This is a genomic window from Agrobacterium burrii (assembly GCF_017313405.1).
GTDB lineage: Bacteria > Pseudomonadota > Alphaproteobacteria > Rhizobiales > Rhizobiaceae > Agrobacterium > Agrobacterium burrii.
Window position 1 is genome coordinate 1 of the sequence record NZ_JAFLNA010000010.1, and the last position, 57,671, is coordinate 57,671.

The following is a 57,671-nucleotide window of genomic DNA, read 5'->3' on the forward strand; positions in this document are numbered from 1 at the left end:
TTCGTCGCCAGCAGCGCCGCCGCCCTCGTTCAGTGAGCGGACTTATAAGAGATCACCCGCAAACAAGTCAACACACCCGCCGTCAAAAAACTGACATTTTTGGTAAGTGGCTGATTTTACACGAAAGTTTCCGAAGAATGGAAACAGGGAGCCGTAATGGGCTGAATCTTCGGGCGTTTTCACCACGCACGCGAAGTCTCCTTTGCACGCATCATTGCTAATAGCTCGCAAGCAGCAGCGATATTGCCGGAGGAGCATCTGCGAACCCCTCACCAGCCGCTGTCAAACCGCCTGATCGTGCTTTAGAACGGTAGAGAGACGCTCATATACCACCCCAATGCCGCAGGCCTCTTTGCATGACCAGAACAGCAGCTCCTATAAAGACCTATTTGCCCGAACTTCCCGTTAGCGCTGTTCTGGGCGATATTGCCGATGCGCTGGCCGGCGCGAAGCGTGCGGTTCTTTCGGCTCCTCCCGGCGCGGGCAAAACGACACTGGTCCCGCTTCACCTCTTGCAGCAGGAATGGCGCGGCAACGGCAAGATCATTCTTCTTGAACCACGCCGGCTTGCCGCTCGGGCCGCGGCCGGGCGCATGGCTGAACTGGCGCACGAGAGTGTGGGCGAAACCGTCGGCTACCGCATGCGGCTCGACAACCGCATTTCCTCCAGAACCCGGATAGAAGTGGTGACCGAGGGGGTATTCGCCCGGATGGTGCTTGATGATCCGGAGCTTACCGGCGTTTCGACAGTTATTTTCGACGAGTTTCATGAACGCTCGCTCGACGGCGATTTCGGACTGGCGCTGGCGCTCGACGTGCAGGCTGGATTGCGAGACGATCTTCGCATCCTCGTTATGTCCGCCACTCTTGATGTGGAACGCATCAGCGCGCTAATGGGCGATGCGCCGGTCGTTCAGAGCCTTGGCCGGACATTTGCAATCGATGTTCGCTACGAGGATCGCTGGCAGGGCGCGCCGGTTGAAGAGAAAGTCGCCAAGGCGATTATCGAAGCCCATGCGGCGGAAACAGGTTCCATCCTTGCGTTCCTGCCAGGCCAGTCGGAAATCACGCGCACGGCCGCACGGTTGGAAGGACGCTTTTCCGATGATACGGACATCATCCCGCTTTACGGTAACCTGTCGCAAAAGGAGCAGGATGCAGCGATCAAGCCGGCGGCGGCCGGGCGACGCAAGATCGTGCTTGCCACCTCCATCGCAGAAACCTCGATCACCATCGACGGTGTGCGCGTGGTGATTGACAGCGGGTTGCAGCGACTACCGGTGTTCGAACCGGCAACGGGAATAACGAGGCTGGAGACCGTGCGGGTGTCGCGGGCGTCCGCCGATCAGCGGGCGGGCCGCGCGGGACGAACGGAACCCGGCGTTGCGATCCGTCTGTGGCATTCGGGACAGACGGCGGCGCTTAATGCCTTTACGCCACCGCAAATTCTGGCGAGTGATCTTTCCGGCCTTGCGCTGGATCTCGCTCATTGGGGTGTTCACGATCCTTCCATGCTCGCCTTTCTGGACACACCGCCTGAAGCCGCGCTTAAGGAATCGGTGGCGCTTCTCAAAAATCTCGGCGCGCTCGATGAAAGCGGCGCGCTCACGCCACGTGGCCGCCTGATGCGCGGCCTTTCACTGCCACCGCGGCTGGCGGCGATGGTGATTGCAGCAGCAAGTAAGGGTGCAGGGAAAAAGGCGGCGATGCTCGCCGTCATGTTGACGGAACAGGGGCTGGGCGGAAACGACATCGATCTCGATGAACGATTACGGCGCTTTGTTTCCGAGAAGGGCGAGAGAGCGCAAGCGGCGCGCAAGCTGGCGTCGAGACTGTTCGATGCGGTTGGCGATACAAAAACGACAGCCGAATTACCGAGTGAGGCCGGCCCCTTGCTGCTGCACGCCTATCCGGACAGGATCGCGCTTCAGCGCGGCGCGCGCGGCCGTTATGTGATGGCGAATGGCCGGGGTGCTGAACTTGCTGAGACTGAGCGACTGGCGGCGAGCAGAATGCTTGTCGTGGCCGATATTACCGGACGGGCGGCGCAGCCGCGCATCCTTGCAGCGGCAAGCATCAACAGGGCCGATATAGAAGAGCGGATGCCGCACCTTATCGTTCAGCAGGACCAGTTGCTCTTTGACAAGGCAAGCGGCCAGGCGCGCGCACGTCGGGTGACGCGGCTGGGCGCCATCATTCTTGACGAAACGCCCCTGCCCCGCCCGGAAGGCGAACAGGCGGCACAGGCGCTTGCGAATGGCATTCGGGAATTCGGCATCGCCATCCTGCCCTTCTCGAAAGAAACTTTGCAGCTGCGCGACAGGATCGGTTTTCTGAACGCCAGCATCGGTGAGCCCTGGCCGAATGTCAGCGATGCAGCATTGCTATCGCGACTTGATGATTGGTTCGTCCCTTTCCAGCACGGCGCGCGTAGCTTGCAGGATATCCGGCCGGGTAGCCTTTCTGAGGGGATTATATCTCTGGTGCCGCATGAGGTGGCGCGTGACCTCGGGAGACTAGCGCCCACGCATTTCGAGGCACCGACGGGCCAGCGGCACCCCATCCGCTACGATGCCAGCGAACCGACCCTTTCCATTCGTGTGCAGGAACTTTTCGGACTTAAGGCCCATCCCGCCATCGCGCAGGGGCGCTTGCCGCTGCTGCTGGAATTGACCTCGCCGGCGCACAGGCCGATACAGACGACACGCGATCTTCCCGGTTTCTGGGCTGGATCCTGGAAGGATGTGCGGGCGGATATGCGCGGGCGTTATCCGCGCCATCCATGGCCGGAGGACCCGGCAGCGGCTCTGCCGACCAGCCGTGCGAAACCGCGCGGAACGTGACGACGATGAATAGGGTAAAGGAGACGAAGGTGGCTGGCCATCCTATCGAAACCACAAGGCTTGGCCGTGCAAGCCGCAGGATAAGACTGCAGACCATTGTCTGGCTGCGATGGCTCGCCGTTGCGGGACAGACGGCGACGATCCTTTTCGTTGCTTTCGGGCTTAACTTCCCCTTGCCGCTTCTGGCCTGCGGCCTTTTGATTGCGGCGCTGGCGCTTGCCAATCTGTTTCTCACCGCCCGCTTTCCCTCCACTTATCGTCTGGAACCGTGGGAAGCGACATTGCTGCTGGCTTTCGACCTGCTGCAGTTGACGGCGCTGATCTATATCACCGGCGGCCTTTCCAATCCTTTCGCGCCGCTGATCTGCGTGCAGGTCATTATCGCGTTTGCCTCGCAGCCGCTGCGGCATTCGCTCATTCTTCTCAGCTTTGCCGTCATCTGCTCGACCGCGATCGCCTTTTCGCCGTTTCCGGTTCCGTGGTATCCCGGCGAGGTTTTGCCGATCCAGCTTCTGCTGCATGTCGGTACCTGGGTCGCGATCATCGCTACCACATCCTTTGCGGCCTTTTATGCCTATCGCGTTTCGCATGAGGCCAATCAGCTGGCCGACGCGCTGGCCGCAACCGAACTGGTGCTGGAGCGGGAAAAACACCTCTCGCAACTGGACGGACTGGCCGCTGCGGCGGCCCATGAGCTCGGCACGCCGCTTGCAACCATCAGCGTTGTCGCCAAGGAGATGGAGCGCGAGCTCGGAAATGATGAAAAATATGGCGAAGACATAGCGCTGCTGCGCAGCCAGAGTGAAAGGTGCCGCGATATTCTGCGCCGCCTCACATCGCTTTCAGCCGATAATGAGGAACATATGCGTCGCCTGCCGCTCTCTTCGCTGATCGAGGAGGTGATGGCGCCGCATCGGGAATTCGGCATCCGCCTCGAACTCGTGGAAAAGAGCAACCGGGCCGACGAACCGGTCGGCATTCGCAATGCCGGCATCATCTATGGACTGGGTAACCTCATCGAAAACGGCGTGGACTATGCGCGGGAGAAGGTGACGGTGACGGTGGAGCATGATTCGCAGAACGTCGCAGTCCTCATCGAGGATGATGGGCCAGGTTATGCCCATGACGTGCTTGCCCGCATCGGCGAGCCCTATGTGACCGAACGTCACAACGACACGCGGGCGGGCGGGCTGGGGCTTGGCCTTTTCATTGCCAAAACGCTGCTGGAACGATCCGGCGCCAGCGTCATCTTCGAAAATCGCGGTTCAAGCAAAACCGGCGCGCGGGTCACAATAATCTGGCCTCGGGCGCTTATGGACGATAAAAGAAGCCATTGACTTTACCATCCACGTTGAAGCGGCGATAAGAACAAGAAAACAAAGCCGACGAAGTTGCCGGAAGGCCGGAAACATGAAGACAGACGACCAGACCCCAACTACCAGTGCGCCGACGGATGACATTGATCCGATCGGCCCCGACAAGTCTCTGCTGATCGTCGATGATGACGGCCCGTTTCTGCGCCGGCTGGCCCGGGCGATGGAAACACGTGGCTTTACCGTCGATACCGCCGAGACGGTGAGCGAGGGCATTACGCGCTCCAAAGCTGCGCCGCCCAAATATGCGGTGGTCGATTTGAGGCTTGCCGATGGCAACGGGCTGGAGGTGATCGAAGCCATCCGGCAGTACCGGGACGACACGCAGATCGTCGTGCTGACCGGTTATGGCAATATCGCAACCGCCGTTACCGCCGTGAAGCTTGGGGCGCTTGATTATCTGGCCAAACCTGCCGATGCGGACGATGTCTTTAATGCGCTGACGCAGCGCAAGGGTGAAAAGACCGAGGTTCCGGAAAACCCCATGTCTGCCGACCGGGTGCGGTGGGAGCATATTCAGCGCGTTTATGAAATGTGCGAACGCAATGTTTCAGAGACTGCCCGCCGTCTCAACATGCACCGGCGCACCTTGCAGCGCATTCTGGCAAAGCGCGCACCAAAGTAACGGCGTCACTCTCCGAAGCTGCGCCCGGTCGTCCACTCCGCCAGCATCAACCGGGTTGCAGCGGTTCTCGAGAAATCCAGCATCACAGATTTGCGGGTCGCCGGCGGCAATTTATGCTCCGGCGCATCGCGCAGCATATGGGCGCCATATCCGTCCGACAGGATCAATCCGCATTCTTCCGGGAAGATATCAGTCGGGACTTCCGGATGGGTGGCGAAAAACAGCCGGTCGCAATGCAGGCGATATTCTGGCCATTTGCGATCGACGCGGAAATCCTCGATCGAAGATTTGATTTCGATGATCCAGATTTCACCCTTAACCGACAGGCTGATGAGATCCGCCCTTCGTCCGCTTGCAAGCGGCAGCTCCGGCAGTACCGAATGGCGCATCTCGTGCAGAAGCACCTGAACGCCGCGACGCACCAGCATCGCCTTGTCCGACTGGCGGCCATCTATTAACGGATTATTGTTGGTAACGGAAAGAATAGTCATGGATAAAGGCTACTGAAGCGTTTGGCCTATTGTTGCAAAAAGGCAATCAACCGGCAATTTTAAATGCACAACCGACTTGTGAGTGCACAACGGCTTGCCAAGAGCGGTTTAATGGAAAATAACCGATTTATCCAATTAAGCCTACTCCTTCGCACAATTTGGCGAATTTTCCGCGAGAACGATATGCGCATCCGCACCCCATTGGCCGTAATCGGTCTGACGGCAGCACTGGCTCTGGCCAGCTGCGCCGAAACCACCTCCCAATCTTCCGGTAAAATAGCGGCATCGGTGCCGGTTGCCGACCCCGTTCCGGCAAAAGTCGAAACCGTCCAGATCTTCAATGACGTCTATGGTCCGGTGACCGACGCAGGTTATGCGCTGCCGGCTATTCCGATCAATCGCGTGAACGAGAAGTTCCGTCGCCAGATCGTCGAGTTCCAGACAAACGAGCGTCCGGGCACGATCATCGTCAATACGCGCGAGCGTTACCTTTATTATATCATGTCCGGCAACCGCGCGGTTCGTTACGGCATTGGCGTCGGCAAGGCGGGTTTCGCCTGGGCCGGTGAAGCCTATGTTGCCTGGAAGCAGGAATGGCCGATGTGGCATCCGCCGAAGGAAATGGCGGACCGCAAGCCGGAAGTCGCCAAGTATGTTGAAGCCGGCATGGGTCCGGGCCTTTCCAACCCGCTCGGCGCACGCGCCATGTATCTCTTCAACGAAAAGGGACAGGATACGCTGTTCCGTATCCATGGTTCGCCCGAATGGGCTTCGATCGGCACCGCTGCCTCTTCCGGCTGCATCCGCATGATCAACCAGGATGTCATGGATCTTTACAGCCGCGTCCGTCCGGGCCGCAGCTCCAAGGTCGTCGTGATCCAGTAAGATCAGATACAAGACAAAGAAAAAGCCGCCGTGGAATTCCCGGCGGCTTTTTTATTTGTCTAAACCTCTAGGCGCAGCTTCAGGCTGACTGCTTCGCCTTCAGTTCCAGACGGCGGCGGTGCAGAACCGGTTCGGTATAGCCGTTCGGCTGTTCACGGCCCTTCAGCACCAGCTCAACGGCTGCCTGAAACGCGATCGACCCTTCAAAGTCGGAGGCCATCGGCAGATAGGCCGCATCGCCGGCATTCTGCCCGTCGACCACGGCAGCCATGCGCTTCATGGTCTCAACGATCTGCCCTTCTGTCACCACGCCATGGCGCAGCCAGTTCGCCATGTGCTGTGCGGAAATACGCAGCGTCGCGCGATCTTCCATCAGCCCGACATTGTTGATGTCAGGCACCTTGGAGCAACCGACACCCTGATCGACCCAGCGCACGACATATCCCAGAATGCCTTGCGCATTATTGTCGAGTTCGCGCTGGATTTCCTCCGGCGTCCAATTGGGACGCGGCGCGACCGGCACCGACAGAATATCGGAAAGCTTCGCGCGGCCTCGGCTTTTCAAGCCTTCCTGAACGGCCGCTACATCGACCTTGTGATAATGCGTGGCATGCAGCGTCGCCGCCGTCGGCGACGGCACCCAGGCGGTGTTGGCGCCGGCCTTCGGATGCGCAATCTTCTGCTCCAGCATCGCCGCCATCAGGTCCGGCATGGCCCACATGCCCTTGCCGATCTGCGCGTGGCCGGAAAGGCCGCACTCCAGTCCGATATCGACGTTCCAGTTCTCGTAAGCGGTAATCCAGGCGGCCTGCTTCATATCGCCCTTGCGGATCATCGGGCCTGCTTCCATCGAGGTATGGATTTCGTCGCCCGTGCGGTCGAGGAAGCCAGTGTTGATGAAGACAACGCGATCCTTCGCAGCACGGATGCTCTCCTTGAGGTTGACCGTGGTGCGACGCTCCTCATCCATGATGCCCATTTTCATGGTATTCGGCGCCATACCAATGAGGTTTTCGACGCGAGAGAATATCTCGTTGGCGAAAGCGACCTCTTCCGGCCCGTGCATCTTCGGCTTGACGACATACATGGAGCCGGCGCGGGAATTCTGCCGCCGCCCGGACGGGCCAACGTCGTAAAGCGCGATCAGTGCGGTGACGACGGCATCCATGATGCCTTCGGGAACCTCGCGGCCATCTCTGTCGAGGATTGCCGGATTGGTCATGAGATGGCCGACATTGCGCACCAGCATCAGCGAGCGCCCCGGCAAAGTGAGCGCCGAACCATTGGGTGCGGTATAATAACGATCCGGGTTGAGGCGGCGAATGAAGGTCGTGCCACCCTTGGCAACCTCCTCCGTCAGATCGCCGCGCATCAGGCCAAGCCAGTTGCCGTAAACCAGAACCTTGTCTTCGGCATCGACGGCAGCGACCGAATCCTCGCAATCCATGATGGTCGTCAGCGCGGATTCGAGAATGACATCGGAGATGCCCGCCTTGTCGCCCTTGCCGATTTCCGTCGACGGATCGATGACGATCTCGGTGTGCAAACCGTTCCTGCCGAGCAGGATCGTTGCCGGTTTCTCCGCCTCACCGGTAAAGCCCTTGAATTGTGCGGCGTCCTTGAGCCCCGTTGTGGCGTCGCCGATTGCAAGCTGCAACAGGCCGTCAACGATCTTGAAACCTGACACATCCGACCAGCTTGCCGTTTCGAGCGGCGCCGATTCATCAAGGAAGTTGCGCGCCCAGGTGATGACCTTTTCGCCGCGCTTCGGATTGTAACCCTTGCCCTTTTCCGCACCATCGGCATCGGAGATGGCATCGGTGCCGTAAAGCGCGTCGTAAAGCGAACCCCAGCGGGCATTGGCGGCATTCAGCGCATAACGCGCATTCATGACCGGAACAACGAGTTGCGGGCCGGCGACGGCAGCAATTTCCGGATCTACATTGCCGGTTTCCACTTTGAAGCCGGGGCCTTCCGGCAGCAGGTAACCGATATCCTTCAGAAAGCCCTCATAGACCGCAAAATCAACCGGAGCGCCGTTCTGCCGGTACCAGCCATCCAGTTTTTCCTGCAGCGCATCGCGCTTTGCCAGCAGTTCACGGTTCTTCGGAGAAAGCTCGTGGACGATGGCCGAGAAGCCTTCGAAGAAAGCCTCGCTGTCCAGACCCGTGCCCGGCAGCACCTCATCCGTCAAAAAAGCATAAAGCTTGTCATCGATGGAAAGACCGAATTTATTCGTGCGGCTCACATGCGCCTCCTCTTATTCTAGACGTCCAGATTGGACGTTGAAGAGGGCGCTCGTCAATTGCGGCAGGCAGCCAAATATTATTTCCATTTTGGAAACAATGCGGCCGATAGTCGTCTTTTTCTACAGAAGCGCCTGCAAGTCCTTGATACGGTCATTCACGAGCCAACCGTAATAGTTTTCTTCCGGCAAAAGGGGCTGTTCCCCACCTGCGGCGCGCTGGCGGTTTTTCTGGGCGAGAGCGGCCGCCCGTTGCTGCGAGCCGCCGACATTATAAAGCGTGGAGGTCACGCCTGGATTTTTCGAAATATCCATGTCGGCAATCGATCTGTAGTCATCGATCGATTTGCGAATGGAGGCGGCCATGAAGGCCAGCGAGCGGTCCGGGTCCATGATGGCCGTATAGACGGCGGTAGCGTCGTTCTCATCCAGCTTATCGTAGCCAGAGGTTTTCGAAACCATGTCGGACAACATCAGCGCCGTCAGCGGGTTGATCTGGCCGAGGCCGAAGGTCTGCCCGGCGTAGAAGGGCTGGAAAAACACGGCACTGAAACGGTTGTTCGGATAGGCGACGCCATCCACCGTCTTGCCGCGGAAGCTGTCGTCCCAGACATCTTCCCGACAGTTCCAAAGACCGTAGGAATCCTTTTTCGACTGACATTTGGCAAATTGCGAACGCGTCAGAAACTGCGCGATGGTTTCGTCCTTGTAGCCGAAACGGAAGCTGCTACCGGCATAAGAGGCGGCCTTGACATAGTAGGATTGCAGCCGGTCATAGGCATCGACATTATAAGTATGCTCGCCGACAATCGCACCGATCATATGGATTGGGTCGATGCCGTAACGCCCGGCCGTCGACTTGATCTTGGCGATCAGCGCCTTGTCGGAGGACAAGAGGTCGATCACCTTCTGGTACTTGCGTTCGAAAGAGCTGTTGGACGCCTTGGTTCTGCGGGTGGAAGCGCCGGGAACACCCGGCTGTTCGGCATTGCGATTGCCCGGTGGAACGACCGTTGCCGCCTCGGCATAAGAAGACGAGACGACGGTGAACGCCAGAGCAGCGGCAAATGCCACAAGAGTTTTGCGCACGAGCAAATGCCTTTTCTCAAGTCTGCGGCTTCCCGGCGAAATAGACGAGGGAAAACCGGACCATTCCACGAAAGCGGTTCCAACCGGAATGCAGCCCTTCCCATAAACAAAATGCGGGCTGAATGCGAGATGAGGCAGATAAAATAAAAGAGTGCGGCAAATATGGCCGCACTCTTCTTTCGTTTGTCCCTGAAGTCTTCAGAGAATATAGCGTGACAGATCCGTATCGGCGGCAAGATCGCCGACATGTTTTTTGACGTATTCCTGATCGATCTTGACGGCAGAGCCGCCGCGATCCGGCGCGTTATAGGAAATCTCGTCCAGAACCCGCTCCATCACCGTCTGCAGACGGCGCGCACCAATATTCTCAACCGACGAGTTGAGATGAACGGCCACATCGGCCAGAGCGTCAATCGCATCATCAGTGAAGTCGAGATCGAGTTCTTCCGTCGCCATCAGCGCCTTGTACTGGCGGATGAGGCTTGCTTCCGTTTCGGTCAGGATACGGCGGAAATCCTCTTTGGTCAGCGGCTTCAGCTCGACGCGGATGGGCAGGCGGCCCTGAAGCTCCGGAAGAAGATCCGATGGCTTTGCCACATGGAACGCGCCTGACGCGATGAACAGCACATGGTCGGTTTTGACCGGGCCGTATTTCGTCGAAACCGTCGTGCCTTCGACAAGCGGTAGCAGATCGCGCTGCACGCCTTCACGCGAGACGCCGGCGCCCATGCCGCCGTCGCGAGCGGCGATCTTGTCGATCTCATCGAGGAAGACGATGCCGTCATTTTCCACCGACTTTACCGCTTCGCGCTGGATCATTTCGTTGTCGAGCAGCTTGTCGGATTCATCGCGGACGAGATCGGCATAGGATTTCGAGACCGTGGTGCGCACTTTCTTGGTGCGTCCGCCCATGGCCTTGCCGAACATTTCCGACAGGTTGAGGACGCCGATATTGGCGCCCGGCATGCCGGGAATTTCGAAACCGGGCATGCCCGAGCCGCTATCGGCCACCTCGATATCGATTTCCTTGTCGTCCAACTCGCCATCACGGAGCTTCTTGCGGAAGCTTTCGCGGGTGCCGGGCGACGCCGTCGTGCCGACGAGCGCATCGAGCACCCGTTCTTCAGCGCTGGCATGGGCCTTGGCCTGCACCTCGGCACGTTTCTTTTCACGCACGAGCCCGATGCCGATTTCCACGAGATCGCGGATGATCTGCTCGACATCGCGGCCGACATAACCGACTTCGGTAAACTTGGTCGCCTCGACCTTGATGAAGGGGGCGCCGGCCAACTTTGCCAGACGACGAGAAATCTCCGTCTTGCCGACACCGGTCGGCCCGATCATCAGAATGTTTTTGGGCATGACCTCGTCGCGCAGGCTCTCATCGAGCTGCTGGCGACGCCAGCGGTTGCGCAGTGCGATCGCGACCGCACGTTTCGCATCATGCTGGCCGATGATGTGGCGGTCTAATTCCGAGACAATTTCCCGGGGAGAAAAAGTGGTCATTCTATCCTCTCGGCTTTCCTGTTCCGGCCGGCCATTCCGGCCCGGCCCACAGGACCCTTGGGTGAGAAATGGGGGTGAAAAATTCGCTTATTCGGCGTCGAGCGTTTCGACGACGAGATTATGGTTGGTATAAACGCAGATATCGGCGGCAATATCGAGCGACTGGCGCGCGACCTCTTCGGCCGACTTGTCCGTGTCCATCATGGCGCGAGCGGCAGCAAAGGCATAATTGCCGCCGGAACCGATGGCGATGGCGCCATGTTCTGGCTCCAGCACATCGCCATTGCCGGTAATGGCAAGCGTGGTGGATTTATCGGCCACCAGCATCATGGCTTCGAGATTGCGCAGATATTTGTCGGTGCGCCAGTCCTTCGCAAGCTCCACGGCGGCGCGCATGAGTTGGCCGGGATATTGCTCGAGTTTCTTTTCCAGACGGTCGAGCAGCGTGAAGGCATCTGCGGTCGCGCCGGCAAAACCGGCAATCACTTCACCCTTGCCGATGCGGCGAACCTTGCGGGCATTGCCCTTCATGACGGTCTGGCCAAGGCTTACCTGACCATCGCCAGCCATGACGACCTTGCCGCCTTTTCTGACTGTAATAATCGTTGTCATCAAACACCTGTCTACCCTGTCGGGCCTGGGGTTAACGGGCCGGTATGCGGCCCTTGTGGAGTTCTATGTAAGTTTGCTTTTCACGATTGCAATCATCCCCGCCGTGCACCGTTTTGCGCAAGCCAGCCAAGACGATGGAACAACTGGATATTTGTGTCCCGTGCTGATAAGGAACGGCAACATTTTCACGGAGCGGCCAAAATGGCAGAACGTAAAGGCGAGATTATCCGCACCACCAACGAAACTTCGGTTTCGGTGCGTGTGGATATCGACGGCACCGGCAAGTCGACAATTTCCACCGGCGTGGGATTTTTCGACCATATGCTGGACCAGCTGAGCCGCCATTCGCTGATCGACATGGATATCGAGGTCAAGGGCGACCTGCATATCGATGACCATCACACTGTGGAAGATACCGGTATCGCCATCGGCCAGGCCATTGCCAAGGCGCTGGGTGACCGTCGCGGCATTACCCGTTACGCCTCGCTTGATCTTGCCATGGATGAGACGATGACCAAGGCCGCCGTCGATATTTCCGGCCGCCCCTTCCTTGTGTGGAACGTCAATTTTTCCGCGCCGAAGATCGGCACTTTCGACACGGAGCTGGTGCGCGAGTTCTTTCAGGCGCTGGCCCAGAATGCCGGTATCACGCTGCATATCCTGAACCATTACGGCGCCAACAACCATCATATCGCCGAAACATGCTTCAAGGCCGTTGCCCGCGTTCTTCGCACGGCAACCGAGATCGACCCCCGGCAGGCAGGCCGCGTTCCCTCGACCAAGGGTATGCTGGCCTGACGCCAAAGCTGTCAGGAAGCCCATGACAAGCTATCTCGTTCTGGAAGCCCCCAACGGGCCGGACAGGGACCACAAGACGACCCGTTTCATCGCCGACCGTTTCGTCTGGCTGGCTCTGATTGCGCCGTGGTTGTGGCTCGCGATCAACCGCGCGTGGCTGGCGGCGGTGGTCGTTTTTATCGCCCTCGTTCTGGCCGGTCAGGCATCAATGTTACCCGGATTCGAACCGGTCGGCATTCTGTGCGGCTTTGCCATTTCCCTCATCACCGCACTGGAAGGACGCGATTTTCTCGTCCGGCACTTGATCCGAAAAGGCTGGAAGATGGCATCGATCATCTCCGCCCCTGATCTTTCGAGCGCGGAAGACATATATTTCTCGAAACTCTCAGAAAACACCGAAACGACGGAACAGCTTTCGCAGCCGGTCTGGACCCCTTCGCCGCAAAGGAGCGGTGACAAAAACTTCATCAACGATCCCGCCGGATCGTTTCTTTTCGACTTGAATGGAAGGCGCTGACATGCGCGTCGCGATCATCGACTACGGTTCGGGCAATTTGCGTTCGGCCACCAAAGCTTTTGAGCGTGCCGCCCGCGAGGCCGGCATCGACGCAACCATCGATCTGACTGACAGGCCGGATCACGTCGCTACAGCGGACCGCATCGTCCTGCCGGGTGTCGGCGCCTATGCGGATTGCCGCGCCGGTCTTGATGCCGTTCCCGGCATGCATGAGGCGCTTGTCGAAGCCGTCGAGAAGAAAGCCCATCCCTTCCTCGGTATCTGCGTCGGCATGCAGCTGATGTCCTCGCGCGGGCTGGAAAAGACTGTCAGCTCGGGCCTTGGCTGGATCGAGGGTGACGTCGTGGAAATGACGCCGTCCGATCCCAGCCTCAAAATTCCGCAGATCGGCTGGAACACGCTGGAAATCCGCCACCCTCACCCCCTGTTTGACGGCATCAAGACCGGCGCAGACGGCTTGCACGCCTATTTCGTGCATTCCTATCATCTGGCGGCCAAGCATTCGACGGATGTTATCGCCACCACCAATTATGGTGGTGCGATGACGGCTTTCGTTGGCCGCGACAATATGGCGGGCGCGCAGTTCCACCCGGAAAAAAGCCAGACGCTCGGCCTTGCCCTGATTTCTAATTTTCTGCGCTGGAAGCCCTGACATGATTCTTTTTCCCGCAATCGATCTCAAAGACGGTGAGTGCGTTCGCCTGAAACTCGGCGATATGGACCAGGCCACCGTTTACAACACCGACCCCGGCGCGCAGGCGAAAGCCTTTGAGGATCAGGGTTTCGAGTGGCTGCATGTCGTTGATCTCAACGGTGCTTTCGCTGGTGAAACAGTCAATGGCGAGGCGGTCGATGCCATTCTCAAAGCCACGAAAAACCCGGTGCAGCTTGGTGGCGGTATCCGTACCCTTGACCACATTGAGGCGTGGCTGAGCCGTGGGCTTGCCCGCGTCATTCTCGGCACCGTGGCGGTGCGCGATCCGGTTCTGGTTATTGAAGCCTGCAAGCGTTTCCCCGGCCAGGTCGCCGTCGGCATCGATGCCAAGGGCGGCAAGGTTGCCGTTGAAGGCTGGGCCGAAGCCTCCGAACTCGGCGTCATCGAACTTGCCAAGCGCTTCGAGGGTGCCGGTGTCGCCGCCATCATCTATACCGATATCGATCGCGACGGCATTCTCGCCGGCATCAACTGGGCTTCGACACTGGAACTGGCCGACGCCGTCTCCATACCGGTCATCGCCTCCGGCGGCCTTGCCTCCATCGATGACATCAAGCGCATGTTGCAGCCGGATGCTGCAAAGCTCGAGGGTGCGATTTCTGGTCGCGCGCTTTATGATGGGCGTATCGACCCCGCCGAGGCGCTTGCCCTCATCAAGGCCGCCAAGGAGGTACGCGCATGACCCTCAAAGCCCGTATTATTCCCTGCCTCGATGTGAAAGATGGTCGTGTCGTCAAGGGCGTGAACTTCGTTGACCTGATCGATGCTGGCGATCCCGTCGAGGCGGCGAAAGCCTATGATGCAGCGGGAGCCGACGAACTCTGCTTTCTCGACATCACCGCCTCCTCGGATAACCGCGACACGATCTTCGATGTCGTCTCGCGCACCGCAGATCATTGTTTCATGCCGGTAACGGTTGGCGGTGGGGTTCGCAGCGTCGCCGATATTCGCAAGCTGCTTCTGTGCGGCGCCGACAAGGTCTCGATCAATTCCGCAGCCGTCAAGGATCCGGATTTCGTGGCGCAGGCGGCCGATAAGTTTGGCAACCAGTGCATCGTCGTTTCCATCGACGCCAAGCGGGTTTCCAAGGACGGGGAAGCCGAGCGTTGGGAAATCTTCACCCACGGCGGACGCCAGCCAACCGGGATTGACGCCGTGGAGTTCGGCATCAAGATGGTGGAGCGTGGGGCAGGTGAATTGCTTGTTACCTCGATGGATCGCGACGGCACCAAGAGCGGCTATGATATCGGCCTGACGCGCAGCATTGCCGATCAGGTTCGTGTACCCGTCATCGCTTCTGGCGGCGTAGGCACATTGGATGATCTGGTGGCAGGTGTGCAGGACGGTCATGCGACCGCCGTGCTTGCCGCTTCCATCTTCCACTTCGGCACCTATTCGATCGGGCAAGCCAAAAGCTATATGGCCGAGCATGGCATCGCCATGCGCCTCGACTGATTGCAGGAACATCTCATGAGCGCATTTTCCCTTTCCGATCTGGAACGTATCGTCGCGACCCGCGCCGCCGCATCTCCTGAAGAATCCTGGACTGCCAAACTGGTTGCGGCGGGCCAGGAGCGTGCGGCGAAAAAACTCGGCGAAGAAGCGGTGGAAGCCGTCATCGCCGCCATCGCGAAAGACCGCGACGGGCTGAAAAATGAAGCCGCCGATCTGCTCTATCATCTGCTGGTCGTGCTGAAGATTGCCGACATACCCCTGGACGACGTTTTTACCGAGTTGCAGCGCCGGACCGGACAAACCGGCCTTGCGGAAAAGGCGGCGAGGCCAACATCATGAATGTCGAGGCAGGCAGCGGGGAGAGAGGTATGCCGGGTACACTCGATCATTTCCGGCCGGACGAATATTCGCCCTATCACTTCTACAGCTCCGAAGAATGGGCGAAATTCCGTGCCGATACGCCACTTACCTTGTCGGCCGATGAGGTAAAACGGCTGCGCTCGCTGGACGACCCGATCGATCTGGACGAGGTGCGGCGCATCTACCTGTCGCTGTCTCGCCTGCTGTCTTCGCATGTGGAGGCGTCACAGCTTTTGTTCGAGCAGCGCAACCGCTTCCTCAATATGGGGGATGTGAACAAGACGCCTTTCGTCATCGGCATCGCCGGTTCGGTGGCGGTTGGAAAATCAACGACGGCGCGTATCCTGAAAGAGCTTCTGGCGCGCTGGCCTTCCAGCCCAAAGGTCGATCTCATCACCACTGACGGATTTCTCTATCCGAACGAGGTGCTGCGGCGTGAAAACCTGATGGAGCGCAAGGGCTTTCCGGAAAGCTACGATATCGGCGCGCTCTTACGTTTCCTCTCGGCCATCAAGGCGGGCCAGCCGAATGTGAAAGCGCCGCGTTATTCGCACCTGACCTATGACGTGCTGCCGAACGAATTCACTGTCATCGATCAGCCGGATATCCTGATTTTCGAAGGCATCAACGTGCTGCAATCGCGTGACCTGCCGGCGGGCGGGAGGATCGTGCCGATCGTTTCCGACTTCTTCGATTTTTCGATCTATATCGATGCCGACGAGGATTTCATTCACAACTGGTATGTGAACCGGTTCATGAATTTGCGTCAAACAGCGTTCCGCGACCCGAATTCATTCTTCAATCGCTATGCGTCGATCAGCGAAGAAGCGGCGCTCAGCATTGCCGAGGGCCTCTGGCAGAACATCAACCTGAAAAACCTGCGCCAGAACATCGTTCCGACGCGCCCGCGTGCGGACCTTATTCTGCGAAAGGGAAAGAACCACCTGATCGATACGGTGGCGCTTCGCAAATTATAAAAAGATGCCGCGCAAGGCGGCACCTCCATCGCAAGCGATTAAACCTGTCAGGACGCAAGCTCAGGAATACGCAGAACCTGGCCGGGATAGATTTTATCGGGATGGGTCAGCATCGGCTTGTTGGCTTCGAAGATGATGTTGTTCTTCGCGCCATTCGCCTTGCCATATTGCGCTTCGGCGATCTTCCAGAGATTGTCGCCCTTCTTGACGGTGTAGAAGACGGGTTCTTTCGCCGGCGCTTCGGCCACCTTCAACTCGCCGGCCTCGACCTTGGAAATGCCGAGCGTATTTCCGACCGCGATGACCGCCTTTTCGAAAACCGACTGATCGGCCACGTTGCCCTTCAGAACGACCTTGTCGTCCACCACCTCGACCTGAACCTTGTCCGTGCCGAGATCGTGGGAAGCGAGTTCTTTTTTGACCGCTTCGACATCCGGGGCATCATCGCCGCCGATACCGAGCTTCTTTCCCGCTTCCTTGATGAAACTGAACAGACCCATAGCACCCTCCTTGGTTGTAAGGAGGCATACCAGACGATATTTGAAGCTCTATGACAAGGGCGAAAGATTTCGCACCAGATTGCCGCCTAATCCCCCGAGGGCTTACCGCGCATTTTCTTCACGTCCGAGCGACCGGACTTCGCCTTGAGGCGGCGTTCGACTGAACCCTTGGTCGGTTTGGTGGTTTTGCGGACCGGTGGCGGCGGGGCGGCGGCTTCGAGGATCAGCTCCTTCAGCCGCTCGCGCGCATCCTCTCGATTGCGCTCCTGGCTGCGAAACCGGCTCGCTTCGATCATCAGTACGCCGTCTTTCGAAACACGCCTGCCGCCAAGGCGGATAGCATTGGTTTTCACCCGATCCGTCAGAGATGGGGAATTGGCAATATCGAAAAACAGCTGAACCGCCGTCGAGACCTTATTGACGTTCTGGCCGCCCGGCCCGCCGGCCAGCACGAATTGCTCCGTCAGCTCCCAGCCGGCGATAGTGATACGGTTGCTGATGTAAAGCGGGTCGCTGGCCATGATCTTTCTCCGCGCCGGTGATGCCACAGATCGACCGGAATGAAAACAGCGGAGAAAACGAAAGAACCCGGCGTGAAGCCGGGTTCCCTCCTCCTCACGAATGAGGCTTTATTCATTCAGCCGCGAGCAAAAGGCCCGGTGCGGCATCGCGAACCTTGCTGTCGACATGATCTTCGAACTTGGTGAAGTTCGTGACGAACATGGAGACCAGCTTCGTCGCCTGCGCATCGTAAGCTGCGCCATCGGCCCAGGTTGAACGCGGATCGAGAATTGCACCGTCAACGCCATCAAGCGACAGCGGCACCGCGAAACCGAAATTCGCGTCGGTGCGGAATTGTGCATCCTTCAGCTCGCCGGTGAGCGCAGCCGTCAGAAGCGCGCGCGTCGCCTTGATCGGCATACGTTTGCCGATGCCGTAAGCACCGCCGGTCCAGCCGGTGTTGACCAGCCAGCAGTCCACGCCGTGCTTGCCGATCAGCTCACGCAGCAGGTTGCCATATTCCGCCGGGTGGCGCGGCATGAAGGGCGCGCCGAAGCAGGTGGAGAAGGTCGCTTCCGGTTCCGTCACGCCTTTTTCCGTGCCAGCGACCTTTGCCGTGTAACCGGACAGGAAGTGGTACATGGCCTGCTCCGGCGTCAGCCGGGCAATCGGCGGCAGTACACCGAAGGCGTCCGCCGTCAGCATGATGATCGTCTTCGGATGGCCAGCAATGCCGGTTTCCGATGCATTCGGAATGAAGTGCAGCGGATAGGCGCTGCGGGTGTTTTCCGTCAGCGAAGTGTCGTTGAAGTCCGGAACGCGGTTTTCGTCCAGCACGACGTTTTCGAGGACCGTGCCGAAGCGACGGGTCGCGGCGTAGATTTCCGGCTCGGCTTCGGCCGAAAGCTTGATCGCCTTGGCATAGCAGCCACCTTCGAAATTAAAGATGCCGTGTTCGCCCCAGCCATGTTCGTCATCACCGATCAGCGTGCGCGAAGGATCGGCCGAAAGCGTGGTCTTGCCGGTGCCGGAGAGACCGAAGAACACGGCCGAATCACCCTCAGGACCAACATTGGCCGAGCAATGCATCGGCATAACGCCCTTGGCCGGCAGAAGGTAGTTCAGCACCGTGAAGACCGACTTCTTGTTTTCACCGGCATAGGAGGTGCCGCCGATCAGGACGAGACCATTGGTGAGATCGCAGGCGATGACGGTTTCTGTACGAACGCCGTGACGCGCCGGATCGGCCTTGAAGCTCGGCAGATTGATGATGGTGAGCTTCTGTTTGAAGCCCGCCAGTTTCTCCCGCTTCGGACGGATCAGTAGATTGCGGATGAACAGCGAATGCCAGGCAAGCTCGGTGACGACGCGTGTCGGCAGCGCATTTTCTTCGTCGGCGCCGCCGATCAAGTCCTGCACGTAGAGCGTCTTGCCGGCGGCATGGGCCAGCATATCCTGGCGCAGCAGTTCGAAGTTTTCCGGCGACAGCGGCTTGTTGTTGTCCCACCAGATGGTGTTCTCGGTGGAAGCGTCGCGCACAACGAATTTGTCCTTCGGCGAACGGCCCGTGTGCTGACCGGTGACGGCGCGCAGCGCGCCATCAATGGTCAGTTCGGCCTCGCCGTTGCGGATCGCCTCTTCGTATAATTCGCTCTCGTTGAGGTTATAAAAGACGCGGGAAGCCTCGCCCAGTCCGAGTTCCGCAACTCCATTGGCAGGATTATGAACCCCAAGCTCGTTCATGACGCGTTCCTTGTTAATGACGATAAGGCTGTTGAAATTTTCACGGAAAATACGTGGCAGCTTTTGGAAACGCAAGAGCCGAACCTTAAAAAACTTAGTGATTTCAATATATTAATCGATTTAAAAGATTTTATTTCTTTTTAAATCGGTTTAAGGCGCATTTAAATTCGGTCGCCGCATTTTCGCTGAAATCCCCTTGTCCGGCCCCGCATGAAGCCGTCGAGTTTTCCTTTGCCACAATTTGTTCCACCTTTATACTCAAGAGAGTGGCTCACGGCGCGCAACCTTGGCTGGGTGGATGTCGGGAGTTACAAGAAAATGTCGATGGAGACCAACTACATGCAGACGATCGCGCTTGTCGACGATGACCGGAATATTCTGACTTCGGTATCGATCGCGCTCGAAGCCGAAGGCTACCGGGTCGAAACGTATACGGACGGCGCCTCCGCGCTTGACGGGTTGATCGCCCGTCCGCCGCAGCTCGCCATTTTCGACATCAAGATGCCGCGCATGGACGGCATGGAGCTGTTGCGGCGTCTTCGCCAGAAATCGGATATTCCCGTTATCTTCCTGACCTCCAAGGATGAAGAGATCGACGAATTGTTCGGCCTCAAAATGGGCGCCGACGACTTCATTACAAAACCCTTCTCGCAGCGCCTTCTCGTGGAACGCGTCAAGGCCATCCTGCGCCGCGCCAGCAGCCGCGACGCTGCCCCCGCTGCCGGCGGCACGCTGAAGCCGACTGCGGACCAGCAGGCCCGCACGCTGGAGCGCGGGCAGCTGGCCATGGATCAGGAACGCCACACCTGCACCTGGAAGGGTGAGCCGGTGACATTGACCGTCACCGAATTCCTCATCCTGCATTCGCTGGCGCAGCGGCCGGGCGTGGTGAAAAGCCGCGACGCGCTGATGGATGCCGCCTATGACGAGCAGGTCTATGTGGACGACCGCACCATCGACAGCCACATCAAGCGCCTTCGCAAGAAGTTCAAACTGGTCGATGGCGACTTCGATATGATTGAAACGCTTTATGGCGTAGGATATCGCTTCCGCGAAGCGGCCTGAATCGGCACGCAAATCGGAAAAAACCACCCGAAGAGTGGTGGCGAGGACTTAAATACGTGCTGAAGAAAACGCCGGAAACCGTCTCGGATAGTGACGATGCCGAAGAACGCGGCAGCGAACGCCGCCATCGTATCCATCCGCTGACAATCGTCCGGCGCATTTTCGGCAATGCGGTGTTTTCCAGCCTCACGCGCCGCATTCTTTTCTTCAATGTCGCGGCCACGGTCGTTCTGGTCGGCGGTATTCTCTATCTCAACCAGTTCCGTGAGGGACTGATCGATGCGCGCGTCGAAAGCCTTCTGACACAGGGCGAAATCATCGCCGGCGCGATTTCGGCTTCCGCTTCGGTCGACACCAATTCGATCACCATCAACCCGGAAAAGCTTCTCGAATTGCAGGCGGGGCAAAGCATCACGCCCGCCCCCAATGATGAGGACCTGAGTTTTCCGATCAATCCGGAACGGGTGGCTCCCGTGCTGCGGCGGCTGATTTCGCCCACACGCACCCGCGCGCGGCTGTTTGATGCCGACGCCAACCTGCTGCTCGATTCGCGCCATCTTTATTCGCGCGGCCAGGTCCTGCGCTTTGATCTGCCGCCGGTGACGCCGGAAACCCAGACCTGGGGTGAATGGTTCACCAGCATGTTCAACCGCATGCTGCAGCCAAGCAGCCTGCCGCAATACAAGGAAGCGCCCGGTGGCGACGGCTCGATCTATCCTGAAGTGATGAATGCGCTGACCGGCGTGCGCGGCGCGGTCGTGCGCGTCACCGAAAAGGGTGAACTGATCGTCTCCGTCGCCGTGCCGGTCCAGCGCTTCCGGGCCGTTCTCGGCGTATTGCTGCTCTCCACACAGGCGGGCGATATCGACAAGATCGTGCATGCGGAGCGCCTGGCCATCATGCGCGTTTTCGGCATCGCCACGCTGGTCAATATCGTGTTGTCGCTGCTTCTGTCCTCGACCATCGCCACGCCGCTGCGGCGGCTTTCGGCCGCCGCGATCCGCGTACGCCGCGGGGCACGAACCCGCGAGGAGATACCGGATTTTTCAGCACGTCAGGATGAAATCGGCAATCTCTCGATTGCCCTGCGTGAAATGACGACGGCGCTTTACGACCGTATCGATGCGATCGAAAGCTTCGCCGCCGACGTCAGTCATGAACTCAAGAACCCGCTGACTTCGCTGCGCAGCGCCGTGGAAACCCTGCCGCGCGCGAAAACCGAAGAGTCGAAGCAGCGGCTGACCGAGATCATCTTCCACGATGTGCGCCGCCTCGACCGTCTGATCAGCGACATTTCGGATGCGTCGCGGCTCGACGCCGAACTGGCGCGCGCCGATGCCGAGCCGCTCGACCTCGATGTGCTGATGAAGGGGCTGGTGGACATATCCCGCCAGATCAGCACCAAGAAGAAAAGCGTGGCAATCGACTATGTGGCCGACCGCAAAGCCGGAAGCAAAACCTCTTTCGTGGTGAATGGCCACGACCTTCGCCTCAGCCAGATCGTCACCAATCTGATCGAGAACGCCCGTTCTTTCGTGTCAGAGGATAGCGGTCGCATCACCGTGCGCCTTTCCCGCCACAAGGATCGCTGCCTCGTGCAGGTGGAAGACAACGGGCCTGGCATTCAGGCCGAAGATATCGACCGGATTTTCGAGCGGTTCTATACCGACCGGCCGGCAAGCGAAGGTTTCGGCCAGAACTCGGGTCTCGGCCTTTCCATCAGCCGCCAGATCGCCGAAGCCCATGGCGGCAGCCTCAGGGCAGAAAATGTCGTCGACAAATATGGCGTGATTTCCGGCGCGCGCTTCACCCTGTCGCTGCCGGCGGCGGAAGCCCATGAACGCTGAACGCTTCAACCTGCACGCCACCGCCATTGTCGTTCAAAATACGGGCATTCTTTTCACAGGGCCGTCCGGCAGTGGTAAAAGCGAGCTTGCCTTCAGCTTTCTGACCGAGGCTGAACGCTGCGGATTGCCGGCGGCGCTGATCGCGGACGATCAGATTTTCGTGTATCGCGACGGCGAAAACATCATCGCCGAGCGGCCGGCGGCGATCGCCGGATTGCTGGAATTGCGCGGTAGTGGCATTATCTCCATCAACAGCATCGCAAGCGCCACACTACATTTTGCGGTGACGACAGTTCTTTCACCGGAAAATCCGAGACTTCCCGAAGATGACGAAGCGTTTCTGCCGCCCTGCGGAGGACATCTTCCGCTTCTGCGCATTCCGCTTGCAAGTCTTACCCCTTACGGAAAATTTGCTGCACTTGCTCAAAATCTTTTTAAAACGAATGTGAAGTGACGATGATTCGGGCGATTTTAGGCTTGCGATTCGCATTTTCCTCATCAAGATGAAATCCCACCGATGGACAGGATTGCCGCGTTGCGATAGTCGGCAATGAGAGTGCGTGTGCAAGGGAGCATTTCATGATCGGACTAGTGCTTGTCACCCATGGCAAGCTGGCTGAGGAATTTCGCCATGCGTTGGAGCATGTCGTTGGTCCCCAGAAATTGATCGAGACGGTTTGTATCGGTCCCGAAGACGACATGGATCAGCGCCGGCAGGATATCATCGACGCCGTTGCGCGCGCCAATGATGGCAATGGTGTCATCATCCTGACGGACATGTTCGGCGGCACACCATCCAATCTTGCAATCTCCGTCATGAATAACGGCAATGTCGAAGTCATCGCCGGGGTCAATCTTCCCATGTTGATCAAGCTTGCCGGCGTTCGCAGCGAAGACAACATGGACAAAGCCCTGCAGGATGCATCCGATGCCGGCCGCAAATATATCAACGTCGCCAGCCGCGTTTTGAGCGGCAAGTGAGAAGTCAGCCCATGTCGCCTCTCTCCCGGGAATTGCCGATCATCAACAAGCGCGGTCTCCACGCTCGGGCATCTGCGAAATTCGTGCAGATGGTCGAGGGGTTCGACGCGACGATCACGGTTTCCAAGGACGGCATGACCGTCGGCGGCACCTCCATCATGGGGCTGATGATGCTGGCGGCCAGCCCCGGCTGCAGCGTTTATGTCGAAGCAAGCGGCAACCAGGCCGTGGAGGCGCTGGCCGCACTGGAAGCTCTGGTGGCAGACCGCTTCGGCGAGGAAGCCTGAGCCGGCGACATATAAAGACATAAAGACCTCTTTATATCATCATTGCCAGATCGTTTGTGGCCTGCTAAACCGCTGCTACGTTTAAAAGCCGGGCCAACAGGCGCGGCATTTCTGATCTGGAGAACTTCATGAGCCTTGAGAAGGACTACATCGTCGCCGACATCAACCTTGCCGCATTCGGCCGCAAGGAACTGGACATCGCCGAAACCGAAATGCCCGGCCTGATGTCCTGCCGCAAGGAGTTCGGCGAAAGCAAGCCGCTCAAGGGCGCACGTATCACCGGCTCCCTTCACATGACGATCCAGACCGGCGTTCTCATCGAAACGCTGAAGGAACTCGGCGCGGACGTTCGCTGGGCCTCCTGCAACATCTTCTCGACGCAGGATCATGCGGCAGCGGCCATTGCAGCAGCCGGCATTCCGGTCTTCGCCGTCAAGGGCGAAACACTGACGGAATATTGGGAATATACCGACAAGATTTTCCAGTGGACCGATGGCGGCCTCTCGAACATGATCCTCGACGATGGCGGCGATGCCACCATGTACATCCTGCTTGGCGCGCGCGCCGAAGCCGGTGAGGACGTTTTGTCCAACCCCGGCTCTGAGGAAGAGGAAATTCTCTTCGCGCAGATCAACAAGCGCCTGAAGGCTTCTCCCGGCTGGTTCACCAAGCAGCGCGACGCGCTGAAGGGTGTCACGGAAGAAACCACCACCGGCGTTCACCGTCTTTACGATCTCAGCAAGAAGGGCCTGCTGCCCTTCCCGGCGATCAACGTCAATGACAGCGTGACCAAGTCGAAGTTCGACAACAAATACGGCTGCAAGGAATCGCTGGTGGACGGCATTCGCCGCGCAACCGACGTGATGATGGCCGGCAAGGTCGCCGTCGTCTGCGGCTACGGCGATGTTGGCAAGGGTTCTGCGGCCTCGCTGCAGGGCGCCGGCGCCCGCGTGAAGGTCACCGAAATCGACCCGATCTGCGCGCTTCAGGCTGCCATGGACGGTTTTGAGGTCGTTCGTCTGGAAGATGTCATCTCTTCCGCCGACATCTTCATCACCACCACCGGCAATAAGGACGTGATCCGCATCGAGCATATGCGCGAGATGAAGGACATGGCCATCGTTGGCAATATCGGCCATTTCGACAATGAAATTCAGGTAGCCTCGCTGCGTAACCTGAAGTGGACGAACATCAAGCCGCAGGTCGACATGATCGAGTTCCCGAAGGGCAACCGCATCATTCTTCTGTCCGAAGGCCGCCTGCTGAACCTCGGCAATGCCACCGGCCACCCGTCCTTCGTCATGTCTGCGTCCTTCACCAACCAGGTGCTTGGCCAGATCGAGCTCTTCACCAAGCAGGGCGAATACAAGAACGAAGTTTACGTGCTGCCGAAGCACCTCGACGAGAAGGTCGCGCGCCTTCATCTCGAGAAGCTCGGTGTTCGGCTAACAGAACTTTCCGACATGCAGTCGGATTATATCGGCATCTCCAAGCAGGGTCCGTTCAAGCCTGAACACTACAGATATTAATATCATAGTTAATATCCACTGAAATTACACAATATCTAGATGCCGCGCGCTTGACAAAGCGTGCGGCATCTTTTTTGCGCACTCCCTTTCCGCAGATTTATGAAGGCGGTATTGTCGTCAGACTTGATTCGGACACGCCAAAGGGCGGCGGGGACGAAATGGGATGTCTTGTCGAAGATGCGGCACATAGGACGGAGACAGACCGGGGATGACGGTTCACAATTCGGATCTGCGCGAGCAGACAGTTCAACGCGTTGAAAACACGCAAGCTGGCGTGGCATTGAGCGCGCAGGTTCTGGCGCATTGCCGGCTGGCGATCAGCGCGGTCCGGACAGGTTTTTCGCGACTTCCCGTGCTGATGTCGGGGACGATCCTTGCCGGCTCGGCAAGCGTTGCAATGGCGCAGGACGGCCTTGTGGCAAAGACCGGTGCGCGGCTGTTCTCCTCCGGCGAAACAATCACCTATTCGCTCTTTGTCGGCATGCTTTCGGCAACGCTGTTTTCCGTCGTGTGGCTGGTGCGCCAGCGGGGTAACATCGAGTCGGAAAGCAGCGAATTCCGCAAGGCGCTTGCCGAAACCCACCACAAGATCGCCAAATACGAGGCGCTGATTTCCGACAAGGGCCGACGCATCGTTATCTGGGACGGCGCCGACAAGCGGCCCGAATTTCTGGGACAATTGCCCGTGGAGACCGGTGCGCCGCAGGCGGATCATGATTTTCTAGCCTTCGGGCGCTGGCTGAAACCGTCCTCTGCGAGCCAGCTTGAAAAATCCCTCGAAAAACTTCGCAGCCATGCGCAGAGTTTCGATCTGACCATCGAGACGCAGCGCGGAGAAGTCATTGAAGTTCAAGGCCGGGTTTCCGGCGGCAATGCATTTGCGCGTTTCGTCGCCCTCAACAATCTGCGGGCGGAACTTGCTGAATTGCAGGTGGAGCGGGAGCGCCTGATCGCCTCGGTCTCAACGTTTCAGGACCTTCTGGATTCCATCGAGCAGCCGGTCTGGCGCCGCAATGGCGAAGGTGAGCTGACTTGGGTCAACCATGCCTATGCGCAGGCCGTGGATGCCCGCGATGCCGAACAGGCCGTTCATGAAAAACGCGAGCTGCTGAACACCGTTACCCGGCAGAAGATACGCGCGGCCGCGACGCCGGAATCACCCTATCATGACCGCATTTCGACTGTGGTTTCCGGCAACCGCACCTTCTTCGACGTCGTGGATATCAAGACAGCGGCTGGTTCGGCCGGCATGGCCATCGATGCCACCGAGACGGAAACCATCAGCGAGGAACTCAAGCGGGTTCTCAAGAGTCATGCCGAAACGCTGGATCATCTGGCGACGCCCGTTGCCATTTTCGACGGTCGGCAGCGGCTGCAATTCTACAATCAGGCTTTTGCGACCCTTTGGGGTTTCGATCTGGTTTTCCTCGAATCCGGTCCTGATAATTCCGAGCTTCTCGACAGACTGCGCACCGCCGGCAAATTGCCCGAGCAGCTCAACTGGAAGAACTGGAAGGAAACGGCGCTCGCCGTTTACCGTTCGCTCGATACCAAAACCGATCTGTGGCACCTGCCGAACGGCCAGACGCTGCGCGTAATCGCGACCGCCCATCCGCAGGGTGGCGCGACCTGGGTTTTTGAAAACCTGACCGAACAGGTCGACCTGCAGATGCGCTACAACACGCTGGTGAAGGTACAGGGCGAAACCATCGACCATCTGGCCGAAGGTGTCGCCGTGTTCGGTGCGGATGGCCGCATTCGCCTGTCCAACCCGGCATTCCGGGCGCTCTGGGGTGTAACCTCCGAGCAGGCGGAAACAGGCACCCACATCCGCGCCATCGAAACCGCCTGCACACAATCCTATGACAGGCCAGATGGCTGGCGCGCCTTCAGCCAGTTCATTACCAGCTTCGATGATGAGCGCCCGTCCAAACAGGGCACGCTCGAACTGCTCTCCGGTCTCGTACTCGATTTCGCCATCATTCCGCTGCCGGATGCGCAGACCATGCTGACCTTCGTCAACATGACCGACAGCGTGCGGGCGGAACGGGCACTCAAGGAGAAGAACGACGCACTTCTGAAGGCCGACGAGCTGAAGAACGATTTCGTGCAGCATGTTTCCTACGAATTGCGCTCGCCACTGACGAATATTATCGGTTTCACCGATCTCCTGAAGACACCCGGCATTGGACAATTGACGGACCGGCAGGCGGAATATCTCGACCATATTTCCACTTCGTCCTCAGTACTTTTGACCATCGTCAACGATATTCTCGATCTTGCGACCGTCGATGCCGGCATCATGCAGCTGAATTATTCGGACAATGATCTGAACGAATTGCTCGAAGACGTTTCGATGCAGATCGCCGACCGGCTGCAGGAAAGCGGCATTTCGCTTGAAATCATCGCGCCGGCCCATCTCGGTAGCCTGGTGGCAGATCACCAGCGCCTGAAGCAGATCCTCATCAAGCTCCTGACCAATGCGATCAATTTCGCACCTGAAGGCTCTGCCGTTGAACTGTCGTGCCAGCGTAGTGAAGGCGATTTCCTGTTCTCGGTGGCGGACAAAGGGCCTGGCATTCCCGAAGATATGCTGAAAACCGTCTTCGACCGCTTCGAGACGCGTGGCAATGGCGGGCGGCAAACCGGCGCTGGGCTTGGCCTTTCCATCGTCGAAAGCTTTGTCAGCCTCCATCACGGCACGGTCAGCATCGACAGCCGGCCCGGCAACGGCACCGTCGTCACCTGCCGCATTCCTTCCGGCGCGCGCCCGCATTCCATCGCCGCAGAATGAGCGAAGACGCCTTGCCGATCACTATTTCCCTTGAGGGAGAAGAAGATACCATCAGGCTCGGTGAAGACCTCGCGCTGGCATTGAAACCCGGCGATTGTCTGGCGCTTATCGGCGATCTCGGCGCCGGCAAATCGACGCTTGCCCGTGCCTTCATCCGGGCGATGGCGGATGAACCCGATCTCGAGGTTCCAAGCCCCACCTTCACGATCATCCAGACCTATGCCGCCCGCATTCCCGTCGCCCATCTCGATCTCTACCGTCTTTCAGACGTTTCCGAGCTGGATGAGCTCGGCATTGACGAGATGCTGGAAGACGGCATCTGCCTGATCGAGTGGCCGGACATCGCCGCCGAGATTCTGCCACCGGACCAGACCGTCTCGCTCCGGCTGACGCATTCCGGCGAGGGGCGGCTGGCCTCCATCGAGGCTCCGGCACAACTGAAAACGCGGCTTGAGCGTGTTTTCGCCATTCGCGAATTCCTCACAAAAAATGGCAGGGGCGATGCGACCCGCCGTTTTCTGAGCGGTGACGCTTCCACACGCGCTTACGAGACCGTTTCCACGACTGGTCCGGACCTTATCCTGATGGACTGGCGACGCCCCTTGAGAGGCGCGATCATTGCCGATGGCAAAACCTATGCGGAAATAGCCCATCTGGCCCAGGATGCGCGCTCGTTCATGGCGATCGGCGAGTATCTGCGAAACAGCGGCTTTTGCGCGCCGGAGCTTCTGGCAGCGGATATCGATCAGGGTATTCTCCTGCTGGAGGATTTGGGGCGCGACGGGGTGCTTGCGCCGGACGGAACGCCGATAGAAGAACGTTATCTGCAGAGCGTCGCCTGCCTCGCAGCCCTTCATCGGACCCCGCGACCCGACCTGCTGCCGGTGAGTGACGGCAGCAGCTATGAGGTTCCCCCCTTCGACCGGAAGGCGATGAAGATCGAAGTCTCGCTGCTGGCGGATTGGTATCTTCCCCACAAACGCGGCAAGCCCCTCACCGATAGCGAGAAGAGCGACTATGACGCCCTGTGGGATAGCCTGATCGACTCGCTCGCTGATTGTGAAACAGGGCTGCTGCTGCGCGATTTCCATTCGCCCAACCTTCTCTGGCAGGTGCAGAATAGCGGCATCCAGCAGGTCGGTCTGATCGATTTTCAGGACGCGATGATCGGCCCGACCGCTTATGACCTCGCCTCCATCGTGCAGGATGCCCGGGTTACCATTGAGCCCGAACTGCAGGCGCGTCTGTTTTCGCATTATCTTGAGTGCAGAAGAGTAAAGTCTTCTTTCGATGAGACCGCTTTCCTCAAGGCTTTCGCCATCATGTCGGCGCAGCGCAATTGCAAGCTTGCCGGTATCTGGGTGAGACTGTTGGAACGGGATCGAAAACCCGGTTATATGAAACATATGCCGAGGACGTTCCGCTATCTTGCCGCAGCGCTTTCGCATCCGGAACTTGCGCCTCTTCGAGACTGGTGTGTCCGTATGGGCATGGAATTCAACGACTGAAAGACGGTTGCCGACGATGACGATCAAAAACGCGATGGTGCTGGCCGCCGGGCTTGGCACGCGGATGCGCCCGATCACCGATACGATCCCGAAGCCGCTCGTCAAGATCGCCGGTAAGCCGATGATCGACTATGCGCTCGATGCCCTTATCGAGGCCGGAGCGGAGAAGATCGTCGTCAACGTGCATCACCATGCCGACCAGATGTTCGCCCATCTCGAAAGCCGCACCGACGCGGAAATCCTGATTTCCGATGAGCGGTCGCAGCTGATGAATTCCGGTGGCGGGCTTGCCAAGGGCCTGAAACTGCTGGAACCCGGCCCGGTCTTTGTCATGAATGCCGATCTTTTCTGGATAGGCGAGCAGTTGAATGCGGTCAGCAATCTGCGCAAGCTTGCGTATTTCTTCGATTCTGCGCGCATGGACATGGCGCTGCTTTGCGTCGACATGGATCGCACCACCGGCCATAACGGCAAGAGGGATTTCAACCTCTCCGATGAGGGGAAACTGGTGCGGTATCGCGACGGCGACCCGAACCCGGTGGTTTATGCCGGCGCCATCGCCATGGATTCAAGCCTGCTGAACGATGCGCCAGCCGATGCCTTCAACCTCAATATCTATTTCGACCGCGCCATTAAAAATGACCGGCTTTTCGGGCTTTCGCTTGACGGCCACTGGATCACCGTCGGCACGCCCGATGCCATAGACGACGCTGAAATCATCATCCGGCAATTCAGGGAAAAACGCTCTGCATGACCACGTCCCGCCACGAAAAGCGCGTCCTGACGATCGCCGCGGGAACAGCGTTCCTCAAAACGCTCGCTGAAACGCTGTGTGACGGGACACTGACAGCCGGCTATAGATATGACGCTGCGGATCCGCTTTCGCTCGCCAAGGTGACGATCTATGTACCGACGCGACGCTCCGCCCGTGTGCTGCGCTCGGAATTCGTCGATCTTCTGGGCGGGCGGTCCGCCATTCTGCCGCTGATCCGGCCGCTCGGCGAAACGGATGACGATAGCGGCTTCTTCGATATCGAAAATCCTGAAATTATGGATCTGGCGCCGCCGATTTCCGGCACCGGCCGGCTGATCGAACTGGCGCGTCTTATTCTGGCCTGGCGCAACAGCCTGCCGGACGCCATCCGGGCGATCCATTTGGACTCACCGCTCGTCGCGCCCGCCAGCCCCGCCGATGCCATATGGCTGGCGCGTGCGCTTGGCGAGGTGATCGATGCCATGGATACGGAAGAAAAGGACTGGGAAGCGCTTCAGCATCTCGACACCGGCGAACATGCGCAATGGTGGCAGCTAACGGCGGATTTCCTGAAGATCGCCAGCGTCTTCTGGCCCGCGCGCCTTGCCGAACTCAACCGCTCTTCGGCCGGCCGGCATCGAAACGGCATCTTACGGGCCGAGGCAAACCGACTTGCCAATTTGCCGGATACGGGACCGATCATCGTGGCCGGGTCTACCGGCTCCATTCCGGCCGCAGCCGACCTCATCGCCGCCGTTGCCGCCTTGCCGCAGGGCGTCGTTGTGCTTCCGGGGCTTGATCTTGCCATGCCGGAAGAGCAATGGGAGGCAATTGCCGAAGACCCAGCCGACCCTTCGAGCCGCACCCATTCGCAATACGGGCTTTACATGCTGCTGCAAAAGCTTGGCATGCTGCGGGACGATGTGGTTCAGATTGGCGTCATCGATGGCGATCTCGAAAAGCGCGCGGCCGTTTTTTCGGCAGCACTCGCACCGGCCAAATCCACCAGCGACTGGAACCGCTGGCGCGAGGACAGGCATCCCGGATTTTTCGACGATGCTTTTGCGGCAGCAACCCTGATAGAAGCCGCCAACGAGCGCGAAGAAGCGACCGCCATCGCGGTGGCGCTCAGACTGGCGCTTGAAGCGCCGGGCGATGGACGTCCTTCGCAAGCAGCGCTGATCACCCCCGATCGCGGTCTGGCGCGACGCGTTGCAACGGAACTGCAACGCTTTGGCATCGAAGCCGACGACTCGGCCGGCACGCCACTGTCCGCCACGCCGCAGGCGGGGCTGACACAATTGGCACTGGAAGCGATTTTGAGACCCGGAGACCCGGTGCCGATCATTTCGCTTCTGAAACATCCGCTCGCCCGTTTCGGGCTATCTCCGGAAGCTTTTGCGAAAGCATCAAAGGCACTGGAGCTGATCGCGCTGCGCGGCGGCCGGGTCGAAACCGAAATCGGCAATCTGGAAGCAGTTCTGGATGCGCAGCTGGTGGCACAGCGCGATGACCGGCATCCACCCGCATGGCGGCTGGCGCTGCCGGAGGGAAGCGTCGAAGCCGCGCGTGATCTGGCCCGCCGCATGGCCGTTTCGACAGAGCCGCTCAGCAGCGCATTTGTGCGCCGCGACCGGTCGGGCCGATCTTTCACCGATAAATTGCCGCTCTCCGACTGGGCGAAACGCACCGGCCGGGTAATCGAAGCGGTCTGTGCAGATGAAAACGACGATCTTGCTGCCTTGTGGTCCGGTGAAGCGGGCGACAAGCTTTCCGAGCTGTTTGGTGAACTGATGGAGAGCGGCGAAATCCTCGACGCAGACGGGCCGCAATGGGCAGATATTTTCGCAGCGCTGGTGGCCGGCGAATCGATCAAGCCGCGCTCCATGCGCCATCCGCGCATTTTCATCTTCGGTGCGCTCGAGGCGCGGTTGCAAAGTCTCGACACCGTCGTCATCGGCGGCCTCAATGAAGGCCTCTGGCCCGGTCAGACGGCGAATAATCCGTTTCTGTCCCGCAGCATGAAAACCGCGATCGGACTGGAGCCGCCGGAACGGCGCATCGGCCAGCTGGCGCATGACTTCGAGATGGCGAACGGCACCCGGCAGATTTTTTACACCCGGGCGCTGAGGCAAGGCTCTACGCCCGCCGTCGCCTCGCGCTGGCTGCAACGTCTTCTGGCGCTGGGCGGCGAGGATTTTGCCGACAAGCTGAAAAAGCGGGGCGAGACCTATCGTCATTGGGCCGGCCTGATGGATGAAAGCATCGAGCAGGAGCCGGCAAAACGCCCTGCCCCGAAGCCGCCTGCCGATCTGCAACCGAAGAGCTATTCCTTCAGCGAAGTAGGACGGCTGCGCCGCGATCCCTATTCGATCTATGCGCGGCGCATTCTGAAGCTGGATCCGCTCGATCCGTTCAACCGCGACCCAAATGCGGCCGATCGCGGCACGCTCTACCACGCGATCATCGAGCGTTATTCGCGTGAGGGGCACATTCCCGGCACGCCGGCTTCTCACGAGGCCATGCAGCGCATTCTGGACGAATGTTTCGACGCGGAAGGCCTTCCCTCCCATGTCGATGTCATCTGGCGTCCTCGTTTCGAGGCCGTGGCCCGCGCCTTCATTGACTGGGAGAGAGAACGTCATCCATCCATCCGCCAAAGCTTCTTCGAAGCGCGCGCCGGACAGGAAATCGCCGAGGCGGGAATAAGGTTGACGGGCATTGCCGACCGCATCGACATCAAGACCGGCGGTCAGGCGGATATTATCGATTACAAGACCGGACTTGCGCCTTCGGTCAATCAGGCCCGCGCGCTGCTCGACCCGCAGCTTGCCTTGGAAGCAGCGGCGCTGATGCGCGGCGCGTTCCGGGAGACGGGTGCGCAAACACCGGACAACCTCATCTATGTGCGTTTGCGGCCGGGTGATCGTTTTTTTGCCGATCAGGTGAATAACGAGCATTCCACCCGGAGCAGCAAAAAAGCGCCGAAATCCGCCATTGAACTGGCGACGGAATCGATCGACCAGCTGGCCAAATTCGTGCGTTCGTTGCGGGACGGTGAAAACGGTTTCGCCTCTCGGCTGGTGCCAGAGGAGCAACAATCCTATGGCGGGGAATATGACCATCTCGCCCGTGTTTCGGAATGGTCAACGGCAGAACCGGGAGACGGCGATGACGATTGATGCCATCGATCACGGCCCGGCCGCTGACACCCCTCAAAGCTGGATCGACTGGACGAGCGCCCGGCAGCGGCTTGCCTCTGACCCGGCAAGTTCCGCCTGGGTTTCGGCCAATGCCGGTTCCGGCAAGACGCATGTGTTGACCCAGCGCGTTATCCGCCTGCTTCTGGCCGGCTGCCGTCCTTCGGCGATCTTATGCCTTACCTATACCAAGGCGGCCGCGTCTGAAATGTCGAGCCGTGTCTTCGACCGGCTGGCGGAGTGGGCAACTTTGCCGGATACCGATCTTGGGGATCGTATCACGGCCATCGAAGGCAAAACACCGGATCGTCTCAAGCTTGCAGAAGCGCGGCGGTTATTCGCCAAGGCGCTGGAAACGCCGGGCGGGCTGAAAATCCAGACGATCCACGCTTTCTGCGAGGCCTTGCTGCATCAGTTTCCGCTGGAAGCCAATGTCGCCGGTCACTTTTCCGTTCTCGATGATCGTGCAGCAACTACCCTCTTGGCCGAAGCGCGCCGGTCGCTTTTGACAGCTGTTTCAACGGAAGGCGACACGGCACTGGCACAGGCGCTTGCCTATGTGCTTGATCTTGCCGACGAGAGCGGGTTGGAGTCTCTTCTCTCAGCCATCATCACCAATCGCAGCGCCCTTCGCGCCTTTCTGCTGGAGGCAAAACAATCCGGCAGCATCGATGCCCGTTTGCGGCAGGCGATGCAGATCGACGATGGGGAAACCGAGGAAACGGCCGCAGCGGCCTTCTGGCCCCTGCCCGGCCTTTCCGGGCTGGCGCTCGACACCTATCTGACGCTTGCCGATGAGGTGGGCGGATCGCGCGTCATCGACGTCGCTTATGCCCTGCGGGAAGCCAAGCGGCAGTCGGACCCCGTGCGGCGGATGGAGTTCATCGAAGCTGCGCTATTAACGGCCAAGGGCGAGAAGAAATCGGATGCCTATGTCATCAACAAGGGCATGCAGAAATCCGCACCTGATCTTGTCGACGCGCTGACGCTGGCGCGCGATCATGTCGTTGCCTGCCGCAACCGTTACCGTCTGGTGCGCATGCTCGGCGCGACGAAATGCGCGCTTGTTCTGGCCGAAAGGCTGATCGGCGATTTCGAAGACTTGAAAAAGCAGCGAAGCCAACTCGATTTCGAAGATCTGATCGAACGTGCCGCCAATCTCCTCAACCGTGATACGGCCGGCGCTTGGGTGCATTACAAGCTCGATCAGGGCATCGATCATATTCTCGTCGACGAGGCGCAGGATACCAGCCCGGTACAATGGTCGATCATCCAGTCGTTGGCGGCGGATTTCTTCACCGGCGAGAGCGCTCGCATGGGTCGGCGCACGCTGTTTGCCGTGGGTGATGAAAAACAGTCGATCTATTCGTTTCAGGGCGCGCGGCCGGAACGGTTTTCGCAGGAGCGCGACGAAACCAAAAGGCGCGTCGATCAGGTGGAGCAGGACTTTCACCGCATCCGCCTGCCGCTCTCCTTCCGTTCGACGGAAGATGTGCTGGCCGCTGTCGATCAAGTGTTCTCTGACCCGAAAAACGCCAGTGGCCTCAGCGCCGATAACGAGCCTGTCGAACATCGCTCCAACCGCGCCGGGCATCCCGGCACCGTGGAAGTGTGGGACATGGTGGCGCCGGAAACCGCCGATGACGAAGAGGACTGGACCGCGCCTTTCGATGCATTGAGGGAAAGCGCACCTGCCACCATCGTCGCCCGCCGGATCGCTGCGCGGATCGCCAACATGATCGGAAGCGAAACTATTATCGAAAAAGGCGTGGAACGCGCCGTCGAAGCGGGCGACATTCTGGTGCTGGTCAGAAAACGCCACGCCTTCGTTAATGCGCTGACTCGGGAGCTGAAACGACGCAAGAACATTCCCGTTGCCGGTGCGGACCGACTTCGCCTGACCGACCACATTGCCGTGCAGGATCTTCTGGCGCTCGGCCGGTTCGTCGTCTTGCCGGAGGACGATCTTTCCCTGGCGGCGCTGCTGAAGAGCCCACTCTTCAACCTGACGGAAGATGACGTGTTCAACGTCGCGGCAACGCGATCGGAAACGGAGAGTGTCTGGCTGCGGCTGCACGTGCTTTCGCAGGAAGAAAACAGCCGCTTCGTACCGGTTGTCAGCAAGCTAGAAAACTTCATCGCACTTTCAAAAACCGCAACGGTGCATGATTTCTTCGCAGCGGTTCTGACCCTGCATGATGGGCGCAAGAAGTTCCTCGGGCGACTTGGCAACGAGGCCAGCGACGTTCTCGACGAATTCCTGTCCTTTGCTCTCGACCATGAAAGAACCGGCCTGCCCGGCCTGCAGGCCTTTCTCTCCGTTCTGGAAACCGATTCGCCCGAGGTGAAGCGCGAGCAGGACAAGGATCGCGGCGAAGTGCGGATCATGACCGTGCATGCCTCCAAGGGCCTTGAAGCGCCGGTCGTTTTCGTCGTTGATGGTGGTTCGAAAGCCTTCAACCACAGCCATGTGCCGAAACTGCGCTTCGTCGAGGCGGATGGGGACGCCGTCCCTGTCTGGCTGCCCGGCAGCGGCTTTTCAAATCATCTCATTCGTTCGGATGAAGAACGCCTGAAGATAGCCGCGGAAGACGAATATCGCCGGCTGCTTTATGTGGCGATGACCCGCGCAGCCGATCATCTGGTCGTCTGCGGTTATCGCGGCCAGAAAGAAAACCCCGAATGCTGGCATGCGATCGTCAAGGCGGCGCTTGCAGATAATCAGGATCACTGCCAGCCGCAGCAGTTCGTGGCCGACGGCGAGGAATGGCAGGGGCTTGTCTGGCGCAAGTCCAAGGCTCGCCCGACATCTGCCCCGCAAAGGTTGCCAGAACCGCAGAGGCAGGAAGAATACGCTCTTCCGGCGGGACTTCTCACCCCCTTGCCGGCCCTGCCCTCACTGCCCAGGCCGCTCAGCCCTTCGGGCGCGGGCACGATCATCGATGATGGGGCGGACGATCTTGCCGTGCGTTCACCACTGTTCGGCGAAAAGGCCGATGTCTCCTCTCTGGCGCTGCAACGGGGCCGGCTGGTGCATCGCATGCTGCAGGCCCTGCCGGATTTCGCCGAGATTGAACGGGAAGACGCAGCCCGCCGGTATGCGGAACGCGCGGCCCGTTTCTGGCCGGCTGCCGAGCGGGAACATCTGATACAGGCGGTTTTGCGGGTCATCTCCGAACCGGCAGTGCAATCGGCTTTTGCAGACAACAGCCGTGCCGAAGTATCCATCATGGGCACGATGGCGATCGGCCGGCAGCAATATGCCGTTTCCGGCCGCATCGACCGGCTGGCGGTGGATGGTGATCGCGTCATTCTGGTGGATTACAAGACCAACCGCGTTCCACCGCGCGACGTGCGCGAGATACCCTTTTCTCACACAGCACAGCTCGCCATCTATCGCGAAATTCTCGCACCGCTTTATCCTGGCAAAGAATTTGTCTGCGCGCTGATCTATACGGAAAATGCTAGCTTTATCCGGGTTGACGACGATGCCATGATGCAGGCTCTTGTCGCAATAAAGACAAAGTGAGATACCGGGCATTGAAATTTCGACGCGCCCGTATCACATCGATAAAGAAAAAGTTTAGCTGAAAGGAGAGCCAGATATGGCTACCGTAAAAGTCGACGCCGCCAACTTCCAGTCCGAAGTCCTCGAATCCTCCGAACCCGTTGTGGTGGATTTCTGGGCCGAATGGTGCGGCCCGTGCAAGATGATCGCGCCGAGCCTGGAAGAAATTTCGTCCGAGCTTGCAGGCAAGGTCAAGGTCGCAAAGCTCAATATCGACGAAAATCCGGAGTTGGCCGCTCAGTTCGGCGTGCGCTCGATCCCGACCCTTGCGATTTTCAAGGGCGGCGAAGTGGCTGACATCAAGGTTGGCGCTGCACCCAAGACAGCGCTTTCCGCCTGGATTTCCGGCGCCGCATAAGCTGTTTTTCAGGGAATGAAAAAAGCCCGGCATCACTGCCGGGCTTTTTTATTGGGGAACCGTACCGTTCAAAGAAAGAGCGTTTCCGGCAAGATAAAGCGATCCGCCGATGAGAATGCGCGGCGGCGGCCCTTCCGGATCGAAACGGCGGGAAAGCTCATCCAGCGCCTCGGTGAGAGATGAGGTCGGTGCCGCAACCAGCCCGGCATCGAAGGCCGCATGGGCGAGCACGACGGGATCGATCGCCGCATCAGTGCCGCCGATCGGCACGGTGAAGACATATTCGGCAATATCGGCGAAAGCCTTGAAATAGCCTACCGGGTCCTTGGTATTGATCATGCCGGCGATGATGAACAGCGGCCGGGGCGTCTTTTCCTCAAACCCTGCCATGGCCTCGGCAATGACTTCGCCAGCGCCGGGGTTATGACCGCCATCGATCCAGATTTCCGCATCCTTCGGGGCCATTTCGGCAATCCTGCCGGTCTGGATACGCTGCAGACGGCCGGGCCATTCCACTGACGTCATGGCCTTTTCGATCATCCGCTCCGTCACTTCGAAACCCGCAGCCTTGACGGCGCGGATGGCGGCGGCGGCATTGGCAAGCTGGTGGCGGCCGGGAAGCCGCGGCAGCGGTGCATCGGTCAAGCCGAACTCATCCTGATAGACCATGCGGCCAAATTCTTCATGGGCGGAAAAATCCTGCCCGTAGACCGACACGGGGCAACCGAGCCGCTCAGCCGTCGCAACAAGCGTTTCCAGCGCCGCATCATATTCCTGATGGCCGATGACGACGGGAGAACCCGACTTCATGATGCCGGCCTTTTCGGCGGCGATCAGCTCCACGCGGTCGCCGAGATAGGCCTGGTGGTCCAGCGAGATCGGCATGATGACAGACACGGCAGGATTATTGATTACATTGGTCGCATCGAAGCGGCCGCCCAGACCAACCTCGACGACGGCGGCATCGGCGGGCTGTTCCGCAAAGAGCACGAACATTGCGGCGGTCAGAATTTCGAATACCGTTATCATCTGCCCGCCATTGGCAGCTTCAATACGGCGCAGCGCATCCGCAAAGACCTCGTCCTCGACATAACGGCCCTTATCGCCGGCAACGCCGATGCGATACCGTTCATGCCAGTTGACGAGATGCGGAGAGGTATGAACGTGGACGGAAAGACCTGCGGCCTCCAGTAGAGCACGACAAAAGGCCGTGACCGAACCTTTGCCGTTGGTGCCTGCCACATGAATAACGGGCGGCATCCTATTCTGGGGATTGCCGAGTTTTTCGAGAAGACGGGAAATTCTGTCGAGTGAAAGATCGAACCCCTTGGGGTGGAGCTGCATCAGCTCTTCAATGATCTTCTCTGCCTCACTGATCGCGGGCTTCGTCATGTCTTCTATTCGCCTTTCAGGCGTTGTCTTGGCCATTTGTCCGCCGCACCCAAAATGATGAATCATGCAACGTATAACGTCACCCCGAAGGCGTTTTCCCGCCTCCGGGCGACATATTTTTCAATCAGGCCGAAGCGGCGAGCGGAATGACTGCGTTTGCTTCCGCCGGAGCCTTCGTCATGATCTTGAGAAGGCTTGCCAGCGTATCGGGGATTTCGCGGCGGTCGATGACCATGTCCACCATGCCGTGCTCGAACAGATATTCCGATGTCTGGAAGCCTTCCGGCAGTTTTTCGCGGATAGTCTGTTCGATGACGCGTTTGCCGGCGAAGCAGATTTCCGCACCCGGCTCGGCAATATGGACATCGCCCAGCATGGCGTAAGAGGCCGTGACGCCGCCGGTCGTCGGGTTCGTCAGAACCACGATATAGGGCATGCCCGCCTCTTTCAGCATGTTCACCGCAACCGTGGTGCGCGGCAACTGCATCAGCGAGAGAATACCTTCCTGCATGCGGGCACCGCCAGACGCCGGGAACATCACGAGCGGGCAACGCTCGGATATGGCGCGCTCGAAGGCCTTGACGATGGCTTCGCCGGCAGCAATGCCGAGAGAGCCACCCATGAACTGGAATTCATGCACGACGGCAACGATCTTCAGGCCTTTCAGGAGACCGACGCCGGCAAGGATGGTGTCTTCCTGCTCGGTCTTTGTGCGGCTATCACGCAGGCGATCGGTGTATTTCTTGGAATCGCGGAACTTCAATGGGTCCTGCGCCACCTTCGGCTGAGCCAGGGCCTCATAGACGCCGCCATCAAAGAGGTCGGTAAGCCGAGCTTTCGCTGGCATCTTCATGTGATAACCCGAGGCAGGGATAACCCACTTGTTGTCCTCGAGATCCTTATGGAAGACCATCTCACCCGTTTCCGGGCACTTGATCCACAGGTTCTCCGGAACCTCCGGACGGCGGCCAAGCATGGAATTGATCCGGGGCCGAACGTAATTGGTGATCCAGTTCAATCAACTACTCCTTGACTGAGCCGCGCGTTATTCCGCAGCGGCAAGGCGCGACGCACGCACGCCTGTTGAAAGTCCCTTTACCAGCGTCGTGACCGACGGCACGGTATCGGCGGTCGCCTGTCCGTCCTTGGTCAGGCTGCCGGCGATCTGGTTGACGATGGCCGAACCGACCACCACACCATCCGCCACGGCACCGATCGCTTTCGCATGATCGGCCGTCTTGACACCAAAACCGACACAGACCGGCAGTTCCGTATGCGCCTTGATACGACTGACCGCGCCCGAGATCAACGATGGATCAGGAAGTGCGGAACCGGTAATACCGTTCATCGAGACATAATAGACGAAACCTGAGGTATTTTTAAGAACCGCAGGCAGACGCTTGCCATCCGTCGTCGGGGTGGCGAGACGGATGAAATTCACACCCCGCTCAAGAGCCGGAACGCAAAGCTCGTCATCCATTTCCGGCGGCAGATCGACGACGATCAGGCCGTCGACGCCAGCTTCCAGCGCATCTTCCAGAAACCTGTCGACGCCGTAAATATAGATCGGGTTGTAATATCCCATCATCACGATCGGGGTCGCATCGTCTTGCCTGCGGAATTCACGTGCGAGATCGAGCGTGGTTTTCAGTGTCTGGCCGCCTTTCAGCGCCCGCTGTCCGGCCAGCTGGATAGCCGGGCCATCCGCCATCGGATCGGAAAACGGCATGCCGAGTTCGATAATATCGGCGCCCGCTTCCGGCAGCGCCTTCATGATGCCAAGCGAGGTTTCGAAATCCGGGTCACCACCCATGAAATAGGTGATCAGGGCCGGGCGATTTTCAGCGCGCAGATCGGCGAAGCGCTTGTCCATACGTGCAGTCATGGTCTTATACATCCATTCCAAGGAACTTGCTGACGGTGTGGACATCCTTGTCGCCGCGACCAGAGAGGTTCATCAGGATGATCTCATCCTTGCCCATCTTCGGCGCACGCTTGATGACTTCAGCCAGTGCGTGGCTCGGCTCCAGCGCCGGAATGATACCCTCGAGACGGGTCAGCATCTGGAAAGCGTCCAGCGCCTCATGGTCCATGATCGGCACATATTCGACGCGGCCGATATCGTTCAACCAGGAATGTTCAGGCCCGATACCGGGATAATCGAGACCGGCGGAAATGGAGTGGCCTTCCTTGATCTGGCCGTCCTCATCCTGCAGCAGATAGGTGCGGTTGCCGTGCAGAACACCCGGCGAGCCGGCGGTGATCGAAGCGCAATGCTCATCGCCCGAAAGGCCCTTGCCGCCTGCCTCGACGCCGACGATGCGAACGCTCTTGTCGTCGAGGAAAGGATGGAAGATGCCGATGGCGTTCGAGCCGCCGCCGACAGCTGCGATAACCATATCGGGAAGACGGCCTTCCGCCTCCTGCATCTGCGCCTTGGCTTCCTCGCCGATGACGGCCTGGAAATCGCGAACCATTTCCGGATAGGGATGCGGGCCTGCCGCGGTGCCAATCAGATAATAGGTATCATCGACATTGGTGACCCAGTCACGCAGGGCCTCGTTCATCGCGTCCTTCAAGGTGCCGTGACCGGCCGTCACCGGCTTCACTTCAGCGCCCAGAAGCTTCATGCGGAAAACATTCGGGGCCTGACGGGCCACATCCGTCGCACCCATGTAAACGACACAAGGCAAGCCGAAGCGTGCGGCAACGGTGGCCGAGGCAACCCCGTGCTGGCCGGCACCGGTTTCGGCGATGATGCGGGTCTTGCCCATGCGCTTGGCAAGCAGAATCTGGCCGAGGCAATTGTTGATCTTGTGCGAACCGGTGTGGTTCAGCTCTTCGCGCTTGAAATAGATCTTCGCGCCGCCCAGTTCCGCCGTCAGACGCTCCGCGAAATAAAGCGGGCTCGGACGGCCGGTATAGTGCGCGCCGAGATATTTCAGTTGCGCCTGAAATTCTGGATCGGTCTTGGCCTTGTCCCATTCCGCCTGCAAATCCAGAATGAGCGGCATCAGCGTCTCGGCAACGAAGCGGCCTCCGTAAATGCCGAAACGGCCGTCCTCATCGGGACCAGCGCGGAAAGAATTGGGTGTTGGCGCGTCGTTCACTTCAAGCTCCCTTTGGGCCTTTCGACCAATCATTCACCACATCGAAAAATGCGTCGATCATGGCCAGATCCTTGACGCCCGGCGCGCTTTCGACACCGGACGACAAATCTATGCCGCTCGCCCTGGTTTCCGCCAGAGCCTCGGCGACGTTGTCCTTATTCAGCCCTCCGGAAAGCATGTAATCAATACTTCCGTCAAGAGAGCGCAGGATAGTCCAGTCGAAGGAAACGCCGTTACCGCCGGGCAGATCGGAACCGGCGGGCGCCTTGGCATCCAGCAGGAAACGGTCGGCTATGCCAATATAGGGATCGATTTTGGCAAGATCAGCGGCATCGCGAATGGAAAGAGCCTTCATCACCGGCAGACCATACAACGCCTTGATGTTCAACAACCGTTCCGGGCTTTCACTGCCGTGCAGTTGCAGGATATCCGGTTTTACGAGATCGACGATTTCATCGAGATAATCATTGTCAGCATTGACGGTGACGGCAACGACCTTGGCAGCCCCGCGAGCGGCCTCCGCCAGCCTGCCGGCGATATCCGGCTCGATGTTGCGCGGGCTTTTTTCAAAGAAGATAAAACCGACATGGGACGCACCGCGCCTGACGGCGCGTTCCAGCGTCTCCGGTGTCTTCAATCCGCAAATCTTGATATCCGGTTTCATACCCGCGACCTGACATGAAATGCGATGAGAGTCGAGCCAAATCGCATTCGTCTATGGAATGTTTCACGTGAATCCAGATGGCGATCAATGCCTCCGGTTTCAATCGAAATCGATGGCGTGGAGTTTAGATCCATGGCGTTTCAGCCAGCCCTTGGCTTCTTCCGTGTGCGGGCAGAGCTTTTCACACAGAGCCCAGAATTTCGGGCCATGGTTCATTTCCCTGAGATGCGCGACCTCGTGGGCGGCTAGATAATCGATGACCTTTTCCGGGGCCATGACGATGCGCCAGGAGAAACTCAGATTTCCATCGTGAGAACAGGAACCCCAACGACTGCGGGTGTCCTTCATGCTGATGGATCGCACCGGCCGGCCGGCAGCGGTTGCATGAACCGCAACCAGTCTCTCCAGATCGGCCTTGGCTTCTTTCTTTAGAAAAGTCGCCACCCGTCTGCGCAGATTTTCGGGTGCGCCGCTAACTCTCAAAACGGCAGCACCATTGGCATCTTTGGAAATATGGGTCAGGCCGCGCAAGCTGCCGGTGTAGTCTATGCGGTGGGATATGCCGCGAATATCGATGCTCGAACCACCGCGCAAACCCTCATCGGGGCTGACATTCAAAAGCTTATTTTCAAGCCAACCCTGATGCCTCTCGAGAAAATCATCAACCTGGCCGTGGTGAAGTCCCATCGGGATCGTCAGCTTCAGTGCCCGGCCACCGGGTTCAATACGCAGGGTAATGCGGGTGGCGCGCGGGTTTTCCCTTACCGTGATCGGCACCTGTCTGCCCGCCACGGCGACAGTGCGCTGGCTGGGTGCGGCCTTTTTGGCCGCCGGCGATTTCACGGATTTTCCGAAGAGCGAAAACATGCGCTGTTCATAGCCGATTCGCCAGCGGTTTGGCCATGCAAATGCGCAGCACCGTCTGCTGTCTCACCCTATGCGGTCTGGTGTTTGCGGATGAAATCCAGCATGCGCGGCACGATTTCCTTGCGGAACCGCGAACCGTTGAAGACACCATAATGGCCGACATCGGGTTGCATATAGTGCGCGCGTTTTTCATCGGGGATGTTGCGGCAGAGATCATGGGCGGCCTTTGTCTGACCGACGCCGGAAATATCGTCATTCTCACCTTCCACAGTGAACAATGCGACATTGCGAATAGCTGCGGGATCGACCGCCCTACCCATATGCACCATTGTTCCCTTCGGAAGCGCATGTTCGATGAAGACGGTTTCCACCGTCTGCAGATAGAACTCCGCCGTCAAATCCATGACGGCCAGGTATTCATCGTAAAATTCCCGATGTTTCTCGGCGGAATCGCCGTCATTCTTGACGAGGTTGAGGTAAAAATCCTTATGCGCCGTCATGTGCTTGTCGAGGTTCATGGACATGAAACCGGACAGTTGCAGGAAGCCGGGATAGACATTCCTGCCGAAAGCAGGCTGTGGCCACGGCACCTGCATGACGACATTGTCGCGGAACCATTCGATGGGCTTGGCCTTGGCAAGATCATTGACGGCGGTGGGATTGATGCGCGTATCGATCGGCCCGCCCATCAGCGCCATGGATGACGGCGTGAAACGATCTCCATCCGCTTCCATCAGCGAAACGGCGGCCAGAACCGGCACCGACGGCTGACACACAGCGACTACATGCGTGCCCGGGCCAATCTGCCGCAACATCTCAATGACATAGCTGATGTAATCGTCGAGATCGAAAGTCCCCTCACTCACAGGCACTGTGCGGGCATCGGTCCAATCGGTGATGTAGATATCCGCTGAAGGCAACAGGGCCTCTACCGTTCCACGCAGCAGGGTGGCGTAGTGACCGGACATCGGCGCCACCAGCAGCACCTTGGGATCGGACTGGCGGGCCGCATCGAGTTCTCTTCTGAAATGAACGAGATTGCAGAACGGACGCGACCAGACGATCTCTTCGGTAACAGTGACGGTCTGACCGTCAACAGTCGTGCTGCCAAGACCGAATTCCGGTTTGACATATCGGCGGGTCAGGCGCTCGAACACCTCAAAACCGGCATCGAGGCTACGGCCAAAGGCGGTACTTGAAAGCGGGTTGAGTGGGTTGTTGCAGGCCTGGCGCATCATATCGGCACCGGCGCGCAGCGGCATCATGGCCGCATGGTTCATTTCATAAAGATGGTAGAACACTGATGACGCCTCCCTGCGGATCAAGCTCTTTTTTTGGAGCATAGCAGCTTTTCGCAAGTGCACAAAATCGAAGACGCCGGCAGTTTCCCACCGGCGCCTCAATTTCAGTTGAATGCCTGCCGATGATCAGATGTCGGCGACGAAAGTCTGCTTCTGGGTGCCGAGGGCTTCAATGCCGAGCTCCACGACATCGCCAGCCTTCAGATAACGCGGCGGCTTCTGACCCATACCGACTCCCGGAGGTGTGCCCGTAGAAATGACGTCGCCGGGATGCAGAGACATGAACTGGCTGAGATAGGAAACCACATGGGCGACGCCGTAAACCATGGTATTGCTGGAACCGTCCTGCATGGTCTGGCCGTTCACCTTCAGCCACATGCCGAGGTTCTGCGGATTCGCGACTTCGTCCTTGGTCACCAGCCATGGGCCGATCGGTCCAAAGGTGTCGCAGGACTTGCCCTTGGTCCATTGTCCGGCACGCTCCGTCTGGAAGGCGCGTTCGGAAACGTCGTGGGAAACGCAATAGCCGGCGACATAGTCAAGGGCATCCGCTTCGGAGACATATTTGGCGGTCTTGCCGATGACGACGCCAAGCTCGACTTCCCAGTCGGTCTTTTCAGAGCCGCGCGGAATGGTGACGTCATCGTTCGGACCGACGATGGCCGAGGTCGCCTTCATGAAAATGACAGGCTCCGGCGGTACGGTCGCACCTGTTTCGGCAGCATGGTCGGAGAAATTGAGGCCGATGCAGATGAATTTTCCGGTTCCCGCAACGCAGGCGCCGATACGCTCTTCGTTCAGAACGGGCAAGGTGGCGAGGTCGATCGCGGCAATCTTCTTGAGCCCTTCGGGAGAGATGGCGTCGCCGCCAATGTCTTTCACGTGGGCGGACAGATCGCGGACTTTTCCTTCCGCGTCGAGAATGGCAGGCTTTTCCTGGCCGTGCTGGCCAACGCGCATCAATTTCATGGAACTCTCTCCCGGTTGTCAGACAAGATGATGCATATATGAACGATGCATTCATCCTTGTCACCCCTTGACTGCTCCCACTTTCGAAAAATACCTTTTCCTTCCCGGCAATCAAAAGGACATGGCCCGTGACGAACAGCAATTCCCGGCAATCCGAATATCCCGTCGATCCCCTCTTTCTCGATCGCTGGTCTCCGCGCGCCTTCGATGGCAGCGCCATATCACAGGAACATCTGCTGACCATTCTGGATGCGGCCCACTGGGCGCCCTCGGCATCCAACCTGCAGCCATGGCGATTTGTCTATGCTCATAAGGACAGTGAAGACTGGCCGCTCTTCGTGGAGCTCCTCATGGAAGGAAACCAGCGCTGGGCAAAAAATGCCTCGGTTCTGCTGTTCGTCGTTTCCCGGGGCTACAATGTCTCCCGCGAAGGCGAGAAAAAACCGTCCGCAACCCATTCCTTCGATGCCGGTGCTGCATGGTTTTCACTCGCCATGCAGGCGCATCTGCTTGGTTATCATGCCCACGGCATGGGCGGCATCCTGAAGGACAGGATCGTTGAGGCGCTGGATATTCCTGAAGGCTACAAGGTGGAAGCCGGGATCGCCATCGGTACGCTGACTGACAGCTCCGTCCTCCCGGACGATCTGGCGGAAAGGGAAGTGCCGAGCAAGCGCATCCCCCTATCGGAGGTAGCTTTCGAAGGGCGGTTCACCGGCAAGATCGATTGATAGCAGGCAATTCAGAAACAAAAGGCCCGGCGATTATCGATCGCCGGGCCTTTTGTTAAAGTTTCGTTTCACGTGAATCGTCACGCGAGACGCTCCACAGGATTAGATGTCGAGATTGGCAACGTTCAGAGCGTTTTCCTGAATGAAGTCGCGGCGCGGCTCCACTTCGTCACCCATCAAGCGAGAAAACAGGCCGTCGGCATCGGTTGCATCGTTGACCCTGACCTGCAGCAGCGAGCGGACATTGGCGTCGAGCGTCGTTTCCCACAGCTGTTCGGCATTCATTTCACCGAGACCCTTATAACGCTGCATCGAAAGGCCCTTGCGGCCGGCGGCGAAAATAGCATCCAGAAGCGCGCGGGGGCCGGCCAGTTCCATGCTGCCGTCCTTACGTTGCAGAACCGGCGGCGTCACGTAGACGTCGCGCATCCGCACGGCAAGCTGATCGATATGACGGGCATCGGCCGAACCGAGCAGGCCCATATCCAGCGTCGAGACTTCCTTGACGCCACGCACCATACGCTCGAAGCGCAAACCGCCATCTTCCAGCACGGCGCCGGACCAACCACGTTCGGTTTCTTCAGCGATCATGTCGAGGCGGCGGGCCACCTCGGTCACGGTTTCTTCTGCGCGGGCGGCATTGGCCGAAAGCTCCGGGTTCAATGCGCCGGCAATGGCGGCCTGTTCCACGACCGAGCGGTTGTAGCGGGAATGCAGGCCATCGATCAGCATGCGCAAGCGCAGCGCATCCAGAATGGCTTCGCGAAGATCGGCGCCGACCCGGACTTCTCCGGAACCCAGCGTCAGTGACGCTTCCTCGAGGCCCATGGAGATGAGGTATTCTTCCAGCGCCTTCTCGTCCTTGAGGTACTGCACGGATTTACCGCGCGTCACCTTATAAAGCGGCGGCTGGGCGATATAGAGATGGCCACGCTCGATCAGTTCCGGCATCTGACGGAAGAAGAAGGTCAACAGCAGGGTACGGATATGGGCGCCGTCGACGTCAGCATCCGTCATGATGATGATCTTGTGGTAACGCAGCTTGTCGGCATTGAACTCGTCCTTGCCGATCGACGTTCCGAGCGCGGTAATCAGCGTACCGATTTCCTGGCTGGACAACATCTTGTCGAAACGGGCGCGCTCGACGTTCAGGATCTTGCCACGCAACGGCAGGATGGCCTGCGTTTCACGCGAGCGGCCCTGCTTGGCGGAACCGCCGGCGGAGTCGCCCTCGACGAGAAAGAGTTCGGATTTCGCCGGATCGCGCTCGGAGCAGTCGGCCAGCTTGCCGGGCAAAGAAGCAATATCGAGCGCACCCTTACGACGCGTCAGTTCGCGCGCCTTGCGGGCGGCTTCGCGGGCGACTGCCGCTTCCACCACCTTGCCGACGAGGATTTTCGCTTCCGAAGGGTGCTCCTCCAGCCAGGTGGACAGGGCTTCGTTGACGAGGCTTTCCACGACCGGGCGCACTTCGGACGAAACGAGCTTGTCCTTCGTCTGCGAAGAGAACTTGGGGTCGGGAACCTTGACCGAGAGAATGGCCGTCAAGCCTTCGCGGCAGTCCTCGCCCTGCAAGCTTACCTTTTCCCTTTTCATGATGCCTGACGTATCGGCATAGGAGGTGACCTGACGGGTGAGTGCTGCACGGAAACCAGCCATATGGGTGCCACCATCGCGCTGGGGAATGTTGTTGGTGAAGCAGAGCACATTCTCGTGGTAGCTGTCATTCCACCACAGCGCGACTTCGACGGTGATACCATCCTTCTCGCTGTGAATGGTGATGGGTTTGTCCACCAGCGGCTTCTTGGCGCGGTCCAGATAACGGACGAAGGCCTCAAGCCCGCCGTCATACAGCAATTCCTGCTGCTTGACATCCGAATGGCGTTTGTCGGTGAGCAGGATGCGAACGCCGGAGTTCAAGAACGCAAGTTCGCGCAGACGGTGTTCCAGCGTGCCGTAATCATACTCCGTCATGGTGAAGGTTTCAGGGCTTGCAAGGAAGGTGACTTCCGTGCCGGAGCGGCCTTCATATTCGCCAATCACCGAGAGCGGTGCATCGGCGACACCATGGGTGAAGCCGATTTCGTGCAGCTTGCCGTTACGGCGGATTCTGAGCTTCAGCCAGACGGAAAGCGCGTTGACCACCGAGACGCCCACGCCATGCAGACCGCCGGATACCTTGTAGGAATTCTGGTCGAATTTTCCGCCCGCATGCAGCTGGGTCATGATGACTTCGGCAGCGGAAACACCTTCGGAAGAGTGAATGGCGGTCGGAATGCCGCGGCCGTTATCCGTCACCGTCACCGATCCATCGGCGTTGAGCGTCACCGTCACCAGATCGGCATGTCCGGCAAGCGCCTCGTCGATGGCGTTGTCAACCACTTCATAGACCATGTGGTGCAGGCCGGAACCGTCATCGGTATCGCCGATATACATGCCGGGCCGCTTGCGCACGGCATCAAGACCCTTGAGGACCTTGATCGAATCGGCTCCGTATTCAGTGTCCACGCCGACTTCGCTTGACGATGTTTCGGTCATAAGTACTCTTTCCAAAGTTTCCTGGCCAGGTTTTCCAGTGAGAAGGCCTGAAGCCAGCGAATCACTCAAATCCGACATACGACTATAGAAATTCTACACCCAATCCCAAAGGCCGCATGCTTCAGGATGCTGCATAAAGCAGGGGATAGAGGGGGTTTCAATCGCAAGAACGGCTTTTTTGCAGCACCGCTGACAGTTCCTCTATCATACTCGGCGACAGCTTGCGAATATCACGTGCCAGCCGGTTGGCGAAAGCCGTATATTCCGGTGGCAGGCCCACCGTATCGATCACCACTTTCGGGTCGGATGAACCTGCGAGAAAGAACAATTCCTCAGCTTCATCCCAGATGATATTGAAATATCCGGCAATGCGCTGGAGCCGATCAAAACTCGGCTTGCCGCGTTTGCCGTGCTCAAGCGCCGAGAGATAGGCTGGCGACACGCCTATTGCCTCCGCCATCTGCTTCTGCGTCACGCCCTTGCGTTCGCGGAGTTGCCGCACGGCCTGCGCAAACGGTGTCATGATTTTTCACCCCGCCGGCGCGCCAGCCGCACATAAAGTGCGCCGTCGCCGCCATGATTGGCGGATGCGTCCTCGTAGGACGAAATCAGGTGGCGATATTCCGGTTTGGAAAACCACATGGGCACCGCTCTTTTCAGCGCGCCGTCGCTGCCGATCGAGCGCCCCTTGCCGGTGATGACGAGCACGTGCCTGAGACCCCGTTCATGCGCACGCAACAGAAAATCGAGCAACACCGCATGGGCTTCGCTCTGAAACATGCCATGCAGATCGATCCGGCCCTCCAGCGGCAATCGGCCACGGGTCAGCTTGCGTTTGACGGGCTTTTCCATCGGCTGATGAATTTTCGGCTTCTTGTCCGACGTTGCCGGCGGCACATCAACCGGCTCGGCAAGCATGCGCGGAAAAAGGCTGTTGCCGGGTTGCGGGATAACGGGCTCCAACGGGGCCTCTTCCATGTCATCGAAAGCCAGCAAATCTTCCAGCCTGCCGGAAATAGGCCGCGCGGTTCTTGCGACCTTGCCCCACAGAATGCGTTCTTCCTTGCCGAGCTTGCGACTGCCTTTCATCGCCGATACCTTTCCGCAGCAATGTGCGGCAACAGTATATAAAAATCGGCGTCATTGCGCACCGTACCGGCAAGCTCTCCCGCTTCGAAACCGGAGCCGGTGAAAATATCGCCGCGCGCCGGGCCGACGATGGCCGAGCCGGTATCGAGCGCCAGCATCAACCGGGCAAAGGGTTTTCCGTCATCCAGATGCGTCAGGGACGGCGCATGGATGAAAAAGGGGAAACCGAAGGTGTGAATAAGCCTGTCCACGGCGAGCGAACGCCCGGAAACCAGCGGCACCTTGGCGGCCGCAATCGGTCCCATATCCAGATCGGCGACATCCGCCTCGCGGAAAAAAATGAAGGAGCGGTTGTGCCACAGCACCTCATCCACCTCATCCGGGTGGTCAGCAAGCCACTTGCGGATCGTCTGCATCGAAACCGTCTTCGGATCCAGCACACCGCGATCCAGAAGCAGCCGGCCTATCGGTGAAAACGGATGCCCGGCCTTGGCCGCATAGGTCATGCGTTTTACTGTGCCATCCGGAAATACCAGACGGGCCGCACCCTGTACGTGGACGAAAAACAGGTCGACCTTCGATTTCGCCCAGGCGATCTCAAGACCCCTGCCCTCGAGATATCCCTCATCGATCGCCCGGCGATCGGGAAAATAGGAAATACCGCGCTCGTCCGATTTTCCGAAAGCGTAGGACGGATCGAAACTGGCGGGACGATTGTCGTCGCCGATATCCACCAGCTCCGGCGGCCGGCGGTAGATCGGATAACGCCAGACATCATCACGAACGGATGACACTTCCAGTTCCGGTTCATAGAAGGCGGTTACAAAACCACTTTTTCCTCCAGGCGGAGAAATTTTAAAGGGTACACAATTCGTCTCGAAGAAGCGGCGGGCCTGTTCCGGACTGACCCCATCCTCATCATCGACCGTTTCCAAAAGAGAAACCAGCTCAGCCGCGGTCAGCCCCAGCGCACCGCTCCTGTAAGGCTTTGCATTCCGGAGATGCGACAGAACCGTCCGCATCGCCGGAAAAAGCTTGCCCGGATCGTCTTCCCGCCAACCGGGCAGGTCTTGGAAAGCAACTTCCTCAATCGAAAAGGGCGCGGTCATTGCTCGGATTCGGTGGCGATCAGCTTCCAGTTCGGATCGCGCGAGCGCATGTCACGCGAGAAGGTCCAGATATCGTCCACTTCCGCAACCGTATCCGGGTCGCCATCCACCAGCTTGCCGTCCTTGTCATAGGTTGCCGAAATCAGCTGGCTGACGATCCTCAACGTGATCTGCACCTCGGAATCGCGAATGCCTGCCTGGGTGATATCGGCCTTCTCGATACCCACGAAAGTGGATTTCACGACTTCGCCGCGACTTTCGCGTTCGGAGATCGCAGCCTCGAAGCCCTCAAACACCTCTTTCGACAAAAGGTTCTTGAGGGTATTTCGGTCGCCATCGGCAAAACCCATGACGATCATTTCATAGGCCATGCGAGCACCGTTCAGGAATTCCTTCGGCCGGAACGTCGGATCCTTGGTCATCACCTCGCGCAGGGACGCATTCAGGGAAGAATCCACAGGCGCCAGAGCATCCGCCTCGGCAAAGGGATTTTCATCCTCGGTCTCACCGCGTTTCGGCAGAGTCACGACCTTGTTATCGTCCGTGACAGGGCCTTTCGCGACATCGCGCGGGCTATAGGGATCAAATGGCGGTTTCTCATTGCCCGTTCGGCGACCGAGAACACTGCGCAACTGAAGGAATATCAGCACCGCCGCAACGAGAAAAAACAATGTGATAAAGTCGCTAAAGCCCATCTTTTACCAAAACCGCCATTTAAATTCGAAAACCACACCATCATATAGTCTGCATCTTATCATCATTCAAATGTGCAGATTCAATCATCGGTGTTCCGGGGGTGCCCCAGGAACCAGCAATCTGCCAGAGATGCACACGCAAGGCTAGAAGATGCGTTTTTCCTTTCTCCCCATTGTCATCCTGATGATGCCCATTCTCGAAATTGCCGGCTTCATCATCGTCGGCAAAGCGATCGGCCTCTGGCTGACCCTGGCGCTCGTTCTCTTCACGTCGTTTCTCGGATTACTCATCCTGCGTCTCGGCGGTATCGGCATGGTGAGAAATCTTCAGGATGCGGGACGCAGCGGCGCCCAGCCGGCAGACGAACTGGTTAATGGCGCCATGCGGGTCGTTGCCGGGATCCTGCTTATCATCCCCGGTTTCATCACTGACATCCTCGGCCTTCTGCTTCTGTCGACAACGGTGCGACGCTTTTTCTGGAAGGCTTTCGGACCGCGTGTCGTCGTGGCGGGTTCGTTCCGCCAATCTGGCCGGCAATCTGGCCATCAGACCGGTCCCCAACAGGGAGACTATTCCGAGTTCCGCAATGGTCCGGGACGTGCGGGCAATTCGAAGGTGGTCGATCTGGACGAGGAGGAGTTTCACCGCGAAGAGGAGAAGGGCTCCCCATGGTCGCGCAAGCCGGATGATCGCGATCTGCCCAAACCCTGACCGACCCTCAAAACCGATATAGAGGCCCAATCACGAAGGGTTGTAAGGCCCCGGTCGAAATGATAGACCGCCATCCACGAATTCACGCCGCGAGGAAACGTAATGACCGCTGAAAATGGTGCACAGGGCGCAGTTAGTCCTTCCCTCAACATTCTTACCCAGTACATCAAAGACCTTTCCTTTGAAAATCCGGGCGCACCTCGTTCGCTTCAGGCTCGTGACAACGCGCCGGCGATCAACATCAATGTCAACGTCAACGCAAACCCGATCTCCGGTTCGGATTTCGATGTTGTTCTGGCGCTGAACGCGGAAGCCAAGGATGGCGACAAAGTGCTGTTCGCGGCCGAACTGGTTTATGGCGGCGTGTTCCGCATTGCCGGTTTCCCGCAGGAACATATGCTGCCGGTGCTGTTCATCGAGTGCCCGCGCCTGCTGTTCCCCTTCGCCCGCCAGATCATCGCGGACGTTACCCGCAACGGCGGATTCCCGCCGCTGATGATTGACCCGATCGATTTCGCGCAGATGTTTTCGCAGCGCGTTGCCGAAGAGCAGGCCAGAGCCAAGGTTCAGGCCGTACCGAACTGAAGCACTTCAGAATTTCTGACAAAACAAAACCCGGGTTCTTCGCCCGGGTTTTTCTTTGCCTTCACTTTTCTTTTCCGGCATTTGATGTTTTCAGGTCTGAGCGAACCTTAATTTTGGTAACGGTTCCAGATCGCCTTGTCGCCCATGCCAAGAACGAGCTTGCCATGGGCCGCAACCGTCTCCGTATCCAGCCTTGACGCCAATGCCCTCGGCCTTTGAAGCGGCTCAAGCGACACATCATCCTCGATGATGACCGCTTCCTGCCTGGCGGCGGAACCGAAACCGAGCGCCGTCTGACGCCCGCCAATCATCTCGATATAGACTTCGGCAAGCAATTCGGAGTCGAGAAGCGCGCCGTGCTTGGTGCGGTGGGAATTGTCGATGCCATAACGCCGGCAAAGCGCATCAAGGGAATTGGGTCCCATCGGGTTCTTGCGACGGGCAAGCGAAAGCGTGTCCGTCACCAGATCGGCTGCCACAGGCTCAATGCCGAGACGGGCAAATTCGGCATTGATGAAACCCATATCGAATGTCGCATTATGCGCCACCCAACGGGCACCCTCGAAAAAATCACGAATCTGATCGACGACCTCGCCGAATTTCGGCTTGTCTTTCAGAAAGTCGTCGGTAATCCCGTGAACCGCAAGCGCGTCCGGGTGAACCTTGCGGTCTTCCGGGCTGATATAGAGATGCAGCGTGCGACCGGTCGGAAAATGGTTGATCAGCTCAATGCCGCCGATTTCGATCACACGATCCAGTTTCGATTCGAGGCCCGTGGTTTCCGTATCGAAAATGATCTCACGCATTATTCTCTCCGTCGCCCGTCTCGGCTAATCGCTGCAATATTTCTCTTACCTGATCCCGTGCCGCTTCGACACCATTTCCGCTATCGATGACGAAATCGGCGCGCTGACGTTTTTCGGCGTCGGGCATTTGCCGGGCCAAGATCATTTCAAATTTCTCTTGCGTCATGCCGGGCCGAGACAAAACCCGCTGCCGCTGTATGTCCGGCGCGCAACTCACCACCACTATTTTATCGACACGCTTCTCCGCCCCGGTTTCAAACAGCAGGGGAATATCGAGAAGGGCGAATTGCCGAGCCTCTTTCCTCGCCTCCACCAGAAAGGCTTCCTGCCTTTGTCGAACCAGCGGATGGACAATGGCCTCCAGTCTGCTGAAATTAGCCGGATTCTCTCGCAGGACTTCGGCAAGCCTCTGCCGATCCACCGCGCCGGAAATGGTGGTGCCGGGAAACGCAGCTTCGATCAGCGGAACGGCTTCTCCACGATAAAGCGCATGCACGACCTCGTCCGAATCGAGAACAGGAACGCCTTCTTCGGCAAACAGCTTCGCCGTCGTCGTTTTCCCCATTCCAATAGAGCCGGTAAGACCGATGACGATCATCAATGTTTCTCCATGTCCGCGATGATCAGGGAGCGGAGAGTTTCGTCAACCTCTGGCATTTCGCCGAACCATCGCTGGAAACCGGGTTTTGCCTGATGAAGCAACATGCCAAGGCCATCCACCGTTGACATGCCCTGCTCTTCCGCCATCTTCAGGATCGGCGTTTTTAACGGCACATAGACGATATCAGTCACAACGGCGTTGGCGGCAAGCGGCGAAAAATCGAGTTCAGGTGCTTCGGTGCCGTCCATGCCGAGCGATGTGGTGTTCACAAAAAGCCCGGCATCCTGCAGAACCTCATGAAGTGCCGCCTGGGGATGGGAAAAAACCCGAGGACCAAAACGGTCGGCCAGCTCCCGGGCACGTTCGACCGTACGGTTCAGAACGTGGATTTCGGCAATACCTCGATCGCGCAGGGACTGAATGACCGCCCGACTTGCGCCACCAGCGCCGAAAACGACCGCCCGGTCAGTCTTGTCCCAGCCGGGATGGCGCTCATCGAGATTGGAGACGAAACCATAACCATCCGTATTGGTGGCATGGAGCCTACCCTCTTCCACCCATATGGTGTTGGCGGCGCCTAGTTCTTCCGCCAGAGCATCGGGGCTGTCGGCTAAACTATAGGCCGCTTCCTTATGGGGAATGGTGATGTTGCCGCCAACCGCCGTACCCGGTTTGGCTTCCTTAAGAGCCGCGATGAAATTCGGGAAATCTTCCGGGGACACTTCTACAGCCTTATAGGAGCCGGCAATGTCGAATTTCTTCAACCAGTAGGAATGGATAATGGGTGAGCGTGAATGCTTGATCGGGTAACCGGCAACAAAGGCATTTATGGTTAATGTTTCACGTGAATCAGCCATCGATGACATCCATGTCGCGCAGTTTTGATAAAAGTGGCAGGAGCGGCAGGCCGAGAATCGTGAAATAATCCCCCTCTATCGAGGTAAATAGCTGGATTCCCTCCCCTTCGAGCTGATAAGCGCCGACGCTCGTCAGGGCGCTGTCACCCACCCGCTGCAAATGACGGGAGACGAATTCGGCGCTCAAAATCCGCACTGCAAGTTCCGCACTGGAAACCGTCTGCCATAGCACCTCACCGCCTTGGGTGAGAACAGCCGCGCTGTTCAGGCGATGAACCTTGCCGGACAATGACAGTAGATGCGCTTCAGCCTCGGCCATCGTCTTCGGCTTGTGATAAACCCGAGTGCCGAGCGCCATGGTCTGGTCGCATCCAAGAACCAGCGCCGCCGGATGCAGCTTGCTGACTGCAAGGGCCTTTGCCTTTGCCAGTTCCAGCGCCACTTCTTCCGGGCTCGCACCGTCTCGTTCCAGTTGCTCGTCGAGCGCACGCTCATCAATATCCGCTGGTATTGCCGAAAATGTCAGCCCCGCATTGCGCATCAGCATCTGGCGGGATGCACTGGACGAGGCGAGGATCAACTCTTGTTTCATCGACTGTCTGCTCCGAATGATGAGATTCGGATTATCGTGTCCTCGGACGAAGGGCAAGGATGGCAGCAGCCGTTTCCTCAATGGAGCGGCGTGTGACGTCGATCAGCGGCCAGTTGTTGCGGGCGCAGAGCGCGCGGGCATATTTCAGCTCTTCCATGATGGTGGCGCGATCCGTGTAACGGCCGCTGTCAAATCCGCCCGTCACACCCAGTTCCCGGTTTTCGCGCACCTGCGATATTCGGTCGGATGTTGCGACAAGACCGACGATCAGCGGACGGGTGGCAGCATAGAGGCTATCGGGCAGAGGCACATTGGGAACGACCGGGATGTTCGCAGTCTTTATTCCCCGGTTGGCGAGATAGATGCTGGTTGGGGTTTTTGACGTGCGGCTGATGCCGATGATGACAATATCGGCCTCGTCATAGGTTTCCGGCATTTGCCCGTCATCATGGTCCATGGCAAAATTGAGCGCTTCGATCCGCGCGAAATAATCGGCATTCAATACATGCTGCGCGCCCACTCGCCGTCTCGACGGCGCTCCAAGATAGGTCTGAAAGATACCGATGATCGGTTCAAGGACGTTAACGCAGGGCACTCCGATCGCATGGCAGCGCAGATCCAGGAACTCGGCCAGTTGCTGGTCGACGATGGTATAAAGAACAATGCCCGGTTCCTTGTCGATAAGATCCACGACCTGGCCGAGCTGTTTCTGGTTCCTGATCATCGGATAAACATGTTCCACCGGCATCGAGGCATGGAACTGGGCCGAGACCGCGCGACCCGCCGACATCAGAGTCTCTCCCGTTGAGTCCGAAATCAGGTGCAGATGGAAGAAGCTTTTTTTGTTCTCCACGCTGTTTTTCTCCCGCTGTTGATAAACCGGGACAAACTTCAAAATTGTCCTGAGGGCCGAGCCGCGACATGAATAAGGTGGTGTTTTTCCACAATCCGCAAGTGGCTGCAATCATCCCCGGCGCGCCTGTGAATTATTGGAAGAACGTCAAATTGTTCAAAATTGTCCCCAAATTATCCACAGATTGGGCGTTCTGAAGATACAATCTAAATTATTGAAATTATTTGAAAAATTTTCTTTTTCCAATTTACCTTGCACCACTCTGCCGGACAGTATTCACAGATGCTCAATGAACCTTGCGGCTGCGGCATTTCGACTGGAATGATTTTAATCCTTGCTACCCACAGACTCTAAGAAATAGAAAATCTTTTAAATCTCTTTGATTTTATTTTTTAGAAGTTGGGTGCCATGAACGAGCGTAAGGTAATGACGGTGTTGAACGGGCAGACGGTCACGCCGCCACCCATATGGCTGATGCGCCAGGCGGGACGCTATCTTCCGGAGTACAGGGAAACTCGGAAGAGTGCCGGAAGTTTCCTTGATCTCTGTTATAATCCGGAGTTGGCGGCAGAGGTTACCCTTCAGCCCATTCGCCGGTTCGGGCTGGATGCCGCCATTCTCTTTTCCGATATTCTTGTCATACCCGACGCGCTTCATCGCAACGTGTCCTTCAGCGAGGGCAAAGGTCCGGCCATGGACCCGATTGACGTAAGCGGCATCGAGAAGCTGGATGCGACGAATGTGATGACGCATCTTGCGCCTGTTTTCGAAACCGTTTCCCGTCTGCGCAAGACGTTGCCGAATGAAACGACGCTTCTGGGCTTTTGCGGCGCGCCCTGGACGGTTGCGACCTATATGATTGCTGGCCACGGAACGCCCGATCAGGCGCCGGCGCGGCTGTTTGGTTATCAGGAACCGGCCGCCATGGAAAAGCTGCTGGCTTTTCTCGCCGATATTTCCGCCGACTATCTGGTGGCGCAGATCGATGCCGGTGCTGATGCGGTGCAGATTTTTGATTCCTGGGCCGGTGTGCTCGGTGAAAAGGAATTCGAGGAATATGCGGTAAAACCGGTT

53 protein-coding genes (1 of these 53 running past the window's edge) are annotated in these 57,671 nt (G+C 58.4%); 27 read left to right on the forward strand and 26 right to left on the reverse strand.

Annotation, left to right across the window (positions count from 1 at the left end):
• Positions 1-356 precede the first annotated feature (356 nt).
• The 3 genes from hrpB (at position 357) to JZX89_RS18095 (ending at position 4,841) form a co-directional block, all read left to right on the forward strand.
• The gene (gene hrpB, locus JZX89_RS18085; protein ID WP_207134934.1) at positions 357-2,843 is read left to right on the forward strand and encodes an ATP-dependent helicase HrpB; all 2,487 of its coding nucleotides are present in this window, start codon (positions 357-359) and stop codon (positions 2,841-2,843) included.
• A 29-nt stretch (positions 2,844-2,872) separates the two neighbouring features.
• On the forward strand, positions 2,873-4,180 hold the full coding sequence (actS, locus tag JZX89_RS18090; protein WP_207134935.1) for a two-component system sensor histidine kinase ActS: 1,308 nt from the start codon (positions 2,873-2,875) through the stop codon (positions 4,178-4,180).
• A 73-nt stretch (positions 4,181-4,253) separates the two neighbouring features.
• Positions 4,254-4,841, forward strand: coding sequence for an ActR/PrrA/RegA family redox response regulator transcription factor (locus JZX89_RS18095; protein WP_207134936.1), 588 nt, complete (start codon positions 4,254-4,256; stop codon positions 4,839-4,841).
• A 5-nt stretch (positions 4,842-4,846) separates the two neighbouring features.
• Here JZX89_RS18095 and JZX89_RS18100 read toward each other — a convergent pair whose 3' ends face one another.
• Positions 4,847-5,332, reverse strand: coding sequence for an MmcB family DNA repair protein (locus JZX89_RS18100; RefSeq protein ID WP_004444350.1), 486 nt, complete (start codon positions 5,330-5,332; stop codon positions 4,847-4,849).
• Positions 5,333-5,515: 183 nt separating this feature from the next.
• Here JZX89_RS18100 and JZX89_RS18105 point away from each other — a divergent pair, with 183 nt between their 5' ends.
• Positions 5,516-6,217 carry a L,D-transpeptidase gene (locus tag JZX89_RS18105; protein ID WP_207134937.1) on the forward strand — a complete coding sequence of 234 codons (702 nt, stop codon included), beginning with the start codon at positions 5,516-5,518 and terminating at the stop codon, positions 6,215-6,217.
• Positions 6,218-6,296: 79 nt separating this feature from the next.
• Here JZX89_RS18105 and JZX89_RS18110 read toward each other — a convergent pair whose 3' ends face one another.
• The 4 genes from JZX89_RS18110 to hslV form a co-directional block, all read right to left on the reverse strand.
• Positions 6,297-8,465 (reverse strand): malate synthase G, encoded by a 2,169-nt coding sequence (locus JZX89_RS18110; protein WP_207134938.1) that lies wholly within the window; start codon positions 8,463-8,465, stop codon positions 6,297-6,299.
• 120 nt (positions 8,466-8,585) lie between these two features.
• Positions 8,586-9,551: a DUF1402 family protein gene (locus JZX89_RS18115; protein ID WP_207134939.1), complete on the reverse strand. Its 966-nt coding sequence runs from the start codon at positions 9,549-9,551 to the stop codon at positions 8,586-8,588.
• A 198-nt stretch (positions 9,552-9,749) separates the two neighbouring features.
• On the reverse strand, positions 9,750-11,057 hold the full coding sequence (gene hslU, locus JZX89_RS18120; protein ID WP_149900316.1) for an ATP-dependent protease ATPase subunit HslU: 1,308 nt from the start codon (positions 11,055-11,057) through the stop codon (positions 9,750-9,752).
• 87 nt (positions 11,058-11,144) lie between these two features.
• On the reverse strand, positions 11,145-11,669 hold the full coding sequence (hslV, locus tag JZX89_RS18125) for an ATP-dependent protease subunit HslV (protein WP_003521197.1): 525 nt from the start codon (positions 11,667-11,669) through the stop codon (positions 11,145-11,147).
• A gap of 201 nt (positions 11,670-11,870) precedes the next feature.
• On the opposite strand from hslV, the gene hisB reads away from it, so the two are divergent.
• The 7 genes from hisB to coaA are packed head-to-tail and all read left to right on the forward strand — an operon-like array spanning position 11,871 to position 16,491.
• Complete coding sequence (hisB, locus tag JZX89_RS18130) at positions 11,871-12,467, forward strand: imidazoleglycerol-phosphate dehydratase HisB (protein WP_046799740.1); 597 nt, start codon at positions 11,871-11,873, stop codon at positions 12,465-12,467.
• Positions 12,468-12,489: 22 nt separating this feature from the next.
• Complete coding sequence (locus JZX89_RS18135; RefSeq protein WP_207134940.1) at positions 12,490-12,984, forward strand: DUF2628 domain-containing protein; 495 nt, start codon at positions 12,490-12,492, stop codon at positions 12,982-12,984.
• Position 12,985: 1 nt separating this feature from the next.
• Complete coding sequence (gene hisH / locus JZX89_RS18140; protein WP_207134941.1) at positions 12,986-13,636, forward strand: imidazole glycerol phosphate synthase subunit HisH; 651 nt, start codon at positions 12,986-12,988, stop codon at positions 13,634-13,636.
• A gap of 1 nt (position 13,637) precedes the next feature.
• Positions 13,638-14,381 (forward strand): 1-(5-phosphoribosyl)-5-[(5-phosphoribosylamino)methylideneamino]imidazole-4-carboxamide isomerase, encoded by a 744-nt coding sequence (hisA, locus tag JZX89_RS18145; RefSeq protein WP_207134942.1) that lies wholly within the window; start codon positions 13,638-13,640, stop codon positions 14,379-14,381.
• A complete protein-coding gene (hisF, locus tag JZX89_RS18150; RefSeq protein ID WP_207134943.1) occupies positions 14,378-15,154 on the forward strand; it encodes an imidazole glycerol phosphate synthase subunit HisF in 777 nt (258 codons plus the stop codon). The genes hisA and hisF overlap by 4 nt, the downstream gene beginning before the upstream one ends.
• Positions 15,155-15,169: 15 nt before the next feature.
• Positions 15,170-15,493 carry a phosphoribosyl-ATP diphosphatase gene (locus JZX89_RS18155; protein ID WP_149900322.1) on the forward strand — a complete coding sequence of 108 codons (324 nt, stop codon included), beginning with the start codon at positions 15,170-15,172 and terminating at the stop codon, positions 15,491-15,493.
• Positions 15,490-16,491, forward strand: a complete 1,002-nt coding sequence (coaA, locus tag JZX89_RS18160) for a type I pantothenate kinase (protein WP_207134944.1) — start codon at positions 15,490-15,492, stop codon at positions 16,489-16,491. Before JZX89_RS18155 ends, coaA begins: the two co-directional genes overlap by 4 nt.
• Positions 16,492-16,538: 47 nt before the next feature.
• Here the strand turns inward: coaA and lysM are convergent, their stop codons facing one another.
• The 3 genes from lysM to JZX89_RS18175 form a co-directional block, all read right to left on the reverse strand.
• Positions 16,539-16,991 carry a peptidoglycan-binding protein LysM gene (gene lysM / locus JZX89_RS18165; RefSeq protein ID WP_174374375.1) on the reverse strand — a complete coding sequence of 151 codons (453 nt, stop codon included), beginning with the start codon at positions 16,989-16,991 and terminating at the stop codon, positions 16,539-16,541.
• 86 nt (positions 16,992-17,077) lie between these two features.
• The gene (arfB, locus tag JZX89_RS18170) at positions 17,078-17,512 is read right to left on the reverse strand and encodes an alternative ribosome rescue aminoacyl-tRNA hydrolase ArfB (protein ID WP_153515388.1); all 435 of its coding nucleotides are present in this window, start codon (positions 17,510-17,512) and stop codon (positions 17,078-17,080) included.
• A gap of 112 nt (positions 17,513-17,624) precedes the next feature.
• The gene (locus tag JZX89_RS18175; protein ID WP_153515389.1) at positions 17,625-19,235 is read right to left on the reverse strand and encodes a phosphoenolpyruvate carboxykinase; all 1,611 of its coding nucleotides are present in this window, start codon (positions 19,233-19,235) and stop codon (positions 17,625-17,627) included.
• Between the two features lie 339 nt (positions 19,236-19,574).
• Here JZX89_RS18175 and chvI point away from each other — a divergent pair, with 339 nt between their 5' ends.
• The 12 genes from chvI (at position 19,575) to trxA (ending at position 37,126) form a co-directional block, all read left to right on the forward strand.
• Complete coding sequence (gene chvI / locus JZX89_RS18180; protein WP_149900603.1) at positions 19,575-20,300, forward strand: two-component system response regulator ChvI; 726 nt, start codon at positions 19,575-19,577, stop codon at positions 20,298-20,300.
• 56 nt (positions 20,301-20,356) lie between these two features.
• Complete coding sequence (gene chvG / locus JZX89_RS18185) at positions 20,357-22,147, forward strand: two-component system sensor histidine kinase ChvG (protein ID WP_149900326.1); 1,791 nt, start codon at positions 20,357-20,359, stop codon at positions 22,145-22,147.
• The gene (locus JZX89_RS18190; RefSeq protein WP_149900327.1) at positions 22,137-22,601 is read left to right on the forward strand and encodes an HPr kinase/phosphorylase; all 465 of its coding nucleotides are present in this window, start codon (positions 22,137-22,139) and stop codon (positions 22,599-22,601) included. The genes chvG and JZX89_RS18190 overlap by 11 nt, the downstream gene beginning before the upstream one ends.
• 125 nt (positions 22,602-22,726) lie before the next feature.
• Positions 22,727-23,128 (forward strand): PTS sugar transporter subunit IIA, encoded by a 402-nt coding sequence (locus JZX89_RS18195; RefSeq protein ID WP_003505374.1) that lies wholly within the window; start codon positions 22,727-22,729, stop codon positions 23,126-23,128.
• 11 nt (positions 23,129-23,139) lie between these two features.
• Positions 23,140-23,415 carry an HPr family phosphocarrier protein gene (locus tag JZX89_RS18200; protein WP_149900328.1) on the forward strand — a complete coding sequence of 92 codons (276 nt, stop codon included), beginning with the start codon at positions 23,140-23,142 and terminating at the stop codon, positions 23,413-23,415.
• Between the two features lie 128 nt (positions 23,416-23,543).
• Complete coding sequence (gene ahcY / locus JZX89_RS18205) at positions 23,544-24,944, forward strand: adenosylhomocysteinase (RefSeq protein WP_149900329.1); 1,401 nt, start codon at positions 23,544-23,546, stop codon at positions 24,942-24,944.
• A 208-nt stretch (positions 24,945-25,152) separates the two neighbouring features.
• A complete protein-coding gene (locus tag JZX89_RS18210; RefSeq protein ID WP_207134945.1) occupies positions 25,153-27,738 on the forward strand; it encodes a sensor histidine kinase in 2,586 nt (861 codons plus the stop codon).
• On the forward strand, positions 27,735-29,246 hold the full coding sequence (gene tsaE / locus JZX89_RS18215) for a tRNA (adenosine(37)-N6)-threonylcarbamoyltransferase complex ATPase subunit type 1 TsaE (RefSeq protein WP_207134946.1): 1,512 nt from the start codon (positions 27,735-27,737) through the stop codon (positions 29,244-29,246). Before JZX89_RS18210 ends, tsaE begins: the two co-directional genes overlap by 4 nt.
• Positions 29,247-29,262: 16 nt before the next feature.
• A complete protein-coding gene (locus JZX89_RS18220) occupies positions 29,263-30,000 on the forward strand; it encodes a nucleotidyltransferase family protein (protein WP_207134947.1) in 738 nt (245 codons plus the stop codon).
• A complete protein-coding gene (addB, locus tag JZX89_RS18225) occupies positions 29,997-33,182 on the forward strand; it encodes a double-strand break repair protein AddB (protein ID WP_207134948.1) in 3,186 nt (1,061 codons plus the stop codon). The genes JZX89_RS18220 and addB overlap by 4 nt, the downstream gene beginning before the upstream one ends.
• Entirely contained in the window at positions 33,172-36,729 is a 3,558-nt protein-coding gene (gene addA / locus JZX89_RS18230) for a double-strand break repair helicase AddA (protein ID WP_207134949.1), read from the forward strand. Before addB ends, addA begins: the two co-directional genes overlap by 11 nt.
• Positions 36,730-36,805: 76 nt before the next feature.
• The gene (gene trxA, locus JZX89_RS18235) at positions 36,806-37,126 is read left to right on the forward strand and encodes a thioredoxin (RefSeq protein WP_045019255.1); all 321 of its coding nucleotides are present in this window, start codon (positions 36,806-36,808) and stop codon (positions 37,124-37,126) included.
• Between the two features lie 48 nt (positions 37,127-37,174).
• Here the strand turns inward: trxA and JZX89_RS18240 are convergent, their stop codons facing one another.
• The 8 genes from JZX89_RS18240 to JZX89_RS18275 form a co-directional block, all read right to left on the reverse strand.
• The gene (locus JZX89_RS18240) at positions 37,175-38,554 is read right to left on the reverse strand and encodes a bifunctional folylpolyglutamate synthase/dihydrofolate synthase (protein ID WP_207134950.1); all 1,380 of its coding nucleotides are present in this window, start codon (positions 38,552-38,554) and stop codon (positions 37,175-37,177) included.
• Positions 38,555-38,642: 88 nt separating this feature from the next.
• Positions 38,643-39,536 carry an acetyl-CoA carboxylase, carboxyltransferase subunit beta gene (gene accD, locus JZX89_RS18245; RefSeq protein WP_174374367.1) on the reverse strand — a complete coding sequence of 298 codons (894 nt, stop codon included), beginning with the start codon at positions 39,534-39,536 and terminating at the stop codon, positions 38,643-38,645.
• A 27-nt stretch (positions 39,537-39,563) separates the two neighbouring features.
• Complete coding sequence (gene trpA, locus JZX89_RS18250; protein ID WP_153515397.1) at positions 39,564-40,403, reverse strand: tryptophan synthase subunit alpha; 840 nt, start codon at positions 40,401-40,403, stop codon at positions 39,564-39,566.
• Positions 40,404-40,407: 4 nt separating this feature from the next.
• A complete protein-coding gene (gene trpB, locus JZX89_RS18255; protein ID WP_174374366.1) occupies positions 40,408-41,628 on the reverse strand; it encodes a tryptophan synthase subunit beta in 1,221 nt (406 codons plus the stop codon).
• A 1-nt stretch (position 41,629) separates the two neighbouring features.
• Complete coding sequence (locus JZX89_RS18260) at positions 41,630-42,292, reverse strand: phosphoribosylanthranilate isomerase (RefSeq protein ID WP_153515399.1); 663 nt, start codon at positions 42,290-42,292, stop codon at positions 41,630-41,632.
• 99 nt (positions 42,293-42,391) lie between these two features.
• A complete protein-coding gene (locus JZX89_RS18265) occupies positions 42,392-43,159 on the reverse strand; it encodes a M48 family metallopeptidase (protein WP_149900340.1) in 768 nt (255 codons plus the stop codon).
• A 68-nt stretch (positions 43,160-43,227) separates the two neighbouring features.
• Positions 43,228-44,460 carry a polyhydroxyalkanoate depolymerase gene (locus tag JZX89_RS18270; RefSeq protein WP_369809567.1) on the reverse strand — a complete coding sequence of 411 codons (1,233 nt, stop codon included), beginning with the start codon at positions 44,458-44,460 and terminating at the stop codon, positions 43,228-43,230.
• A gap of 126 nt (positions 44,461-44,586) precedes the next feature.
• Positions 44,587-45,429 (reverse strand): fumarylacetoacetate hydrolase family protein, encoded by an 843-nt coding sequence (locus tag JZX89_RS18275; protein ID WP_207134952.1) that lies wholly within the window; start codon positions 45,427-45,429, stop codon positions 44,587-44,589.
• Between the two features lie 128 nt (positions 45,430-45,557).
• Between JZX89_RS18275 and JZX89_RS18280 the strand changes: the two genes are divergently transcribed.
• Positions 45,558-46,160 carry a nitroreductase family protein gene (locus JZX89_RS18280; protein ID WP_207134953.1) on the forward strand — a complete coding sequence of 201 codons (603 nt, stop codon included), beginning with the start codon at positions 45,558-45,560 and terminating at the stop codon, positions 46,158-46,160.
• Between the two features lie 102 nt (positions 46,161-46,262).
• Here the strand turns inward: JZX89_RS18280 and gyrB are convergent, their stop codons facing one another.
• The 5 genes from gyrB to JZX89_RS18305 form a co-directional block, all read right to left on the reverse strand.
• A complete protein-coding gene (gene gyrB, locus JZX89_RS18285) occupies positions 46,263-48,698 on the reverse strand; it encodes a DNA topoisomerase (ATP-hydrolyzing) subunit B (RefSeq protein ID WP_149900344.1) in 2,436 nt (811 codons plus the stop codon).
• 157 nt (positions 48,699-48,855) lie between these two features.
• The gene (locus JZX89_RS18290; RefSeq protein ID WP_149900345.1) at positions 48,856-49,221 is read right to left on the reverse strand and encodes a helix-turn-helix domain-containing protein; all 366 of its coding nucleotides are present in this window, start codon (positions 49,219-49,221) and stop codon (positions 48,856-48,858) included.
• Positions 49,218-49,787 (reverse strand): Smr/MutS family protein, encoded by a 570-nt coding sequence (locus tag JZX89_RS18295; protein ID WP_153515403.1) that lies wholly within the window; start codon positions 49,785-49,787, stop codon positions 49,218-49,220. Before JZX89_RS18295 ends, JZX89_RS18290 begins: the two co-directional genes overlap by 4 nt.
• Positions 49,784-50,896, reverse strand: coding sequence for a murein transglycosylase A (gene mltA / locus JZX89_RS18300; protein ID WP_207134954.1), 1,113 nt, complete (start codon positions 50,894-50,896; stop codon positions 49,784-49,786). The genes JZX89_RS18295 and mltA overlap by 4 nt, the downstream gene beginning before the upstream one ends.
• Entirely contained in the window at positions 50,893-51,591 is a 699-nt protein-coding gene (locus JZX89_RS18305) for a Tim44/TimA family putative adaptor protein (protein ID WP_149900348.1), read from the reverse strand. The genes mltA and JZX89_RS18305 overlap by 4 nt, the downstream gene beginning before the upstream one ends.
• Before the next feature lie 151 nt (positions 51,592-51,742).
• Here JZX89_RS18305 and JZX89_RS18310 point away from each other — a divergent pair, with 151 nt between their 5' ends.
• Positions 51,743-52,303: an FxsA family protein gene (locus tag JZX89_RS18310; RefSeq protein ID WP_207134955.1), complete on the forward strand. Its 561-nt coding sequence runs from the start codon at positions 51,743-51,745 to the stop codon at positions 52,301-52,303.
• Positions 52,304-52,405: 102 nt separating this feature from the next.
• Entirely contained in the window at positions 52,406-52,888 is a 483-nt protein-coding gene (gene secB, locus JZX89_RS18315) for a protein-export chaperone SecB (RefSeq protein ID WP_149900350.1), read from the forward strand.
• A gap of 107 nt (positions 52,889-52,995) precedes the next feature.
• Here secB and dnaQ read toward each other — a convergent pair whose 3' ends face one another.
• Genes dnaQ through JZX89_RS18340 form a run of 5 tightly spaced genes read right to left on the reverse strand, consistent with a single transcriptional unit; the run spans position 52,996 to position 56,597 of the window.
• Positions 52,996-53,694, reverse strand: a complete 699-nt coding sequence (gene dnaQ / locus JZX89_RS18320; protein WP_153515406.1) for a DNA polymerase III subunit epsilon — start codon at positions 53,692-53,694, stop codon at positions 52,996-52,998.
• Positions 53,687-54,292 (reverse strand): dephospho-CoA kinase, encoded by a 606-nt coding sequence (gene coaE / locus JZX89_RS18325; RefSeq protein WP_153515407.1) that lies wholly within the window; start codon positions 54,290-54,292, stop codon positions 53,687-53,689. Before coaE ends, dnaQ begins: the two co-directional genes overlap by 8 nt.
• Positions 54,292-55,152, reverse strand: coding sequence for a shikimate dehydrogenase (locus JZX89_RS18330; RefSeq protein ID WP_153515408.1), 861 nt, complete (start codon positions 55,150-55,152; stop codon positions 54,292-54,294). The genes coaE and JZX89_RS18330 overlap by 1 nt, the downstream gene beginning before the upstream one ends.
• A complete protein-coding gene (locus JZX89_RS18335) occupies positions 55,145-55,744 on the reverse strand; it encodes a Maf-like protein (protein WP_153515409.1) in 600 nt (199 codons plus the stop codon). The genes JZX89_RS18330 and JZX89_RS18335 overlap by 8 nt, the downstream gene beginning before the upstream one ends.
• Positions 55,745-55,775: 31 nt before the next feature.
• Complete coding sequence (locus JZX89_RS18340) at positions 55,776-56,597, reverse strand: pyruvate, water dikinase regulatory protein (protein ID WP_149900354.1); 822 nt, start codon at positions 56,595-56,597, stop codon at positions 55,776-55,778.
• A 408-nt stretch (positions 56,598-57,005) separates the two neighbouring features.
• Between JZX89_RS18340 and hemE the strand changes: the two genes are divergently transcribed.
• A protein-coding gene (gene hemE, locus JZX89_RS18345) for a uroporphyrinogen decarboxylase (RefSeq protein WP_207134956.1) crosses the window boundary here: on the forward strand, positions 57,006-57,671 show its 5' portion. The gene runs 369 nt beyond the window's last position; only the first 666 of its 1,035 coding nucleotides appear in the window; it begins with the start codon at positions 57,006-57,008; its stop codon lies off the right edge, out of view.

Coding starts and splice junctions, on each gene's coding strand:
- JZX89_RS18330 (WP_153515408.1), bottom strand. CDS start 55,152: ATGGCTGATTCACGTGAAACATTAACCATAAATGCCTTTGTTGCCGGT.
- JZX89_RS18240 (WP_207134950.1), bottom strand. CDS start 38,554: ATGGCCAAGACAACGCCTGAAAGGCGAATAGAAGACATGACGAAGCCC.
- secB (WP_149900350.1), top strand. CDS start 52,406: ATGACCGCTGAAAATGGTGCACAGGGCGCAGTTAGTCCTTCCCTCAAC.
- JZX89_RS18210 (WP_207134945.1), top strand. CDS start 25,153: ATGACGGTTCACAATTCGGATCTGCGCGAGCAGACAGTTCAACGCGTT.
- gyrB (WP_149900344.1), bottom strand. CDS start 48,698: ATGACCGAAACATCGTCAAGCGAAGTCGGCGTGGACACTGAATACGGA.
- lysM (WP_174374375.1), bottom strand. CDS start 16,991: ATGGGTCTGTTCAGTTTCATCAAGGAAGCGGGAAAGAAGCTCGGTATC.
- hisB (WP_046799740.1), top strand. CDS start 11,871: ATGGCAGAACGTAAAGGCGAGATTATCCGCACCACCAACGAAACTTCG.
- trpA (WP_153515397.1), bottom strand. CDS start 40,403: ATGACTGCACGTATGGACAAGCGCTTCGCCGATCTGCGCGCTGAAAAT.
- mltA (WP_207134954.1), bottom strand. CDS start 50,896: ATGACCGCGCCCTTTTCGATTGAGGAAGTTGCTTTCCAAGACCTGCCC.
- ahcY (WP_149900329.1), top strand. CDS start 23,544: ATGAGCCTTGAGAAGGACTACATCGTCGCCGACATCAACCTTGCCGCA.
- JZX89_RS18265 (WP_149900340.1), bottom strand. CDS start 43,159: ATGTTTTCGCTCTTCGGAAAATCCGTGAAATCGCCGGCGGCCAAAAAG.
- JZX89_RS18135 (WP_207134940.1), top strand. CDS start 12,490: ATGACAAGCTATCTCGTTCTGGAAGCCCCCAACGGGCCGGACAGGGAC.
- hslV (WP_003521197.1), bottom strand. CDS start 11,669: ATGACAACGATTATTACAGTCAGAAAAGGCGGCAAGGTCGTCATGGCT.
- JZX89_RS18195 (WP_003505374.1), top strand. CDS start 22,727: ATGATCGGACTAGTGCTTGTCACCCATGGCAAGCTGGCTGAGGAATTT.
- JZX89_RS18190 (WP_149900327.1), top strand. CDS start 22,137: ATGAACGCTGAACGCTTCAACCTGCACGCCACCGCCATTGTCGTTCAA.
- JZX89_RS18175 (WP_153515389.1), bottom strand. CDS start 19,235: ATGAACGAGCTTGGGGTTCATAATCCTGCCAATGGAGTTGCGGAACTC.
- JZX89_RS18100 (WP_004444350.1), bottom strand. CDS start 5,332: ATGACTATTCTTTCCGTTACCAACAATAATCCGTTAATAGATGGCCGC.
- dnaQ (WP_153515406.1), bottom strand. CDS start 53,694: ATGCGTGAGATCATTTTCGATACGGAAACCACGGGCCTCGAATCGAAA.
- JZX89_RS18105 (WP_207134937.1), top strand. CDS start 5,516: ATGCGCATCCGCACCCCATTGGCCGTAATCGGTCTGACGGCAGCACTG.
- JZX89_RS18275 (WP_207134952.1), bottom strand. CDS start 45,429: ATGAAATTGATGCGCGTTGGCCAGCACGGCCAGGAAAAGCCTGCCATT.
- arfB (WP_153515388.1), bottom strand. CDS start 17,512: ATGGCCAGCGACCCGCTTTACATCAGCAACCGTATCACTATCGCCGGC.
- coaA (WP_207134944.1), top strand. CDS start 15,490: ATGAATGTCGAGGCAGGCAGCGGGGAGAGAGGTATGCCGGGTACACTC.
- JZX89_RS18295 (WP_153515403.1), bottom strand. CDS start 49,787: ATGAAAGGCAGTCGCAAGCTCGGCAAGGAAGAACGCATTCTGTGGGGC.
- JZX89_RS18260 (WP_153515399.1), bottom strand. CDS start 42,292: ATGAAACCGGATATCAAGATTTGCGGATTGAAGACACCGGAGACGCTG.
- JZX89_RS18155 (WP_149900322.1), top strand. CDS start 15,170: ATGAGCGCATTTTCCCTTTCCGATCTGGAACGTATCGTCGCGACCCGC.
- coaE (WP_153515407.1), bottom strand. CDS start 54,292: ATGATCGTCATCGGTCTTACCGGCTCTATTGGAATGGGGAAAACGACG.
- JZX89_RS18335 (WP_153515409.1), bottom strand. CDS start 55,744: ATGAAACAAGAGTTGATCCTCGCCTCGTCCAGTGCATCCCGCCAGATG.
- JZX89_RS18220 (WP_207134947.1), top strand. CDS start 29,263: ATGACGATCAAAAACGCGATGGTGCTGGCCGCCGGGCTTGGCACGCGG.
- hisH (WP_207134941.1), top strand. CDS start 12,986: ATGCGCGTCGCGATCATCGACTACGGTTCGGGCAATTTGCGTTCGGCC.
- chvI (WP_149900603.1), top strand. CDS start 19,575: ATGCAGACGATCGCGCTTGTCGACGATGACCGGAATATTCTGACTTCG.
- JZX89_RS18290 (WP_149900345.1), bottom strand. CDS start 49,221: ATGACACCGTTTGCGCAGGCCGTGCGGCAACTCCGCGAACGCAAGGGC.
- hrpB (WP_207134934.1), top strand. CDS start 357: ATGACCAGAACAGCAGCTCCTATAAAGACCTATTTGCCCGAACTTCCC.
- trxA (WP_045019255.1), top strand. CDS start 36,806: ATGGCTACCGTAAAAGTCGACGCCGCCAACTTCCAGTCCGAAGTCCTC.
- addA (WP_207134949.1), top strand. CDS start 33,172: ATGACGATTGATGCCATCGATCACGGCCCGGCCGCTGACACCCCTCAA.
- JZX89_RS18095 (WP_207134936.1), top strand. CDS start 4,254: ATGAAGACAGACGACCAGACCCCAACTACCAGTGCGCCGACGGATGAC.
- addB (WP_207134948.1), top strand. CDS start 29,997: ATGACCACGTCCCGCCACGAAAAGCGCGTCCTGACGATCGCCGCGGGA.
- tsaE (WP_207134946.1), top strand. CDS start 27,735: ATGAGCGAAGACGCCTTGCCGATCACTATTTCCCTTGAGGGAGAAGAA.
- JZX89_RS18200 (WP_149900328.1), top strand. CDS start 23,140: ATGTCGCCTCTCTCCCGGGAATTGCCGATCATCAACAAGCGCGGTCTC.
- hisF (WP_207134943.1), top strand. CDS start 14,378: ATGACCCTCAAAGCCCGTATTATTCCCTGCCTCGATGTGAAAGATGGT.
- hslU (WP_149900316.1), bottom strand. CDS start 11,057: ATGACCACTTTTTCTCCCCGGGAAATTGTCTCGGAATTAGACCGCCAC.
- hisA (WP_207134942.1), top strand. CDS start 13,638: ATGATTCTTTTTCCCGCAATCGATCTCAAAGACGGTGAGTGCGTTCGC.
- JZX89_RS18305 (WP_149900348.1), bottom strand. CDS start 51,591: ATGGGCTTTAGCGACTTTATCACATTGTTTTTTCTCGTTGCGGCGGTG.
- JZX89_RS18310 (WP_207134955.1), top strand. CDS start 51,743: ATGCGTTTTTCCTTTCTCCCCATTGTCATCCTGATGATGCCCATTCTC.